Source organism: Rufibacter sp. JT3400010, assembly GCF_054956755.1.
In genome coordinates this window covers 115,344-173,014 of record NZ_JBUDXA010000001.1, presented here as the reverse complement: position 1 = coordinate 173,014, position 57,671 = coordinate 115,344, and the positions used below count along the sequence as shown (strand labels likewise).

Annotated in this window: 51 protein-coding genes (2 of these 51 cut by a window edge); 24 read left to right on the top strand and 27 right to left on the bottom strand. The window is 49.8% G+C overall.

Going from position 1 to position 57,671, the window contains the following annotated elements; genetic code table 11:
• A protein-coding gene (locus ACY0JR_RS00705) for a DUF349 domain-containing protein (RefSeq protein ID WP_462631869.1) crosses the window boundary here: on the bottom strand, positions 1–105 show its start. 2,082 nt of this gene lie to the left of the window's left edge; 105 of the gene's 2,187 nt are visible here — the first part of the coding sequence; the start codon lies at positions 103–105; its stop codon lies off the left edge, out of view.
• 25 nt (positions 106–130) lie between these two features.
• Positions 131–697, bottom strand: a complete 567-nt coding sequence (locus tag ACY0JR_RS00700) for a YqgE/AlgH family protein (RefSeq protein ID WP_462631868.1) — start codon at positions 695–697, stop codon at positions 131–133.
• Between the two features lie 207 nt (positions 698–904).
• Between ACY0JR_RS00700 and pdxH the strand changes: the two genes are divergently transcribed.
• The 4 genes from pdxH (at position 905) to ACY0JR_RS00680 (ending at position 4,064) form a co-directional block, all read left to right on the top strand.
• A complete protein-coding gene (gene pdxH, locus ACY0JR_RS00695) occupies positions 905–1,558 on the top strand; it encodes a pyridoxamine 5'-phosphate oxidase (RefSeq protein WP_462631867.1) in 654 nt (217 codons plus the stop codon).
• A gap of 43 nt (positions 1,559–1,601) precedes the next feature.
• Positions 1,602–2,879, top strand: a complete 1,278-nt coding sequence (locus ACY0JR_RS00690) for a DUF1015 domain-containing protein (RefSeq protein WP_462631866.1) — start codon at positions 1,602–1,604, stop codon at positions 2,877–2,879.
• Positions 2,866–3,435, top strand: coding sequence for a Maf family nucleotide pyrophosphatase (locus ACY0JR_RS00685; protein ID WP_462631865.1), 570 nt, complete (start codon positions 2,866–2,868; stop codon positions 3,433–3,435). The genes ACY0JR_RS00690 and ACY0JR_RS00685 overlap by 14 nt, the downstream gene beginning before the upstream one ends.
• Positions 3,436–3,605: 170 nt before the next feature.
• Positions 3,606–4,064: a DoxX family protein gene (locus tag ACY0JR_RS00680; protein WP_462631864.1), complete on the top strand. Its 459-nt coding sequence runs from the start codon at positions 3,606–3,608 to the stop codon at positions 4,062–4,064.
• A 135-nt stretch (positions 4,065–4,199) separates the two neighbouring features.
• On the opposite strand, the gene ACY0JR_RS00675 is transcribed toward ACY0JR_RS00680, so the two are convergent.
• Genes ACY0JR_RS00675 through sdaAB form a run of 4 tightly spaced genes read right to left on the bottom strand, consistent with a single transcriptional unit; the run spans position 4,200 to position 8,740 of the window.
• Positions 4,200–5,198 (bottom strand): NAD(P)H-dependent glycerol-3-phosphate dehydrogenase, encoded by a 999-nt coding sequence (locus ACY0JR_RS00675; RefSeq protein ID WP_462631863.1) that lies wholly within the window; start codon positions 5,196–5,198, stop codon positions 4,200–4,202.
• A gap of 3 nt (positions 5,199–5,201) precedes the next feature.
• The gene (locus tag ACY0JR_RS00670) at positions 5,202–6,581 is read right to left on the bottom strand and encodes an efflux RND transporter periplasmic adaptor subunit (protein ID WP_462631862.1); all 1,380 of its coding nucleotides are present in this window, start codon (positions 6,579–6,581) and stop codon (positions 5,202–5,204) included.
• Between the two features lie 7 nt (positions 6,582–6,588).
• The gene (locus tag ACY0JR_RS00665; RefSeq protein ID WP_462631861.1) at positions 6,589–8,055 is read right to left on the bottom strand and encodes a TolC family protein; all 1,467 of its coding nucleotides are present in this window, start codon (positions 8,053–8,055) and stop codon (positions 6,589–6,591) included.
• 4 nt (positions 8,056–8,059) lie between these two features.
• Complete coding sequence (gene sdaAB, locus ACY0JR_RS00660; RefSeq protein ID WP_462631860.1) at positions 8,060–8,740, bottom strand: L-serine ammonia-lyase, iron-sulfur-dependent subunit beta; 681 nt, start codon at positions 8,738–8,740, stop codon at positions 8,060–8,062.
• Between the two features lie 225 nt (positions 8,741–8,965).
• On the opposite strand from sdaAB, the gene ACY0JR_RS00655 reads away from it, so the two are divergent.
• Entirely contained in the window at positions 8,966–9,934 is a 969-nt protein-coding gene (locus ACY0JR_RS00655) for a tryptophan 2,3-dioxygenase family protein (protein ID WP_462631859.1), read from the top strand.
• 356 nt (positions 9,935–10,290) lie between these two features.
• On the opposite strand, the gene ACY0JR_RS00650 is transcribed toward ACY0JR_RS00655, so the two are convergent.
• Together ACY0JR_RS00650 and ACY0JR_RS00645 are read right to left on the bottom strand one after the other, a co-directional pair.
• Positions 10,291–11,766, bottom strand: coding sequence for a RagB/SusD family nutrient uptake outer membrane protein (locus tag ACY0JR_RS00650; RefSeq protein ID WP_462631858.1), 1,476 nt, complete (start codon positions 11,764–11,766; stop codon positions 10,291–10,293).
• Positions 11,767–11,789: 23 nt separating this feature from the next.
• Positions 11,790–14,915: a SusC/RagA family TonB-linked outer membrane protein gene (locus ACY0JR_RS00645; RefSeq protein ID WP_462631857.1), complete on the bottom strand. Its 3,126-nt coding sequence runs from the start codon at positions 14,913–14,915 to the stop codon at positions 11,790–11,792.
• Positions 14,916–15,563: 648 nt separating this feature from the next.
• Between ACY0JR_RS00645 and ACY0JR_RS00640 the strand changes: the two genes are divergently transcribed.
• From ACY0JR_RS00640 to ACY0JR_RS00615, 6 genes are all read left to right on the top strand, one after another.
• Positions 15,564–17,141, top strand: coding sequence for an NAD(P)/FAD-dependent oxidoreductase (locus ACY0JR_RS00640; protein WP_462631856.1), 1,578 nt, complete (start codon positions 15,564–15,566; stop codon positions 17,139–17,141).
• Between the two features lie 73 nt (positions 17,142–17,214).
• A complete protein-coding gene (locus tag ACY0JR_RS00635) occupies positions 17,215–17,574 on the top strand; it encodes a CoA-binding protein (RefSeq protein WP_462631855.1) in 360 nt (119 codons plus the stop codon).
• 205 nt (positions 17,575–17,779) lie between these two features.
• Positions 17,780–18,469: a response regulator transcription factor gene (locus tag ACY0JR_RS00630; RefSeq protein ID WP_462631854.1), complete on the top strand. Its 690-nt coding sequence runs from the start codon at positions 17,780–17,782 to the stop codon at positions 18,467–18,469.
• Positions 18,466–19,839: a HAMP domain-containing sensor histidine kinase gene (locus tag ACY0JR_RS00625; RefSeq protein WP_462631853.1), complete on the top strand. Its 1,374-nt coding sequence runs from the start codon at positions 18,466–18,468 to the stop codon at positions 19,837–19,839. The genes ACY0JR_RS00630 and ACY0JR_RS00625 overlap by 4 nt, the downstream gene beginning before the upstream one ends.
• A 227-nt stretch (positions 19,840–20,066) precedes the next feature.
• Positions 20,067–20,528, top strand: coding sequence for a hypothetical protein (locus ACY0JR_RS00620; protein ID WP_462631852.1), 462 nt, complete (start codon positions 20,067–20,069; stop codon positions 20,526–20,528).
• Positions 20,529–20,566: 38 nt separating this feature from the next.
• Positions 20,567–21,487, top strand: coding sequence for a bestrophin family protein (locus ACY0JR_RS00615; RefSeq protein WP_462631851.1), 921 nt, complete (start codon positions 20,567–20,569; stop codon positions 21,485–21,487).
• Positions 21,488–21,681: 194 nt separating this feature from the next.
• Here the strand turns inward: ACY0JR_RS00615 and ACY0JR_RS00610 are convergent, their stop codons facing one another.
• On the bottom strand, positions 21,682–22,074 hold the full coding sequence (locus ACY0JR_RS00610) for a rhodanese-like domain-containing protein (protein ID WP_462631850.1): 393 nt from the start codon (positions 22,072–22,074) through the stop codon (positions 21,682–21,684).
• A gap of 230 nt (positions 22,075–22,304) precedes the next feature.
• On the opposite strand from ACY0JR_RS00610, the gene ACY0JR_RS00605 reads away from it, so the two are divergent.
• From ACY0JR_RS00605 to ACY0JR_RS00595, 3 genes are read left to right on the top strand one after another with little or no spacing between them, the layout of a single operon-like run.
• A complete protein-coding gene (locus ACY0JR_RS00605; RefSeq protein ID WP_462631849.1) occupies positions 22,305–22,844 on the top strand; it encodes an RNA polymerase sigma factor in 540 nt (179 codons plus the stop codon).
• Positions 22,845–22,857: 13 nt separating this feature from the next.
• Complete coding sequence (locus ACY0JR_RS00600; protein ID WP_462631848.1) at positions 22,858–23,730, top strand: hypothetical protein; 873 nt, start codon at positions 22,858–22,860, stop codon at positions 23,728–23,730.
• A gap of 12 nt (positions 23,731–23,742) precedes the next feature.
• On the top strand, positions 23,743–24,879 hold the full coding sequence (locus ACY0JR_RS00595; RefSeq protein ID WP_462631847.1) for an outer membrane beta-barrel protein: 1,137 nt from the start codon (positions 23,743–23,745) through the stop codon (positions 24,877–24,879).
• A 552-nt stretch (positions 24,880–25,431) separates the two neighbouring features.
• Here ACY0JR_RS00595 and ACY0JR_RS00590 read toward each other — a convergent pair.
• Positions 25,432–26,178, bottom strand: coding sequence for a TrmH family RNA methyltransferase (locus tag ACY0JR_RS00590; protein WP_462631846.1), 747 nt, complete (start codon positions 26,176–26,178; stop codon positions 25,432–25,434).
• Positions 26,179–26,191: 13 nt separating this feature from the next.
• Between ACY0JR_RS00590 and tamL the strand changes: the two genes are divergently transcribed.
• Positions 26,192–28,642, top strand: a complete 2,451-nt coding sequence (gene tamL, locus ACY0JR_RS00585; protein ID WP_462631845.1) for a translocation and assembly module lipoprotein TamL — start codon at positions 26,192–26,194, stop codon at positions 28,640–28,642.
• A 331-nt stretch (positions 28,643–28,973) separates the two neighbouring features.
• Here the strand turns inward: tamL and ACY0JR_RS00580 are convergent, their stop codons facing one another.
• The gene (locus ACY0JR_RS00580; protein ID WP_462631844.1) at positions 28,974–31,055 is read right to left on the bottom strand and encodes an alpha-ketoacid dehydrogenase subunit alpha/beta; all 2,082 of its coding nucleotides are present in this window, start codon (positions 31,053–31,055) and stop codon (positions 28,974–28,976) included.
• Between the two features lie 132 nt (positions 31,056–31,187).
• On the opposite strand from ACY0JR_RS00580, the gene hemF reads away from it, so the two are divergent.
• Positions 31,188–32,084, top strand: a complete 897-nt coding sequence (gene hemF / locus ACY0JR_RS00575) for an oxygen-dependent coproporphyrinogen oxidase (protein WP_462631843.1) — start codon at positions 31,188–31,190, stop codon at positions 32,082–32,084.
• 2 nt (positions 32,085–32,086) lie between these two features.
• Positions 32,087–32,659: a phosphatase PAP2 family protein gene (locus ACY0JR_RS00570; RefSeq protein ID WP_462631842.1), complete on the top strand. Its 573-nt coding sequence runs from the start codon at positions 32,087–32,089 to the stop codon at positions 32,657–32,659.
• Between the two features lie 73 nt (positions 32,660–32,732).
• Here ACY0JR_RS00570 and ACY0JR_RS00565 read toward each other — a convergent pair whose 3' ends face one another.
• Positions 32,733–33,320: a riboflavin synthase gene (locus ACY0JR_RS00565; RefSeq protein ID WP_462631841.1), complete on the bottom strand. Its 588-nt coding sequence runs from the start codon at positions 33,318–33,320 to the stop codon at positions 32,733–32,735.
• Positions 33,321–33,467: 147 nt separating this feature from the next.
• Positions 33,468–34,874, bottom strand: coding sequence for a sugar transferase (locus tag ACY0JR_RS00560; RefSeq protein ID WP_462631840.1), 1,407 nt, complete (start codon positions 34,872–34,874; stop codon positions 33,468–33,470).
• A 180-nt stretch (positions 34,875–35,054) separates the two neighbouring features.
• Here ACY0JR_RS00560 and ACY0JR_RS00555 point away from each other — a divergent pair, with 180 nt between their 5' ends.
• From ACY0JR_RS00555 to ACY0JR_RS00545, 3 genes are all read left to right on the top strand, one after another.
• Positions 35,055–35,705, top strand: coding sequence for a protein-L-isoaspartate(D-aspartate) O-methyltransferase (locus ACY0JR_RS00555; protein ID WP_462631839.1), 651 nt, complete (start codon positions 35,055–35,057; stop codon positions 35,703–35,705).
• A gap of 135 nt (positions 35,706–35,840) precedes the next feature.
• Entirely contained in the window at positions 35,841–36,362 is a 522-nt protein-coding gene (locus ACY0JR_RS00550) for an acyl-CoA thioesterase (RefSeq protein WP_462631838.1), read from the top strand.
• A 30-nt stretch (positions 36,363–36,392) separates the two neighbouring features.
• Complete coding sequence (locus ACY0JR_RS00545; protein ID WP_462631837.1) at positions 36,393–37,058, top strand: hypothetical protein; 666 nt, start codon at positions 36,393–36,395, stop codon at positions 37,056–37,058.
• A 71-nt stretch (positions 37,059–37,129) separates the two neighbouring features.
• Here the strand turns inward: ACY0JR_RS00545 and ACY0JR_RS00540 are convergent, their stop codons facing one another.
• The 3 genes from ACY0JR_RS00540 to alaS all read right to left on the bottom strand — a co-directional run bounded on the left by ACY0JR_RS00540 (position 37,130) and on the right by alaS (position 42,751).
• Complete coding sequence (locus ACY0JR_RS00540; protein WP_462631836.1) at positions 37,130–38,254, bottom strand: redoxin domain-containing protein; 1,125 nt, start codon at positions 38,252–38,254, stop codon at positions 37,130–37,132.
• An 18-nt stretch (positions 38,255–38,272) separates the two neighbouring features.
• Entirely contained in the window at positions 38,273–39,730 is a 1,458-nt protein-coding gene (gene gatB, locus ACY0JR_RS00535; RefSeq protein WP_462631835.1) for an Asp-tRNA(Asn)/Glu-tRNA(Gln) amidotransferase subunit GatB, read from the bottom strand.
• 399 nt (positions 39,731–40,129) lie between these two features.
• Positions 40,130–42,751 (bottom strand): alanine--tRNA ligase, encoded by a 2,622-nt coding sequence (gene alaS / locus ACY0JR_RS00530; RefSeq protein ID WP_462631834.1) that lies wholly within the window; start codon positions 42,749–42,751, stop codon positions 40,130–40,132.
• A gap of 265 nt (positions 42,752–43,016) precedes the next feature.
• Here alaS and ACY0JR_RS00525 point away from each other — a divergent pair, with 265 nt between their 5' ends.
• The 3 genes from ACY0JR_RS00525 to ACY0JR_RS00515 all read left to right on the top strand — a co-directional run bounded on the left by ACY0JR_RS00525 (position 43,017) and on the right by ACY0JR_RS00515 (position 45,464).
• Positions 43,017–43,355: a MerR family transcriptional regulator gene (locus ACY0JR_RS00525; protein WP_462631833.1), complete on the top strand. Its 339-nt coding sequence runs from the start codon at positions 43,017–43,019 to the stop codon at positions 43,353–43,355.
• Between the two features lie 112 nt (positions 43,356–43,467).
• A complete protein-coding gene (gene dprA, locus ACY0JR_RS00520) occupies positions 43,468–44,589 on the top strand; it encodes a DNA-processing protein DprA (RefSeq protein WP_462631832.1) in 1,122 nt (373 codons plus the stop codon).
• Positions 44,590–44,645: 56 nt separating this feature from the next.
• Positions 44,646–45,464, top strand: a complete 819-nt coding sequence (locus ACY0JR_RS00515) for an aminotransferase class IV (protein WP_462631831.1) — start codon at positions 44,646–44,648, stop codon at positions 45,462–45,464.
• A 289-nt stretch (positions 45,465–45,753) separates the two neighbouring features.
• Here the strand turns inward: ACY0JR_RS00515 and ACY0JR_RS00510 are convergent, their stop codons facing one another.
• From ACY0JR_RS00510 to ACY0JR_RS00490, 5 genes are all read right to left on the bottom strand, one after another.
• Positions 45,754–46,953 (bottom strand): dipeptidase, encoded by a 1,200-nt coding sequence (locus ACY0JR_RS00510; RefSeq protein WP_462631830.1) that lies wholly within the window; start codon positions 46,951–46,953, stop codon positions 45,754–45,756.
• Between the two features lie 420 nt (positions 46,954–47,373).
• On the bottom strand, positions 47,374–48,576 hold the full coding sequence (locus ACY0JR_RS00505; RefSeq protein WP_462631829.1) for a threonine synthase: 1,203 nt from the start codon (positions 48,574–48,576) through the stop codon (positions 47,374–47,376).
• A gap of 75 nt (positions 48,577–48,651) precedes the next feature.
• Positions 48,652–49,551, bottom strand: a complete 900-nt coding sequence (locus tag ACY0JR_RS00500) for a LysR family transcriptional regulator (protein ID WP_462631828.1) — start codon at positions 49,549–49,551, stop codon at positions 48,652–48,654.
• Positions 49,552–49,584: 33 nt separating this feature from the next.
• Positions 49,585–49,947 (bottom strand): cupin domain-containing protein, encoded by a 363-nt coding sequence (locus tag ACY0JR_RS00495; RefSeq protein WP_462631827.1) that lies wholly within the window; start codon positions 49,945–49,947, stop codon positions 49,585–49,587.
• 160 nt (positions 49,948–50,107) lie between these two features.
• The gene (locus ACY0JR_RS00490) at positions 50,108–50,434 is read right to left on the bottom strand and encodes a hypothetical protein (protein ID WP_462631826.1); all 327 of its coding nucleotides are present in this window, start codon (positions 50,432–50,434) and stop codon (positions 50,108–50,110) included.
• A gap of 385 nt (positions 50,435–50,819) precedes the next feature.
• Between ACY0JR_RS00490 and ACY0JR_RS00485 the strand changes: the two genes are divergently transcribed.
• The gene (locus ACY0JR_RS00485) at positions 50,820–52,301 is read left to right on the top strand and encodes a nicotinate phosphoribosyltransferase (RefSeq protein ID WP_462631825.1); all 1,482 of its coding nucleotides are present in this window, start codon (positions 50,820–50,822) and stop codon (positions 52,299–52,301) included.
• A 134-nt stretch (positions 52,302–52,435) separates the two neighbouring features.
• Here ACY0JR_RS00485 and pncA read toward each other — a convergent pair whose 3' ends face one another.
• The 6 genes from pncA to paaZ all read right to left on the bottom strand — a co-directional run.
• Positions 52,436–53,047 carry a bifunctional nicotinamidase/pyrazinamidase gene (gene pncA, locus ACY0JR_RS00480; protein ID WP_462631824.1) on the bottom strand — a complete coding sequence of 204 codons (612 nt, stop codon included), beginning with the start codon at positions 53,045–53,047 and terminating at the stop codon, positions 52,436–52,438.
• A 19-nt stretch (positions 53,048–53,066) separates the two neighbouring features.
• Positions 53,067–53,690 carry a peptidoglycan recognition protein family protein gene (locus tag ACY0JR_RS00475; protein WP_462631823.1) on the bottom strand — a complete coding sequence of 208 codons (624 nt, stop codon included), beginning with the start codon at positions 53,688–53,690 and terminating at the stop codon, positions 53,067–53,069.
• 93 nt (positions 53,691–53,783) lie between these two features.
• A complete protein-coding gene (locus ACY0JR_RS00470; RefSeq protein ID WP_462631822.1) occupies positions 53,784–55,031 on the bottom strand; it encodes a glutamate-5-semialdehyde dehydrogenase in 1,248 nt (415 codons plus the stop codon).
• 92 nt (positions 55,032–55,123) lie between these two features.
• Positions 55,124–56,215, bottom strand: coding sequence for a glutamate 5-kinase (gene proB / locus ACY0JR_RS00465; protein ID WP_462631821.1), 1,092 nt, complete (start codon positions 56,213–56,215; stop codon positions 55,124–55,126).
• Positions 56,216–56,485: 270 nt separating this feature from the next.
• Positions 56,486–57,250, bottom strand: a complete 765-nt coding sequence (locus tag ACY0JR_RS00460) for an enoyl-CoA hydratase/isomerase family protein (protein ID WP_462631820.1) — start codon at positions 57,248–57,250, stop codon at positions 56,486–56,488.
• 364 nt (positions 57,251–57,614) lie between these two features.
• A protein-coding gene (paaZ, locus tag ACY0JR_RS00455) for a phenylacetic acid degradation bifunctional protein PaaZ (protein ID WP_462631819.1) crosses the window boundary here: on the bottom strand, positions 57,615–57,671 show its end. Its footprint extends 1,995 nt past the window's final position; 57 of the gene's 2,052 nt are visible here — the last part of the coding sequence; its start codon lies beyond the right edge, outside the window; its stop codon occupies positions 57,615–57,617.

Here is a 57,671-nt window from a genome sequence, read left to right as displayed (position 1 = left end):
CAGAATTCTCCGCTGGTCAAGTGTTTGGTCAGAGGAAACTTGTTCTCCGGTAGAGGGAATTTCCGCATTTTCGTTTTGCTGGTTTTCCGGATTCTGATTCATCATACGCGTGGGGCTTAGCGCCTTTGGGTTAGTTTAAACTTGGGTCTGCGGGATAGTTGGCGTACATCTTATACTTTCCGCCCATTTCCTTTAATATGTCGCGCCACAAGCTATCTATATTCAAAGTAAGCAATTTATTCGCAGCATTGTTATTCACAAACCAAACATTTTTCTCAATTTCTTCTTCCAGTTGCCCGGGGCTCCACCCGGAATATCCCACAAAAAACCTTATTTCGTCCTGTGTCACAAGGCCCTGGTTCATCCATCTGGTAAGTTCCTCAAAGTCACCACCCCAGTACAGCTCAGAAGAAATGGATTGGGCGTGTGTCAGGTTAGGCAGGCGGTGAATATAGTGCAAGGTATTCGGCTGCATGGGTCCGCCTACCGCCAGGGGCATGTCAAAGACCTCGTCATTGATGTCAATCACGTCAGACAGATGCAGGGCAGACACCCTGTTCAATACCAGACCTACCGTACCCTCTTTGTCGTGCTGGCAGATGACTACCACACTTCTCTCAAAATTCGGGTCTCCCAGAAAAGGTTCTGAGATCAGGATACTCCCCTTTTGGATTTCTTTCGCCGTCTTTCTTGTCATCTTTTTCGTGGGTTTACTCTCTATACGTACTGAATTGCCATAAATATGGTTTGCAGGTACGTTTATATTAGAATTCCTGTAAGAAACGCGTAAACCCAAGCTCTCGTATGCCTTTTTGTTTAAATGAATGGACATTTCAGAACATTTCCTGCCTGTTTAGACAGAAAAGCCTACTTTTGATTTTGCCACCACTTTTGCCAAAACGCCATGGAAACCCCTTTGTCTCTAGCCGATATCCGGATCAATTATTCCCTGAAGGAACTCACCCTGGAGGCAGTTGCTGAAGATCCTTTAAAGCAGTTTGAAATCTGGATGCAGGAAGCCCTGGCGGCCAAGGCCGATGAGCCCACCGCCATGACCCTAAGCACCACTACCGCCAATGGCAGACCGTCTGCCCGAGTAGTGCTGCTCAAAGCCATTACGCCGGAAGGTTTTGTCTTTTACACCAACTATGAGAGTTGCAAAGGCCAGCAATTACTGGAGAACCCGTTTGCCGCGCTCACGTTTTTCTGGCCCGCGCTGGAAAGACAAGTGCGCGTGGAAGGAACGGTGGAACGGGTTTCCCCTGCTGTTTCTGATACTTATTTCCATAGCCGCCCGCGCGGAAGCCAGATTGGGGCTTGGTCTTCCCCACAAAGCCAGCCTATTCCAGACCGTACCATGCTGGAGAACCTGGAGCGGGAGTATTCAGCTAAATTCCAGGAACTGGAAGTCATTCCCCGGCCCGAGCACTGGGGCGGTTACCTGGTAAAGCCAGAGCGGATCGAGTTCTGGCAAGGCCGCCAGAACCGTCTGCATGACCGCCTTTTGTACGAGGTGGAACCCAACGGCAACTGGCACATTCAGCGGTTAGCTCCCTGAGGGTTTACCGCCTCCTTTTCCTAAAACAGCTTAAAAACCGTCAATGGCTGACATTCTACCCCTCAAAGGCTTTCGGTACAATCCCAAACTCCCGTTTTCCATAGACGCGCTTACGTCTCCCCTTTTTGACGTGGTTTCTGTAAAACAGCGGCAAGCCTTGTACCGGAACTCCTATAACAGCATCCATTTATCCGTACCGCCCGGGCCAGACCCTGCTGATAGCGCCCGCCGTACGGCTGAGCACTGGAAACGGGCCGGTATCTTGTTGCAGGACCAACTGCCGGGCATTTATGTCTATTACCAGTATTTCACGCTGCCAGGCTCCAGCCGCGAGTATTGCCGAAAGGGCTTTATGTGCCACATTAAAGCATACCCTTGGGAAGAACAAGTCATCCTTCGGCACGAGAACACCATTCCGGCGGCGGTGAACGACCGCATAGAATTGCTGGCTCAAACCAAGATGCACACCAGCGCCACGCACGGCCTCTTCACTGACCCCTCTTTTTCCCTAGAGCAGTACATGGATGAAAGCATTACCTCTCCCCTGTATGAGTCTGAAGACTACCAGGGCGTGCGCGATGTCCTTTCCGTGATCCATGATGCCGAGGTGATCCAGAAGTTTGTGGAGCTGCTGAAAGGCCAGCAAGTGATTCTGGCAGACGGCCACCACCGCTATGAAGGTTCTTTGCAATACCGCCAGAAGATGCTGGCGCAATACCCAGCCGCCACAGGCGAAGAGCCGTTCAACTATCACTTGATGTACCTGACCAATGCCGCTTCAGATGATTTGCGCATTCTGCCAACGCATAGGCTGCTAGAGACTTTACCCCTTTCACCTGAAGTTTTCCTGGAAAAGCTGCACGAGTTTTTCACCATCACGCCCCTTGAGGAAGCCTATGAACTAAATGAGATTCTGGTAGGTAAAAAATGGGCCTTCGGGATTTATGTACAGGGCGAGGCTTACAAAGCACGGCTCAAGCCCGAAGTCCATGCCCAACTCACCTGGGATCTTCCGCAGGAAGTGAAAGACCTAGACTTGACGGTCATGCACTATTTCATTCTGGAACGGGTGCTGGGTATAGCACAGGAAGAACAGCGGCAATACGAAGGCCTTTCCTACGTGCGCTCCTTCGCCGAATGCCTGTCTAAAGTAGACGCGGGCAAAGCGCAGCTGGCCCTGCTCACCAATGAAGTGAAAATGGAAGAAGTGCAGCGTGTCTGCCATTCCGGGGCCGTGATGCCCCAGAAATCTACCTTCTTCTATCCCAAAGTAATCTGTGGTTTTTTATTCAGCTCAATAGACGAAAATGAATTTTACTAAACAATACATCCTGGCCTCCAACTCGCCGCGCCGCAAAGAACTGCTCACCAACCTGGGGTTGAACTTCCAGACAAGAGTAAAGGAGATTGACGAGAACTATCCGCCGGAACTGGCCCGGGCTGAAGTGGCCGAATACCTGGCCGCCCACAAAGCCAGCGCGTACCGCGAAGACCTGCAACCCGAGGAGGTCATCATCACGGCAGATACCATTGTGTGCCTGGACGAAATCATTCTGAACAAACCGTATGACCATGCCCAGGCCACCCGCATGCTCACCATGCTTTCGGGCCGCAGCCATGAGGTGTACACCGGGGTTTGCCTGCTCAGTTCAGAAAAGAGCGTGGTTTTTCATGATGTGACCACTGTGCATTTCAGAGACCTAACCCGCAACGAGATAGACTTCTACATTAACCAGTACAAGCCCTTTGACAAAGCCGGAAGCTACGGCGCGCAGGACTGGTTGGGCCTGGTGGGCATTGAACGCATTGAAGGTTCCTACTTCAACGTGATGGGTTTACCGGTGCACCGCTTGTATGAAGAACTACTGATTTTTTAATGCTACTTGGTTTGCCTTTGCTCCAAGCGTTTCGTTAAAATCTAACGCTTTGATGAAGATTTGCTAAATATGAATTGAATTGATGAATAGAATTTGCGAAATTGTTAGATGTTGACATAAAGATCTTCGTATATATAATACGATATATTTTTCACCTAACAATTATCGTTATGGAACTTACCAATAATCTTCCGCTGGTAGAACGTAAGAACAGCGCCAGTAATCCCGTCTGGATGGATGCCTTGCGCATGCTGTTAGGAATTTTCCTTTTTGTGAAAGGGATTTCATTTCTCATGAACACAAGCGACATCTTCTATCAGTTCACCCAGGAACATACCATGGTTCCTTTCAAGAAGGCTCCCATGTTTTATAGTGTGGTTCATATAATGGGCGGTTTGATGATCGCCTTCGGTTGTTTAACCCGGTTTGCCCTTCTTTGCCAGATTCCCATTCTGCTGGGCGCCGTCTTCTTTGTGAACTCAGAAAAAGGCCTTCACCTGCAAAACATAGAGCTGTGGATTTCGATCTTGGTTTTATTTCTGCTCTTGTTCTTCATGGTAGTAGGCCCCGGCAGGTACTCCGTAGATAATAAGATCTTCCGGCAAGCGCACAAGCCTTCGGCCGAGTAGTTTTATGGGCTGCTTTCGAGTAATCTCATTAGAAACCGGTTTTAACCTTCTTTTTGGAAAATCTCTTTAAAAACAGAAAACCCACTATCAAAGCTGATGATGGGTTTTCTGTTTTAAGGCTAGAAGCTGAAAAACTTACTTAAACTTATCCTTTAAGATTTCAATCTCAACTCCTGGTGAAATGCGCTCATACAGAATATTGTAGACAGCGGTAGTGATAGGCATTTCTACGTTCAGGCGCTTGTTCAATTCGTAGATACTCTGCACAGCATAATAACCTTCAGCCACCATGTTCATCTCAAACTGGGCAGATTTTACGGTGTACCCCCGGCCAATCATGTTCCCGAAGGTGCGGTTCCGGCTGAACTGCGAATAGGCGGTTACCAGCAAATCACCTAAGTAGGCGCTGCCTTTCAGGTCACGGTGCAGGGGCATAAGCGCATCTAGGAAACGCTCTATCTCCTCCATAGAATTGGAGACCAGCACCGCCTGAAAATTATCACCGTAGTTCAGACCGTGGGCTATGCCGCAGGCCAGCGCGATGATGTTTTTCATAACCGCACAGTACTCCACTCCGTCAATGTCGTCCAGCGGATTGGCCTTTACGTAGCGGTTGCGGAGCAACGTGCAGAACGTTTCGGCCCGATCCCTGTTATGGGAGCCGATGGTCAGGTAAGACTGCTTTTCCAGAGCGACTTCCTCGGCGTGGCACGGGCCCGCAATGACGCATTGCCTATCAGCGGGAACGCCGTAGTGCTGCTCCAGGAAATCAGTGATCAAGAGGTTCTCGTCCGGGATCATGCCTTTGATAGCCGATACCAGTGTTTTTCCTTGCAAGGCGTCTGCCGCCAAGGGAGACAAGGCCTGTTTCACGAAGGCCGCCGGAACGGCCAGAATCACCCAGTCTGCCTGGGCTACGGTCTGCTGAATGTCACTGGACGGATGCACATACTCCAGGTCAAACCGGACCCCGCTGAGGTACCTGGGATTGTGGGCGTATTGCCGAAGGTGCTGCACGTCTTCCTGGTTTCTGAGCCACCAGCTGACATCCGTCTTATTTTCTGATAAAATTTTGACCAGGGCGGTGGCCCAACTGCCGCCGCCCAGCACGGCTACTCTTTCTCTTTCCTGCAAAACTTATTTCTCTTCTTCAGACGTGTCTTCTTTCAATTCTTTACTCAGGGACTTCTCATCCTTCACCGTCACCAGATCGCCTTCTTTCAACTGCTTGGAAACCGCTCTGAATGGACCTGAAACTACTTCCTGGCCCGGCTTTAAGCCAGAAAGAATTTCTATGTTGTCAAAGTCGCTGATACCGGTGGTTACTTTCACCATTTTCACCTTTCCGCCTTCATGCACAAACACTACTTCTTCCGGACGTTCTTCCGGGCGAGCTTTCTCTTCCTGCGCCAAGTTGTTCTGGCCGGCAGTGGCTTTAGCGTCCTTGTTGTCTTTGGCGCGGGTAGTCACGGCGGCCAAAGGTACGGAAAGCACGTTGTTTTTCTGGTCTGTGATAATGTCTACCGAGGCTGTCATACCCGGTCTGAACGGTGTACGGCCGTTCTTCTGAATAAGATCTTGGTAAGATTCATTGAGGACCCTGATGCGCACTTCAAACTCGGTCACCGCCTCCAGGGAAGCAGCGTCTTTGGCGGTATTGGCAATGGAGGTTACTACGCCTTTGAACTTACGGTTGGTGTTGGTATAGGAATCAACCTCCACAATAACCGAGTCATTCAGGCGTACCCGTACAATGTCGTTCTCGTTTACGTCTACCCTAATTTCCATGTTGTTGAGGTTGGCAATACGCATGATTTCTGTACCAGCCATCTGCGACGTACCTACCACGCGCTCACCGCGCTCTACATTCAATTTGGAAACGGTGCCGCTCACCGGCGCATAGATGGTGGTTTTGTCCAGGTTTCTTCTGGACTCTTCCAATGATGCACTCGCACTGCGTACGGTAGACTCAGCGGCGCGCACGCTTTGCCGGGCGGCGTCCACTTCGGCGCGGTTGGCTTCATACTGTGATCTGGCAGCGTCGTACTCAGACTGCGAGATAACTTTCTGCTCAAACAACTTGCGGTTACGCTCATACGATTGCTGCACGTTCTTGCTGTTCGCCAAGGCTTGGTTTAGTCTGGCTCTGGCCTGGGCCAGGTTAGCGCGTTGGGTATTCACCGAGGCCGACTGCATCTCTACCATCGCCTGATAGTTGTCAGGACGAATACGGAGCAGCAACTGACCAGCAACTACTGAATCACCTTCTTTCACGTACAGCTCGGTAATCTCACCTGAAACGTCTGGGCTGATCTTTACTTCAATCTCGGGTTGTACCTTGCCAGAGGCACTTACTTTTTCTACAATGGTAGTAGGTTTTGCCTTGGCCACTACTACTTCAATTCCTTCTTCTTTTCCAATCCAGCCCTGCTTTTTGGCGACAATAAGGCCAACCACTAATAGCACCAGCAGGCCGCCAAGAATGTATAACAGTTTGTTTGATTTACGTTTTGCCATGATAGGATTAAAGTGTGATGGTTTTGCCTTGGTAGAAATCTAAAATTTTCAGTCTGAAGGTGTAATCGTATTTAGCCTGGATAATGTCTGACTGTGCTTTCACCAAGTTGTTGCGGGCCACGTTGAAGTCCACGTTGTTGATCAAGCCGTTGTTCAGGCGAATCTCCGCATTCTTGTAGGCTTGTTCAAAAGCTTCCAGTTGTCTTCTGGCGGCCACAAATCTTCTTTGGGCGTTTACCGCATCTGTGTAAGACTGGGCAATGGTTTGTTTCAGCTGATTTTTGGCAATGTCAGAATTGATTTCGGCGTTTCTCAGACCTATTCTGGACAACTGCACATTGTTGCGTACCCTGAACCCGTTAAAGATGGGCACACTCAAGTTGATGCCTATGAACTGCCCTATGTTATCCTGCAACTGGTTAAAGTAGGGATACTTCAAGGAGGTTTGCTCCACAGACGGGGTATAGATGTAAATGGGCGTACTCATATTCTCGTCCTGGTACCCCACTAACGTTCTTTGCGAAAACGGATCCCCGAAAGATAAAAGCGAAGAACCACTGGAGTAACGGGTATTGACACTACCTACCAAACTTAACGAGGGCTGATAGCCGCCTTTAGCGATGGCAATGTTTTTATCTGCACTCTGGATGCGAAGCCGGGTTCTTAATATTTCCGGCATTCTTTCTGAAGCCGTAGCATACACCTCTTCGGCGTTGAAACCAATCACGGTCTGGTCCGGATCTGGAATCTGCGGTACCTCAATGGCGAAGTTGGCCGGGTTGGCCTCGGTGAGATTCAGCAACTGAATCAACTGCAGCTCAGATAAGTCAATATTGTTCTGGGCAGTGATTATATTCAACTCATCACTAGCAATTTGCGCGTTGAGATCTAACACATTGCTTTCAGGAACGCTTCCCGCTCTGAACAGCTTTTGGGTACGCTCCAACTGGCTCTGGGTAAGATTTAACCGTTCCTGGTTGGTTCTCAGAATCTCTTGGTTGAGCAGCACATTCATGTAGGCCGTCACCACATTGATGGTGACGTCATTCTGCACTTTCTGCTGGTCTAATTGACTGGCCTTGTACTCCAGTTGGTTCCGTTTAATGGTATTCTGCGCCTGCAGCCCGCTGTAGACATTGACCGAGCCGTTGATGCCCACGTTACCAGACCAGATCTGCGTGTTCTGAATCTCATTTCTTACCGGGTCCAGAAAGAAACCATTGTTGAAGCCGTGAGAACCACTTCCGTTAACAGAAGGCAACCGGTTGGTTTTGGATTGACTTACATCAATGGCCGCCTGTTCCACAGAAAGGCCAGATTGCCGCACCTGCAGGTTGTTTTTGATGGCGTGATCTACGCATTGCTGCAGTGACCACACGGTTTCAGTGGCCGTGGTGGTTTGAGCCAGGGACAGGGTATGGCAGCCGATGACTAATCCCAGGGTTGAGAGAAATTTGGAAGAGAAACGTCGCATTTATTTATAAGTCAATGTTAGGGATATAGATCACTTTCTTAACCCAACTCAGCTGGCGGAGGTACTCCAGCGAGATCGGGCGGAGCCCGGAGTCCATTTCAATGAATTGGCGGGCCACGTCATTGCGGCCTTTGCGGGACACGTTCATGGTGGCAATGTTGCAGTCATCATGGGCAATGATGCTGCTGATAAAGGCAATACTGCCGGTCACATCATCGGCGTCAATGATCAAGGTGTGCAGGTTAGCCGAGAAGTTGGACGGGAAACCGTCTACCTCCACAATGCTGATCACGCCACCGCCCCGGCTTTGGCCAATCACTTCGGCGGTATTTCCGTTGGCAGCGGTCAGGTTCAGTTTAATGGTGTTGGGGTGCATGGTAGACGCATTCCCCACAGATTTAAACGTGTACTTCAACCCTTTCTCGGCCGCATAGGTAAAAGACTCCTTGATGCGGGTATCATCTGTGTTGTAATCCAGGAGCCCCGCCAGAATGGCTCGGTCGCTGCCGTGGCCTTCATAGGTGCGGGCAAACGAATTATAGAAGGTAATGGTAGCCTCTACGGGAGCTGCGCCCAGTATTCTGATAGCCGCCCGCGCAATACGCACCACCCCGGCGGTGTGCGAACTGGAAGGACCTATCATAACCGGACCAATCATATCAAAAATGCTGCTTTTCTCTGCCATTGTCTTTGTGCGTTCTTCCGGCATCAAAGTTAAAGATATTGTTTACCCGTGGGCAGCCGCTGCCAAAAAAACCGAAGTAAACCTTAAGTTGGTATGATGCCCGTACCGGCTTATCAGTTGCCCCGGCCCCTTCGTTTCTTTCTTACCTTAAGACTTCAAACCAATTTCTTTTACTTTCTTTGTCGCAAGTAAAGAAAGTAAATTACAACATTCAGAAAATAATATATGCCAGACCACACCTTCTCCCCTCAGGTAATGGAGCTGTTGGAGCGTCTTCAGCAGAAATATGGCCACATGGGCCAAGACCTGGCGTCTTACCTGGAAGGGTTGCTGTACTCAGATTACATCAATTACTGGGACTACATTCACCTGGACACCCTGCTAAGTTTGCAGACGCCCCGCACCAAAATACCCGATGAGGAAATCTTCATCATGTACCACCAGATTACAGAACTTTACTTCAAGCTCTGCCTGCATGAGTACAGATTGATTGGCGAAGACCCTGCGCCTACGGCGAAGATGCTCATCACGCGCATAGGTCGCATTAACCGTTACTTTGAGAATCTGATTGATTCCTTTGATGTGATGGTAGACGGCATGGACCCCAAAGAATTCCTGAAGTTCAGAATGGCCTTGATGCCCGCCAGCGGTTTCCAATCGGTCCAATACCGGAAGATAGAAATCTGCTCCACGGATCTCTGCAACCTTACAGACAAAGCCCGCCGCGAGGCATTAGGCCAGCAGAGCACCCATGAAGAGATGTTCGGGTGTATTTACTGGAAAGAAGGTGCCACCGAGGCCGCCACTGGTGCGAAGACACTAACGCTGCTGCAGTTTGAAGAAAAGTATGCGGCCGAACTGATGCAGCACGCGCGGGAGTATCAGACCAAAAACATATGGGCTGTTTATAAGCTACTTTCAGAAGAAGAGCAGCAAAACGCCAAACTCCTTGCCCACCTAAAAGAACTGGACAGCAACGTGAACGTAAATTGGCCGCTTATGCACTACAAATCGGCGGTACGCTACCTGCAACGCGACCCTGAGATCATTGCCGCCACCGGCGGTACTAACTGGCAGAAGTATCTTCCTCCCAAGTTCCAGAAGCGCATCTTCTTCCCAGACATCTGGACGCAGGAAGAGAAAGACAACTGGGGCAAAGGCTGGGTCAATAACATTGTGGGCGAAGTAGACTGAGTTTGTGTAATAGTGGCGGGAGCAATTGCTCCCGTTTTTTGTTTATGTTCTGTTTTCTGGAAAGCAGCTGTGAAACAGGAATAGCTAAAAGCATTTTGCTGATAGACAGCAAGCGTATTATAACAAGTGTTCACTCGCTCGCCTCTGGCGAGTGTGAGCTACCTGCGGCGTCCCGCCACTATAAGAAGATGTTGTTAAAAAGGTAGCAAGGTGCTGCCACTCGGCCAGAGGCCGCAAGTAACCCACACTCGCCAGAGGCGAGCGAGTATTAGTCTTGTTTCCTCAAAACTAGCACCAAAACAAAAAAAGGCTGCTCTTATTAGAGCAGCCTTTTTGAATTCTAAACTACGGGGTCCTTATGGATTCTGAGGACCGAAGTTAGGGTTGTTAGTGATTTCCAATTGTGGGAACTGATAGATAAACAGATCACTGTTGGCAGGCGTAGTACCCAGTACGGCGGTATGGTTTCCGGTGCGTACCAATGGCTTCTGTAGACGCTTGATGTCCATCAGTCCGAAGCCTTCGCCGTAGAGTTCTTTTCTTCTTTCTACCCAGATCTCGTCCACCAAGTTAGTACCAGTAGTAGTTGGTTTCACCGCATCAGCAGCCACCGTGAAGCGTTGCTGACGGAGTTGGTACACCAGTTGCTGGGCGGCTTCGTTCTCGCCTAAACGAGCTTTAGCTTCAGCCTCAATCAGGTACATTTCAGCAGCACGCATCAACACGAAGTCTCCGCTTAGGTCTGGAAGGTCCTTGAACTTGGTGATGGTGTACCGGTCTGAGTTGGTAGTACCAACCGCTTCTTGGAACTCTCTACGGGCGTCTGTCAAGGCAAACAACTCCACAAACTTATCGTTTGCCCGGATGTTGTTGTACCCTCTGCGCACGTAGGTTCTGTTTCCTTTTGCGTCAACGGTATAACGGCCGTCAATGGTGGAGAAGAAAGAGGCGTAGCCTACCTGCTGATCAGCAGCTTGGGCTAAGCCCCAAATCCATTCACCATTCGCGTAGTTGTTGAAGCCTTCTTTGTAAGCAGAAGGAGTCATCAAAGGATAACCAACTCTTGCTTTGGCGGCAAAGTCAGCAGCTAAAGCCCACTCTCCCATTTCCAGGTACACACGTGCTAATAAACCTTGCGCTACGTTTTTGTTCACGCGGCTTTTAGCGGTTCTGGTGGTAGGCAAGTCGCGTTCGGCAACTGTCAGGTCTTCCAGAATCTGAGCGTACACTGCTTTAAGGGTAGCTCTAGGCTGGCCTTGGGTTTGGGCGGTGGTTTGCTCCAATACCAAAGGAACGGCCAGTGCATCTGGGTTTTTCAGGTACGTATGTTGGTACGTTCTGGCCAGATTGAAGTACCCGTAAGCACGAAGTGCTTTTGCTTCCCCTTCAAAAGCAGCTAGCTGTTGAGTGGAGATGCCTGGTACGTTTTTCGCGTTCGCGATAATGTTGTTGGCATTGGTGATCATGTTGAAATTGGTTGCCCACAACATGTACGTACCGCGGTAATTAGCCAGCTTATTGTCTAACACATACTGGAAATTAAACCAGTTGCTGTTGGCCATCACATCCTGCCCCATTACGTCCCAGGTAAGGTTGAAGGCTGGCACTCCGTAGTTGTCATGGCTGGCCGTGGAACCAGCGTTCACCGGAGCGTCACGCATTAACCGGTAGATACCGTTCAAAGCCGCCTCAACGCCAGCCGTAGAGCTGAACGCCTGCTCGTAGGAAACCGCGTTGGAAGGAACTGTCTCCAGGAAATCATCCTGGCACGCTCCTAATCCAAGAGTTGCTCCCAGCAGGACTGTATATATTTTCGCTTTATTGATTTTCATTTACTAAGGTTATTTGTCTGTAATTAGAAAGAGGCACGTACTCCAACGGAGTAAGTCTTCATGGTTGGGAAACTGTTGGAAGTTAAACCATCCAGAGATTGCTCTGGGTCCATTCCGTCCAGTCCTTTAGACCAGGTCCAAAGGTTGTCGCCTTGTACAAAAACTCTCAAACCTTTCATTCTCAAACGCTCCTGCACGGCTGCTGGCAAGGTGTAGCCCAGTGTCACGTTACGCATGCGTATGTAAGAAGCATCTGTTAAGAAACGCGAAGAACGGGCATTGGCATTCAGAGATTGGCTGGTACCCAGGCGAGGTACATCTGTGATGTCACCAGGGTTCTGCCATCTGTCTAAGATGTCTGCGTTCCAGTTGTACCCGGCAGAGGCACCACCACCCATCAGACCGCTGTAGTCTGTGTTCAGGATTTTACCGCCAAAGCTGTAGTTGAACAACAAGCCTAAGTCAAAACCTTTGTAGTTAAGGTTGTTAGAGAAACCTCCGGTTACTTTTGGCAACGCGTTACCTACATAGTAACGAGTGGCTTTAGAGTAATCAGTGGTGGTTTGTCTTTCTATCACACCTTCAGCATTTTTAACGTCAGTGTACCACATGCTTAGACCAGTTGCCGGATCTACGCCAGCGAAATCTTCAATGAAGAAATCATAGATAGATTGACCCACTTTGTACTGCTTGGTTCCAGAAAGAATGGTAGGCTGTGGCAAGCTGGTAAACTCATTGGTGTTTTTAGCAGCGTTCAGGTTTACAGACCAGCCAAAGTTTTCTTTGTCAATGATGCGGGCCGTAATGTTTGCTTCAAAACCTCTGTTGCGCATAGCACCTAAGTTGTCAGAAACAGACACGAAACCGGTGGATGGTGGCAATGGCTTGCTTAAAAGCAGGTCTTTCGACTCTCTGTCATAGTAGTCTAAAGACACATCAACCGTTTTGAACACCGTTGCATCCAAACCAACGTTGAAGATAGCTTGCTTCTCCCATGTCAACAGCGGGTTCTCTAACGTAGAAACAATCATACCTGGGGCAGAAAGGTCTGGATAACCGGTGTTGTACACGCCTCTGTAAGCATAGTAAGAAGAAAGGTTCTCGTTACCAGACGTACCGTAGCTAGCCCGCAGTTTCGCGTTGTTCACCCATGACAGGTCTTTGATGAAGTTCTCTTCAGATAATCTCCAGGAAGCACCAACAGAGTAGAAGTTACCCCATCTTACATCTTTCTGAAAACGGGAAGAACCGTCACGGCGGAAGGAAGCAGACAGGTAATACTTGTCTGCCAGGCCATAGTTCACCTGACCCAAAAAGCTTTGCAGCGCGCGTCTGTCTCTCTGTGAGTTGGAGCTCACAATAGTAGCGGCGTTGTCCAGCTCGGTCATGCCTTCAATAGGAATGAAACCGGTTTTCTGGGTAGACACAGAGTTAGAAGACAGGTTGTATACCTCAAAACCACCCAAGGCGTCTACTGAATGAATACCGAAGGTTTTGTTCCAGCTCAGGATATGGTTGAAGGTGTACTCTGTGAAAGAGTTTCTGCTTTGCGTACCACGGCCTCCAATGGAGCCAGAAGCATCACCGTATTTAGGGTTGTAGAACGTTTCGCCACGGTAGTTGTCACCGTTCAGCGCCAAGGTTGTACGGTATTTAAAGTCTTTCAGGAAACCAACTTCGGCATAACCGCTCCAGCCCCAGGTCAGGTTGTTTCCTCTGATAATGTCCAGAGCTGTTGTACCTACTGGGTTGCTGTTACCGCCGTATGGACGGGCTGTGTTGAAGTCAAACTCCTGGTCGCCTGTGAAAGGTGAACCATCGGCGTTCTTTCTTCTATAGATTGGGTAAATGCTGGAGATGTTTCTTCCCCATGACACCACGTTCCGGAAGGAAGTACCGCTGGAAGTAGGCGCATTCTGGTCTGTATAAGAAATGTTGGCACTAAGACCAACCTTAATGTTGTCTCTGAGTTGTGAGCTCAGGCGCAGACGGGAAGAGTAACGTTTAAAGCCAGACGTGATGAAAGCACCTTCCTGGTCCAGGTAGTTACCTGAGAAGTAATAGTTGCTTTTCTCGTTACCGCCTTGTACGCTCAGATCATATTCCTGACGCACGGCTTTTCTGTACAACGCATCTCTCCAGTCTTCATCCCAAGCAGGAGTTAAGCCTGGTTTGATTTTACCATCTAAGCCAACCGGCTCTACGTCGCTGAACGGATTGTATTGCTGTCCGTTACCAGCACCCGCTAAACGGGTAACTACGGTCTTAGAAGCATACTCCTCTGGTGACGCAAATTTACCTTGCCACAATGACGCAGTAGCTCTGGCATCGTTGCGAAGGGCTTCCCAGGTCAATTCATACATTTGGCTTGCATTCACGGTTTTGTAATCATCCACGGCAAAGTCAGAAACCCCCACGGTGGCCCCAAACGTAATGGTTGGTTCTTTAGGCGCAGATCCACCTTTGGTAGTGATCACAATTACCCCGTTAGCAGCTCTGGAGCCGTAAAGAGAGGCAGCGGTGGCATCTTTCAACACGGTCATAGACTCAATATCATGCGGGTTGATGGCGTTGATATCTCCTGAATAAGGAGCACCGTCTACCACATACAGAGGCGAGCTACCCGCGTTTACCGAACCTACCCCACGAATACGCACGGTACTGGTAGCACCTGGCTGCCCGCTGGACGAAGTTACTTGCACCCCGGGAGCTAAGCCCGATAGCGCTTTAGTTACATCATTGGCCTGCATTTTCTCAATGGACTCAGACTTCACAGAAGATACAGAGCCGGTATAAGATTTCTCTTCCGCCGTTCCGTACGCCACCACTAATACCTCATTCAATTGCGTCTGGTCAGCCGTTAAAGCAACGTTGATGGTAGTTTGGCTTCCAATAGCTACTTCCTTGTTGGCGTAGCCAATGAAAGTAAACACCAGCGTACCGTCTGCTGAAGGCACCGATATTTCGTAATCACCAGTAACACTGGTTGGAGCCGCGTTTGTGCTCCCTTTCAATTGAACAGTAACCCCAGGCATTCCCTCGCCTGTCTGTGCATCGGTTACTCTTCCTTTTATTGTCCGACTTTGTGCCCACGCATGGCTTACCAGCGTCAGCAATAAGACGAAGCTAAAAAATATAACTTTCTTCATTTAGGTTTTTGATTATTTAAGAGCGGAATACCTTGCTTTCTGAAGTTGTTTGCTTGTAATTGTTTCAGATAGTGCAAGTTGTCTCTATTCCACTCGCAAAAAGATTAGTTCCTATTTTTCAACGCTTAGGTAGGAACTGGTGTGTTTGTCTTGGCCAGCAATACTTTTTAACTGGTTTAAGCGTTTTAAGATGGTCAATGCTAAAATAGTTCTTTTGTTTTCTTCCTCGCTCCCCCTCCTTTCATATCGATATTATTCAAATCCAGAACTTTTCTGGACCACAAATAAAACGCTCATAGAGGAAGAATTAGTTTATGTACTATTCTTTTTTTAAAAATTCTTTATAATATTAAATACTTCTTTAAAATATTATAGAATCTGCAAAGCATTTTGTTATAATTACCAGAAAGTCTTAAAAATCAAGTAAGGGCTTCTTAACTAGCTGAAGAGTAGATACAGAAGGAAAATGGGGTACTGACACTTGGGTGGAAGAACTTTTGCTTTTACCCATCTTTTGGTAAAGGCAGCCTGAAAACGAATTTTATAGCCCGGTTTTCGGTTACGGAAGAGTACCTATCTTTGTACAATTAACAAAGAAGAGGGAACATCACTCACCCAGATTTAAGGTTAACTACCTTACCACACTACATGAAAAAAGAACTTGACTTGGTCTTAGCGCCCGAAGTAGCCTATGACCCTGCCCTTCTGGAGCGTGAGCTCCTGCAACAAGCCGGTATTCTCAACCCCGAAGACGCCGCATTCATCCATAAGATAAAACGTTCTATTGATGCCCGCGGCCGCAAGGTGCAGGTAAAAGTGCGCGCCGATGTTTATACCCAAGCGCCAGATCTCTCTACCCTGCTGCCCACCTACACCTATCCAGAACTTAAGCCAGACGCCAAACGGGTCCTGATTGTAGGGGCTGGCCCGGCCGGATTATTCGCCGCCATGCGGTGCATTGAGCTGGGCTTGAAACCGGTGGTAGTGGAGCGCGGAAAAGACGTACGCGCCCGGCGGCGGGACCTGGCGGCCATCAACAAAGAGCACATTGTGAATCCAGATTCCAATTACTGCTTTGGCGAAGGCGGCGCCGGCACGTACTCAGACGGAAAGCTCTATACCCGCTCTAAAAAACGCGGTGATGTGCAACGCATCCTCCAGATCATGGTGCAGCACGGCGCCACTACTGATATTCTGTTTGACGCGCACCCGCACATAGGCACCAATAAACTGCCCGTTTTAATTGCTGAAATGCGGGAAACTGTGCTCAAAGCCGGTGGCGAAATCCATTTCAACACGCGGGTCACTGATTTCATTCTGGAGAAAGACCAGATGAAAGGTGTGATTACTCAGGATGGTTCCTCTATTGAAGGAGAAGCGGTGATTCTGGCTACGGGCCACTCGGCCCGCGATATTTATGAGTTGCTGTACGCCAAAAACATTCTCATAGAAGCAAAACCGTTCGCTATGGGTGTGCGTGTGGAGCATCAGCAAAGCCTTATTGACGGCATTCAGTACCATTGTGACGGCAACCGGGGGCAGCACTTACCGGCGGCTTCGTACGCGTTGGTGCACCAGGTGGCCTACAAAGGCCAGGAGCGGGGCGTGTTCTCGTTTTGCATGTGCCCTGGCGGGTTCATTGTGCCTTCGGCCACGGCGCCCGGCGAAGTGGTGGTGAACGGCATGTCCCCTAGCCGCCGAGATTCCAAGTACGCCAACTCTGGCATTGTAGTGGCGGTGAACCTGGAAGACATGGACCTGAAACAACACGGCGCCCTGGCCGGACTACGCTTACAGCAAACCCTGGAACAGAAAGCCTGGGCGGCGGCGGGTGGTACGCAGGTGGCTCCGGCTCAACGCCTGCAAGATTTTGTGAAAGGCAAGGTCTCTTCTTCTTTGCTGGTTACTTCCTATCAACCAGGGCTGGCCAGTGTAGACATGCTGGAGGTGCTTCCGCCCATGATAGGCCAGCGTTTACGGGGTGGTTTTCAGGAATTCGGCTATAAAATGCGGGGTTACTTAACCAATGATGCCCAGATTGTGGGTGTGGAAAGCAGAACCTCTTCGCCGGTGCGCATACCCAGAGACAAGGAAACGTTGCAGCATCCGCAGATCAAAAACCTTTTCCCTTGTGCCGAGGGAGCCGGTTACGCAGGGGGCATTGTGTCTGCTGCCATGGACGGCGAAAGATGCGCCGAGCAGGTGGCCTTGTTGGTACGCCGCTAACCCTGGGCCTGTTTATGAGTATAACTACTCATGGACGTTTAGCCCCTGTAGTTCTCACATTAAGTTAAAAACAATGAAAAAGACAGTAGTAGTAGGCGCTTCAGATAACCCCTCCCGTTTTAGCTACAAAGCCGTGAATATGCTGAAACGCTACGGCCACGAGGTTGTTCCGGTAGGGATTAAAAAAGGGGAAGTAGCAGGTTTAGCCATTGAGGTTGAGAAACCTACCGTAGACGAAGTAGATACCGTTACGCTGTACGTAGGCCCGCAGAACCAACCCAGTTGGTATGACTACATTCTGTCCTTGAAACCAAAGCGCATCATCTTCAACCCGGGTACTGAGAATTCAGAGCTGGAGAGAAAAGCCCAGGAACAGAACATCAAAACCATGCACGCCTGTACACTGGTCATGCTTTCGGTAGGAAATTATTAAGGAATTTCCTTTTCTGCACATACTATAAAAGAAGCGTTTAGCGGCTGTTTTATCTAAAACAGCCGCTAAACGCTTCTTCATTTTGGTACGGCTGCTTCCTATTATTTTATCAAATATTCGCGTGCCTTAAAGAATTGGCAACCTTTGGTTCTTTGGCTGGTTATGGTACAAGTACTACTTTTGAACAGAACCGTACCCAGCATACATGGAGAAGAAGATTCTTGTGGTGGAAGATGAGGCAAGTCTAGCCGAGATGTTACAACGTGGATTAAAGCAGGAAGGCTACTCGGTGAGCGTGGCCATGAGCGGCAGCACCGGCCTGAAAATGGCGCTTGATTTTCCCTTTCACCTCATCATTCTGGATTTGATGTTACCCGAGATGAACGGCCTGGAGATCTGCCAGAAGTTGCGGGAGCATCAGGTAGAAACGCCCATTCTCATGCTGACCGCCCTGGACTCGCCGGAGAACATAGTGATAGGTCTGGACAGCGGGGCCGATGATTACCTGGTGAAACCTTTCAACTTTTCTGAACTGAACGCCAGGATCAGAACCCTTACCCGCCGGTCTCACAACGCCATTGCCCCTCAGAATAAAATCAGAATTGCAGACCTAGAAGTTGACCTTTTAGGAAAGCAGGTTTCCCGTAGCGGCAATAAAATAGCCTTAACTGCCACCGAGTTCCGCTTGCTTAAATTTCTGGCCCAGCACCCCAAACGAGTTTTATCCCGCATTGAGATCCTGGAGAACGTCTGGAATATTGACTTCAACCTGGGTACCAATGTAGTAGATGTCTATGTCAATTACCTGAGAAAGAAGCTGGACAAGGATTACGAGCCCAAACTCATCCATACCATCATTGGCATGGGCTATGTACTCAAAGAAGAAGAAGTATGACCATTCAGACCCGGGCTACCCTCCTCTTTTCAGTCCTGACCTCGCTGGTGATTCTGCTGTTCAGCGGGTTTATCTATTTCTTCGCCAATCACTACGCCTTTGAAGATTTTTACAAGCGCCTGGAAACTCGGGTGAACCTGGCCTCGGCCATTCACCTGAACATTAACGCCACGGCCGAGCCCGAGGAAATACAGCGACTGCGGCAAGCGTACCTGGAGAAATTACCCGAAGAGAAAGAGTATATTCTGGAGGTACCGGAGGTAAACCCCTTGGCGAAGCTCCGTAGTAAGGAACTCCCGGTTGCTTTTCTGGCCGAAGTGATGCAGGATAGAAAAGCGCGTTTCCGTTCGCAGGAGGCTTTCTTTGCCGGTACGTTGCAGAAAACAGGTGGTAAACAGTATCTGGTCATTGTCTCTGCGAAAAACCCGTATGGTCTGGAAGAAGTGACTCACCTCACCCAAGCCCTGCTGGTAGGCTTCTTTCTGTCTGTGGTGCTGGTTTTCTTTCTAGGGAAACGTTTCACCAGACACACATTTCTGCCAATCAGGGACATGATTAAAAATGTGCAGGGTATTACTGCAGGCAACCTGAATCAAAGGCTGGAGGTGAGCACCAACAAAGACGAACTCAATGAGCTGGCCCAAACCTTCAATGACATGCTCATTCGGCTGGAGACCGCTTTTGAAACCCAGAACAACTTCGTGAGCAACGCCTCGCATGAACTCCGTACGCCGTTGACCATTATCAAGGGCGAAGCCGAACTTGCCCTGGCCAAACCCGGCCTTTTGCCAGAACACCAGAAAGCGGTAGAGAAAATCCTGCATGAATCTGATAAACTGAAGGACATTCTGACCAGCCTCTTAGGTATAGCCCAAAGTGGGTTTGATGGGAAGAAGCAGAATTGGGAACTGGTGCGCATTGACGAGCTGCTTTGGCTGGTGAAAGAATCGGCGGACCAACTCTACCCCGACAACAACATTCAGATAGATTTCAGCCAATTGCCCCAGGATGAAAGTCACCTGCTGGTCAATGGCAACGTGAACCTGCTCAAATTGGCCCTCAGCAACATTGTCCTGAATGCTTGCAAGTATTCCAATTACCAGGCCGTACGGGTGCAGATTTCCGTGGAAAACGGGCAACTGACCATAAACGTGCAGGACAAAGGCATCGGGATTCCGGAGGAGGAATTGCCGTACGTGTTCGTGCCTTTCTTCAGGGCCTCCAACACCTCAGACTTTGAGGGCCACGGCGTAGGACTTCCTTTATCACTCAACATTATACGCCTGCACAAAGGCAGCATTGGCATTCTGACTCAGGAAGGCTCCGGCACCGAGATTCGGGTGCATCTGCCCTTAGCCGAAGCCGTTTAAAGCAATTCCATTTATTAAGTGTTTTAAGAAAATCAGCATGAAAACAGGTTGGCAGGGCTAGCCTTTGCCTGTAAAATTCACTTAGCGCACAATAAAATTGTCTGTAAATCAAGCGGTTGATGGATTAATGTGAATTCTAATGACATTCTAATCTCTCTCTAAAATTGGCTTAATGAGGCCCTCGTAAGTTTGGGTATTGTTTCAAAATTCACCAAACCAGAAGATTCATGGCCACTGTTTTAATGCCCTCCAATTTTGATAAAGACTCTATAAGCTGTATTCCCGAACTGCTGGAAACTTTTCCGGGCATGCCGCTGAAGGTGCTGCTTTTCCACCCATTCGGGCTCTCCAATTGCATCACTGATTTACTGATGCTTCCTCGCAAAAGCAAAGAAGAAACGCTGGTTAGTCTGGAGTTCTTCAGGGCATGTACTGAGCTGGAGCAGGAATATCCTCAGTTGAAAACCTTACGGTGGGAATGCTTCTACGGCACCACCATGGTGGCATTCAAGAATTTCCTGAAGGCCAACACCATAGACTTCATCGCTTCGCCTACTACCTACCACTACCGGGCCATTGGGAAGCAGAGCCAGAACCCCAACCTGTTCCTGGAGAAGTGCGGACTACCGGTTATCTCCATTACGCCGCAGGAATACACGTATGCCCACCGCGCCGCACAGGTTTCCTGAGGTGCTCTTTCTTTTCTTATCCATTTAAAAGCTGACGTATGTTGTTAAAGAATAATATTCCCATCCGGTATATCTTCGGGAAAATAAAAAATGAGGTGGTACTGGTCACTGCTTATGCCATTCTGGTGGCCATCATGTACCATACAATCCATCTTACCCGTATTTCCATTCCTATTGCGGTCCCAACCATGCTGGGTACTATCCTGTCTTTGCTGCTTGCGTTCAGGTCAAACCAGGCCTATGACCGCTGGTGGGAAGCCCGTACGCTGTGGGGCGCCATTGTAAATGATTCCCGCACGCTCACCCGCCAGATCCTTAATTTCGTGGAAACGCCTTATAATTCGGTAGAGGCTCTGTACTTCAAGGAGAGGTTTGTGAAACGGCAGATTGCCTGGTGCTATAGTTTGGGTCAATCCCTTAGAAAGCTGCCCTCGCTGGAGAATGCCAGCAAGCTGATGTCTAAGGAGCAGATCGCTTTTTTGGAGGAGTACACGAATAAACCTGTGGGCTTACTGGAACTGCACGGAGAAGATCTGCGCCGGGCCTACAAAGAAGGTTGGATCAATGAATACCAACAGGTGGAGATTGACCGTACCCTCACCCGTCTATGTAATTCCATGGGAGGCTGCGAGCGCATCAAGAACACAGTATTTCCGGCTACCTACAGTTTGTACACGCACCTGGCATTGATTCTCTTTATACTTATGCTGCCGTTTGGGGTGATTGACGTGTTCGGGTTTATGACGATACCGCTGGTGGTTGCCATTGCTTCGTCTTTCCTGCTCATAGAGAAAATGGCCATCCATCTGCAAGATCCTTTTGAGAACAAGCCCACAGACACGCCCATGAGCACCATTGCCCAAACCATTGACCGTGACCTGAAACAGATGCTCCGCGAATACAAAGCCCCCGTAGAAACTCCTAAGAAGGAGCAAAAAGTAGCTTTCTACATTCTATAAGGCCACTTTCCACTAAAGGAATCGCCCCCTGCCAAGGAATTCTCAAGATGAATTTCCTTTGCAGCGGGCGATTTCTTTTTAGGCTCCTTTTACCAAAACAGGTCTAAAACAACCCAGTCCAACCAAAGACAAATTGGAAAGTGCATTGTCATCCTTGCAGGGAGAGGCTCCAAGTTGCTTCAGTTCAAGCTGCCTTACTTTTTAGTTTTGGGTTGTTTTACCGGTAAACCAGAAGCTTGCAGGTCTTTATAGCCTCCAATATTAAAAACATGCTCAAAACCTGCCTCTTTCATAAGTTGCAGTGCTTTTCCGCTGCGGTTTCCGGTGGCACAGTACAGATAGTAGGTTTTAGACTTGTCTAATGTCTCTATTTCCTTCGCGAAAGCTCCACCTCTATAATCTGAGTTTTTGGCATTCTTCAGGTGGCCTTGGGAGAATTCCTCGGGCGTGCGCACATCCAGCAAAACACCTTTTTCCTCTTTTACTACTTCTTTATATTGAGCTGGAGTTAGGGTGCTGGTGGGCTTGTCTTGTGCGAAAACTACCTGGGTGCAGCTTAGGGCAAGGGCTAAAAGAAAAGCTTTCATACGTTTATTAAAAAATTTGTAGGGTCATCAGATAATTTACGGCTCAAAGGTACTGCATTAACTTCTTGCTGTACAAGTAATTGGTTCTACCATTCAAAGATTGCACCTCAACTTACGCGTAAAATCTTATTTTTACTTAAAATATCTTGGAACCTCAGGCAACCGAATTTAGAGGAGATGCATCTATCCATACAAACAGGCAAGAATTATAGCTTAAACATCTACCACCCGTGAATGAGTCTGAACTGGTACTAGCACTGCAGAAAGGCGATGCCAAAGCCCAGCGAATCTTGTACGATCGCTACGCCGGCCCCATGATGGGGGTTTGCCTGCGGTACCTCAAGAATGAGATGGATGCCGAGGAAGTCTTGATCAACGGGTTCATGAAAGTGTACCAGCACGTAGATAGATTTGAGCAGAAAGGAAGTTTTGAAGGTTGGGTTCGCCGGATTATGGTAAACGAGGCGCTGCAACAGTTACGCAAGCAGGAACCCATGCACCTGGCCATTGACAAAGAGCACGTGCACCTGGCCTCAGAAGACGCCTCGGCAGACAGTGACATGAGTGCCGGAGAAATGCTGGAGTTGCTGCAGGAGTTACCGGCCGGTTACCGGGCTGTCTTCAACCTGTACGCCATTGAAGGCTACTCCCACAAAGAGATAGCCGATATGCTTCACATTAGTGAAGGAACTTCCAAATCGCAGTTAAGTAAAGCTCGGGCCATGTTGCAGCGCATGCTGGCCCAGCAAGGAGTAATGATCGCCCTCTAAACAGACAAAAGACATGAGCGCAGAAGATTTAGACAAATTATTCAGAGATAAACTCAAAGACCGACCGGTTGCCCCTGGGAATGATGTGTGGGAGCGCATGCAAGCCCGCATGCAACAGGCCAGTCAGCAGGAAACTCCTAATCCGTTCCTGATTCCGGCCGTAGCCGAAGAAAAAGAAGAACGTGGTACTGTTAGAATGTGGTACTACTCGGCCGCTGCTGCCGTAACCATGCTGTTGGGCGTGGGCTTATGGGTAAACCGTGATATAGATCCGCTGCAGTCTTCCGGAACAGTGGCTACGGTGCAGGAAACCAAAAAGGCTCCTGTTGTCACAGACGCACCTTCCCAGTCTTCCGCTTCAGCGGAAAAAGAAGATGAAACCGTTTACAATTTCCCTGCGGCTTCTTCTCCGGTAGAAAACCAGCAACAGGCGTTGGCATCGGTTAAAACCCAGGCGCAGGCTGCAACCGTGCAAGAAAAAGCAAGCAACGTTTCTACTAAACGGGTAGTAATGGGGAGACAGCAAGAAGAGACCAACGCTCCTGCTGTAACCCAGGAACCTACCCTCATGGCGGTTGCCAATCCAGTAAAAACCCAGGAAGCTGCTAACAGCACCGCTTCTGCCCCTTCATTAGAAATAATTGTAAAATTAGACAACGCCCAGGCAACCACTTCCCTTGCCCAGGCATCTACTAAAGAAACTGACACACCTCCCACAGAGGAAACATCTGGTTCTGGTCGCGTTCTGAAAGGCCTCCTGAAACAAGTGAAGAATCTCAAAGAAGGTGAGAAAGTGGATCTTTCAGAATTAGGTTATACCAAACACACGTACGCCTTAGAAACCAGAATAGGCAACAAGAAAATCTCAAAGTCAATAGAACTCTAAAATCCAATTACTATGAAACGTTTATACGCCCTGCTTTCGGCCATCATGATGGCTGCAGCTATCGCCTTGCCTTCTCACGCCAGTTCTTTTAGCCCAAAATCGGCTGCTGTGCAGGATACGCTCATTTTGAAGCTTAAAAATGAAGCCCGCCTGCTTATTGTGGTGAAGGATGTGAAAGACATGAAAAATCTAAAAAACCAGAGCGTAGATTCCCTCTTGCTGCTGGTGGAGAAATACGCCGATCAGATTGAGGCTGCCGGTAAAAACGGCGAAGAGGTGGTGGTAACCATTGACAAATCCAAAGCCAATACTTCTGAAGACGTGAACATTACCATTACCCAGGGTAACGGTACCGAAGTGGTGATCAAAGAGAAAAACAGAATCAGGATCACCGACAAGGTAGGCATTGACATTGACCGCGATGAGGATAACAATTCCACCAAGGTGAAAGTGAGCGTAGGCGATGATGATTCTACCAAAGTCAAGGAGAGAGACGAGAAACGCTACAAGAACCGAAACCCTAAAAGTGCCTATGATTTTCAGGTAGACCTGGGAGTAGCCAACTGGCTCAACACCGAAGAACAGGCAGGTAGCATGGTGCAAGACATTGAACTTAGACCTCTTGCCTCGCGCTACCTCAGCCTAAACAGTAAATGGCAGTACCGTCTGGGCGGTGAGAACAGCCCTGTTCGCCTGATCACCGGTTTCACCTTTGACTTCCACAACTACATGTTTGATGACAACATCACCATTCAGAATACCGGTGAACGGGTTGAATTCTTTAGCCCCAGCTCCATCAACTACGAGAAAAGTAAACTGGCCACCACCTCTTTCAACGTGCCGCTGGAACTGGGCTTCGACTTCAAAAACAAGAAAGGCAAAACGAATTTCAAAATCGGGGGCGGCGGCTTTGTAGGCTACATGCTCAGCAGCCACTCCAAACTGAAATACTCCCGTGACGGTGAGAACTACAAAGACAAATCCAAAGACGATTTCTTTCTGAATGATTTCCAATACGGTTTGTCTGGCTTTGTAGGAATCAGAAGCCTGGAGTTCTTCGTGAAGTATAACTTGAATGAGTTGTTTGAAGAAAACAAAGGTCCTCAGGCCAATGCCATTGCAGCGGGTATTAGAATTATGAAGTTTTAGAATGCTAGTTGTAGTGTTAGTTTGATTGTGGTAAACAGAAAGAGGAGCTAGTGAAGCTCCTCTTTCTGTTTTTAAGCTGTTTTGGCTAAAAGAGGGTTAGAGGCGATGGATTTGTGCATGCAGTTTGCCTATTGCTGGCGTGGCGGGTGGTTGATGCGAGGCCTTATGCTTTGTTGTTTCATGGTTTCTCTCCGTGCGCTCACGGCCGCGAGGCCCCGTCTTCCCCTCGCGCACTGCCCTTTCGGCCTGCAGTGTCCTCTGCGCTTAGTCTTGCCTTTGCAGGGCCAAAAGCGAGGCGCGCTCGGGAAAGACTGGAAAGGGGAAAGTAGCAATGGGCTCCTGCCTTTCTAAAGCGGAGATTCCCCCTTTGAAGGAGGCGAAGGGGGATGTTTACACCTCCCGATCACACGCATTCCCTTCTTCTGCAGAACGGGTTCCCATTAGGAAATATGGTTCAAGTCTGTGACTTGGACCCAAAATGTTCGGAAGTTTGCAAATCCGTGAGGCGAGAGCCTCAAAAGAACGTTTCTAAGAAGTTAACCAGTTGCACGCTTACAAATTCCGGAAGAAGTTGTCTAGCAGAATAGCGGTGGCGGTGCCCACGTTGAGGGACTCGGCGCCACCGCGGCCGGGGATGTGCAAGGGTTGGGTGACCAGTTGCATGATCTCGGGGCGGATACCGTGGGACTCATTGCCCATCACCAACACTCCCTGGGGTTGCAGTTGCAGCCGGTGTACATTTTCGCCCTCTAACGCAGCACCATAGACCGGCACGTTTTGAGGCCGCTTTTCTAAAAACTGAGGTAAATTAACGTAGTGCGGGGTGATGCGGGTAAAAGAGCCCATGGTGGCGGCTATCACTTTCTGGTTGTAGAAATCGGCGCTGTTTTCTGAGAGTACCAATGAGGTGAGGCCGTACCAATCGGCAATGCGGATGATGGTGCCCAGATTGCCGGGGTCCCGCACTTCGTCCAAAGCCAAAACAAAAGAGTTATCTTGCCAGTTGAAATCTGGGGCGGGGCGCATCTTGGCGATGGCCAGGGCGGCATTGTTGCTTTCCATGGAACCGGCCTTTTCCAGTTCGGCATCTCCTACTTCTACCACGTCATAACCTTTCTGGAGCAGATGGGTATGCTTGAGTAAAAATTTTTGGGTGGCGAAAACCGTTTCCAGTTCAAAGTCAGATTGCAGCAGTTCCGCCACGCTCTTTTCACCTTCCACCGTGAACGCTTGGTGTTGCAACCGATATTTCTTTATTTGCAGTGACCTAATGTACTTCAAAAGCCCCTTTGAGATCATAACCTTTCTACGTTTGAAGCTACGATGTTACGTATTCGGGACGGTATTCACAATGCTGGCCTTTTTCATGGGCTGTACTCCCACCCGTCATCTAGCTGAAAATGAGCGGTTGCTTTGGCGCATAAAGCTGGAAGGCGTTGACCAGGCAGATAAATCTGAGATAGCCAATCTGTATCAGCAGAAGCCCAACCGCCGGGTGCTGGGCGCTCCTATCTACCTGAATCTTTATTATTTAGGGAAAAGCTTCTACAACCCAGAGCGCATACAAGCCAACATTGACGAAGAAACCCAGGATTACAACCGGCGCATCCAGAAAGCCGGCAGCGATTCTGTGCAAGTAGACAAGCTGATTGAGAAAAAAGAAAATAAACTCACCAAACTCCAGAACAAGAAAGAGAACGGTAACTGGCTCATGCGCACCGTTGGGGAACCGCCCGCTATTTTTGATTCCCTGAAACTGGTGCAAACCCAGGAACAGGTTGGCATTTACCTTAGCTCCAAAGGTTTTTTCAGGAACCAAGTTTCTTCCGGCACAGAGGTAAAAAACAAAAAAGTGTATGTGACCCTTCAGGTAGAAGAAGACAAGCCGTATGTGATCTCGCAGCACAACTACCAGGTTGCAGACACCACTATTCTGCGTTTGTTGCACGAAAACGAGGCGGCTAGTCTGGTGAAAGTGAAACAACACTTTGATGAAGCTCTGCTCACCCAGGAGCGGACGCGCATTGAACAGGTGTTGAAAAACAATGGCTTCTTTGATTTCCGGCAGCAGTTCATCACCGTAGAGGCAGACACCAGTTATGAAGCGTACACCGTAAGGCTGAGTACGCTCATCGCCAACCCCTCAGATTCTACCCTGCATAAAGTCTACACCATCAATGAAGTGAACTTCACCTCAGATGCGGGGTTGAACCGTTTTGGGCGCACCAGAGATACGGTAGAGCTGAACAACATCAATTTCCTGGCGTACGAACATCGCATCAAACCACGTATTCTGCTCAGGAAAGTGATTGTGCGACCCGGTCAGACGTATTCTGCCTCCAGAACGCTCAACAACCAGCGCATCATCAGCAACCTGGACGTGTTCAAATACACCACCATCAGCTACACCAAAGCAGACTCTCTTGCCACTGAGCCCAACAGAGGCTTATTAGATGCCCAAATCAACACCGCCCTGCTGCCCCGCTTTCAAGAAACCACAGAGATTGGCGGTACTTTCACCGAGCAAGTGCCCGGTCCGTATGCCAGTATGCGGTTCAGGATCAGAAATATCTTCGGCGGGGCCGAAATCTTTGACATTGGGGTAAGGGCCGGTATAGAGGGGCAACTTCAAAGGAACGTGAGGGCCGTGGGCCGAAGAACGGAAGTGGGCGCAGACATGGGCGTGACGTTTCCGCAGATTCTGGTACCATTCAGAACCAATGATTTGCTGGTCAGATTCAATCCGCGTACCCGCTTCAGTACAGGGTATACCTACGTAGACAGAAACGAATACACCCGAACCAACATTGATTTCTCTTTTGACTACATCTGGCAGCGCCTGAACATTCACCAATTCAGCTTTTCGCCGCTGGACATCAACGTGATCAGTACGCCCAAAATTGATCCTACCTTTCAGCAGTACCTGGACACGCTCCAGCGATCGGGGAACCCGCTGAACGAGAGTTTCAGGGACGCGTTTGTCTCTTCCATCAACTTCACCAGCCTTTACAACACCGCCAATTACAACCAGTCCAATGACGCCAAACTGGTGCGCATTTTTGTGGAGACCGGTGGTTTGCTCTGGAATTATGTGGCCGAACAGTTCAAAGACCTCAACACGTACCGCTTCGCCAAAGTGAACCTGGATTACCGCCGTTACCATGCCCTGGGCAACAACATGACCTTTGTGTACCGGGCTAATGGAGGAGTGGCCAAGCCTCTGGGCGAATCCAGGGCGTTGCCGTATGATAAATACTTTTTTGCCGGAGGATCTTCCAGCGTGCGGGCCTGGTTGCCGCGCCGGTTAGGGCCCGGATCCAGTGCGCTCATCAGCAAAGCAACCGGCGAAACTGATTACCTTTTTGAGCAAACCGGCGAGATTCTGTTGGAGCTTAACTCAGAGTTCCGGTTCAGGATGTTCCGCTTTGGCGGTACCAACGTGAACGGGGCTTTGTTTGTAGATGCGGGTAACATCTGGCTTTTTAAGGAACGCAACACCAACCCCAATCCTGAACTGTATATCAGCCAGCCGGGTGCCCAGTTTGAATTCAACCGCTTTTACAAAGAGTTGGCAGTAGGTACCGGCTTTGGGGTACGCCTGGACTTTACCTTCGCCATTCTCCGGTTCGATATTGCCACCAAGGTCTATGACCCTTCAAAGCAGGAAGGAAACCGGTTTGTCATCAACCAATTCAGATCAGACAAAATCTTCGGGAACAGAACGCAGACAACCTTTAACCTCGGCATAGGCTATCCATTCTAAGCCTGATTTGCAGAAAGTAAGTTAATAACAAAGGATTGGTTCTGTTTAGAAGTTTTTTTCTATAAACACCTTCTAAACAGAACCAATCCTTTGTTATAGTCCGACTTTAACAATACCCCTCACCTTTGTCATCCTGAAAGGAACTTGTGGACGAACTAGAAAGGCTTTGAAGAAGCGCCATTACCGTTCGCTCACAAGTTCCTTTCAGGATGACAAACTAGAGAAGAGAATACAACTATGGCGCGGAAGTTACTTCCGTGACTTATAGTTGAAAGTCACGGAAGTAACTTCTGCGCCATAGTGTGACAAAGAAGAGAAGAGCAATTCGTTCTTAATACTCCAGCAACTCCTGCAACGTAGCCAGCACCTTCTCCGCATTGGGCAGCATCATCTTTTCCAGTTCCACATTCAAAGGCACGGCGGGCAGGTTCTCGGCACCTAGCGTAAAGACCGGGGCATCTAAATGCTTGAAACAGGTTTTGCTAATGCGGCCCGCCAGCGACTCAGCGAAAGAATTCAGGAGAGGTTCTTCGGTTAAGACCAATACTTTCCCGTGTCGTTTAACCGATGCTTCCACTGCGTCATAATCCAATGGGTTCAAGGTGCGTAGGTCTACAATCTCAACTGAGCCGTTTAGCTGCTTGCTCGCGGATTTTGCCCAGTAAACGCCCATGCCGTAGGTGATGACGGTAAGGCTGTTCCCGTTACGTACTTGTTCTTCGGTGGCATGCTGTACCACGTTGGCTTTCCCGAGCGGCAAGATATAATCAGCATCTGGCTCAATGGTTTTGGCGTCTTCGGTGCCGGGCACTTTAGACCAGTACAGGCCTTTGTGCTCCAGCATCACCACGGGGTTGGGGTCCAGGAAGGCGGCTTTCATCAAGCCCTTCATGTCGGCGGCGTTGCTGGGGTACACTACTTTGATGCCCCGTATGTTCAGCAACGTAGATTCAATGCTGCCGGAGTGGTAAGGTCCGCCCCCGCCGTACGCCCCAATGGGCACCCTGATGAGCGACTGCACCGGAAACTTACCCATGCTCAAGTAACAGCTTTTGGAGAGTTCCTCTACCAATTGGTTGATGCCCGGCCAGACATAATCTGCAAACTGAATCTCCACAATCGCCTTGGCTCCCACCGCCGACATGCCCGCCGTAGAACCTACAATGTACGCTTCCTGAATAGGCGTATTGAACACGCGGTTATCGCCGTATTTTTTTGCCAGTAAAGCGGCTTCTCTGAAAACACCTCCCAGTTCACCACCTACATCTTGCCCGTAAAAGAGCGCCTCGGGGTATTGCTTCAGAATATCATCCACGGCGTGCAGGGCGGCATCTACCATGGTGGTTTTCTCGGCGTTTTCCGGGGTGCGGTTGCCTTGCTCTTCGGTAACGGGCGTGGGCGCAAATTCATGCAGGTGGAACGTGGCGGGGTCTGGGTTGGGAGCGGCCAGCGCTTTCTCGTAGTGAGCCTGGACCTCCTGCTTCACTTCCTGGGCAATAGAAATCAGTTCATCGGCGGAAAGGCCTTGTTCCAGCAGGTACGTGCCTAGTTTTGGCAATGGGTCTAACAGGCCATGCTCCGTTAGGTTATCGCCGCGGTACCATTCTCTTCTTACGCCGGAAGTGTGATGGCCCAGCAGCGGACATTTGGCATGTACCAGCACGGGGCGGCGCTCCTCGCGGGCCACCCGGAAAGCTTCGGCCATGCCGAGGTAAGATTCCACGAAATCAGCGCCGTCTACCTGTAACCGTTCCATGCCTTTGAAACCGGCGGCGTACTCGTAGGCATTCATGGCACGCATCTCGGTTCCTTTCGCGGAGATGCCCCAGTCATTGTCCTGCACCAAGTAGATGATAGGCAGCTTTTTCAGTACGGCCATCTGGAAGGCTTCGGCCACTTCGCCTTCGGTTACTGAGCCGTCTCCCAGTGAGCAAACCACTATTCGGCCTGCGGCCGAATCCATCAGATTCTGTGACTCTAGATAAGCAAGCGCGTGCGCCATACCTGTGGCCGGAATGGCCTGCATGCCGGTAGCGGAGCTTTGGTGCGGAATTACGGGAAAGCCTTCCCGGCGCAACGACGGGTGCCCGTAGTACGTTCTACCGCCGCTAAAAGGGTCGTCTTGTTTGGCCATGAGTTGCAACATGAGCTCATACGGAGACAGGCCTATGCCTAATAAAATGGATTCATCACGGTAGTAAACCGATAAAAAATCTTTCTCTGTAAGATGGAAAGCGGTGGCCAACTGAATGGCTTCATGGCCGCGCGAGGTGCTATGGACGTATTTGCTGCAAATGGCTTTGTTTTCTTCATAGGTGTCTGCCATGGCTTTTGCGGTGAGCATCAGGCGATAGGCTTTCAGAAGAAGTTCCAATTCAACTTGGGGGGTAGCTTCAACAGAAGTCTGGTTCATAAGCTAACATTTGTTCGTTTTCTAAAGTACGGCTTATCTAGAAGAAAGCAAAATCTAGAAATGATGGGTCTGTACTATTTATCGACTATTTTTGCCAGAACAGCGCCGAAACTATAAAACGCTTGCATTGCCATGAGAGATACAATACAAAAATGGTTTAAATCATTTCAGGAACGCCTCTGCCATGACCTGGAAACCTGCGACGGCGTAGCCTGCTTCCAGGAAGATGTTTGGGACCGACCGGGCGGCGGCGGCGGCGCGGCGCGCGTGATCCAGAATGGGGCGGTTTTTGAAAAAGGAGGTGTTAATTTCTCGGCGGTGCAAGGGGTTTTGGGGCCTAAATCGGCGGCGGCGCTTCACTTGCCAGATCCCCATTTTTTCGCCACCGGCGTCTCGGTGGTCATTCATCCGGCCAACCCGCACGTGCCTATCACGCACATGAACGTTCGCTATTTTGAGGCCGGTAACGGCGAGGCCTGGTTTGGCGGTGGCATTGACTTAACGCCCATTTACGTGAACAAAGACCAAGTACGGTTTTTCCACCAGCAACTGAAGAATACCTGTGACCGCTTCCAACCGGGGTATTACCCTGAGTTCAAAAAATGGGCCGATGACTATTTCTATATTCCGCACCGCGAGGAAACCCGGGGCGTAGGCGGTATCTTCTTTGACCGGCTTGCGCCTACGGCGGATATTTCACTGGAAGAGCGGTTTGCGTTTGTACAGGGAGTGGCAGACACGTTTGCCCCCACGTACACCACTATTGTGAACGAAAACAAAGACCTAGACTTCAGCCCCCAGGAAAAGGAATGGCAACTGATTCGGCGGGGCCGATACGTGGAATTCAACCTGGTCAATGACCGGGGCACTAAATTCGGGCTGGAGACTAACGGGCGCACCGAGTCCATTCTGATGAGCCTTCCGCCGTTGGCGAGTTGGCACTACAGTCATCTGCCAGAAACCGGCACCCCCGAAGCGGAGTCTCTGGCTTGCTTCAAAAAAGACATAGACTGGGTTAACCTTGCGTAGAAATGGACGAACTAATCGCCTTAGACCAATCCCTTTTTCTGGAACTGAACAGCAGGCACTCCCCTTTCTGGGACGCCGTGATGGTGCTGATCTCCAATAAATACGTGTGGTTTCCTTTTTACGGGATACTGGTTGGGCTTTTTGTTTACTTCTACAAGCGGAAAGGCTGGTTGATGGTGCTCTCCCTGGGCGCAAGCGTGGGTTTAGCGGATTTTATTTCCTCGGGCATCCTAAAACCAACGGTTGCCCGGTTAAGACCCTGCCATGACACCTTAATCAACGCCAGCGTTAATGCCATAGACGGCTGCGGCGGACAATATGGGTTTGTTTCCTCGCACGCCGCTAACGCCTTTGCGGTAGCCATTTTTGTGATCATGTTGCTGCCCAAAAACCAATGGCTTTTTAAGTTTTTGCTGCTAGTCTGGGCTCTGGCCATCTCCTACAGCCGCGTCTACCTGGGCGTACACTACCCTGGAGACATTACGGCGGGTGCGCTCATTGGCATTGGCGCCGCCTGGTTGGGAATGTTCGTTTACCGGAAGGCTTCTGAACGTTATGCTTTCTGGAGCAAATAAAGTATAGTAAATTACCTCTACGCTTACCCTTGCTTTGGGCCTGTTTTACAGAAAACAAGACCAAAGCAAGGGTTTATTTTTGCAGCAGACGGGCTACGTATTTGCCAATTATATCAAATTCCAGGTTCACCTGATCGCCTGGTTTCACGGCGTGCAGATTGGTGAACTCATAGGTATACGGAATGATGGCCACCGAAAAGAAATCAACCCCAGATTCTACCACCGTCAGGCTGATACCATTGATGCAGATGGAGCCTTTCTCTACCGTCACATTACCCGCGGCCTGCGGCTGATACCTGAACCGGAACAGCCAACTCCCCTGCTGATCCTTCACTTCTTCACAAATGCCAATCTGGTCTACGTGCCCCTGCACAATGTGCCCGTCATACCGGCTGTTGGCTAACAGACAGCGCTCCAGATTCACCGTATCGCCTTGCTTCAGTTGCCCTAAGTTGGTTCTGGAAAGCGTCTCGGCAATGGCCGTCACCGTGTAGGTATTTTCCTCAATGCCCACCACCGTCAGACACACCCCATTGTGCGCCACACTCTGGTCAATCTTCAGTTCATGCGTAAAGGGACACGTCAACGTAAAATGTCGGTTAGACTGCTCATCCCTGATGGCCACTACTTCGGCCTGTGCTTCTATTATTCCTGTGAACATTTCTTAATGTGCTAATTTTTTAATGTGCTGATGTGCTATTTCTAACGTGCTAATCAGGTTGTGTTTAAATGTGCTTTTCTCATGATGTGGTGTAGGCCTGAGGTGCCTTTTTAAATTAGCACATCAGCACATTAAAAAATTAGCACATTATTTTCCTCTCCCCTGTACGATAATTTTGATGGTATAGAGCATGACCCTGAAATCCATGATGAGGGACATGTTTTCGATGTAGAGAATGTCGTATTTCAGGCGCTTAACCATTTCGGGCACGTTTTGGGCGTAGCCGAACTTCACCTGGCCTAAGGAGGTTATACCGGGACGTACGCGGTGCAGGTGCTTGTAATGGGGGGCGTGTTGGGTAATCAAGTCGATGAAATGCTGGCGTTCGGGCCTGGGACCAACTAAGCTCATTTCACCTATGAGTACATTGTAAAACTGCGGAAGTTCATCTAGCCGTACTTTCCGCATGAAACGTCCCAGCTTGGTTACCCGGGGGTCATCGTCTGAGGAAAGTGCAGGCCCTGTGCTTTCGGCGTTCAGGTACATGCTCCGGAACTTGAGAATGTAAAAGGGATTTCCGTAGAGCCCGATGCGTTCCTGCCGGAAAAAAACGGGTCCGGATGAAGTGGCTTTCACCAGAATGGCTAGTAATAAATACAGCGGGGAAAGTAAAATAAGCACCAGAATGGCCGCCACCAGATCAATCACTCTTTTCAGGAGTTGTTGCCAAACAGGCATCAAATCCCGCTTCACCTCAATCAAGGGAGTGCCAAAAAGATGCGACACCTTCACGGAGCCCAGCAGAATCTGGTACACATCTGGCAGAATACTGATTCTGACCTTCTCTCCTTCCAGGGAACTTAGGATCTGCTCAATGAGGCGGTGTTCTGAGGGTTCAATGGCAATGATCACTTCCTCTACCTTATGCTCTTTGATAACTGATGGCAAGGTAAGGAAGGAACCTAACGCCGGAATCTGCTCCTGAAAAGAATGCGGTTGCGAGACTTCGCTCTGCACAAATCCCAGAATCCTGAAGCCCAGATGGCGGTTATTGTTCATCAGTTCATCATACACCTCGCGGGCGTTGCTGCTGGAACCCACCACTACCGTATTGAAATAGACCTGCCCGCTGTACACCAGTTGTTTCAGATGCCCTAAGACGAACAGTTTCAGGAATACAGAAAAGAAGAAATGCAGCAGAAAGTAGACACCAATGGGTTTGGAATAGACATGGAACCGGTTCAGGTCTGGGTCTTCCCAGAGAAAAGCCAGATAAATGGCCACCGCACCGCCCAACGACAAGCCCGCCAGAAACAGAACTTCCTTGAACCTGGACAATCTAAACACATCGCGGTAGCGCCCCAATAGGCTGTATAAGATTATCCAGAAGGAGGCAATGAGAAAGGAACGGCTTAAGAAAGCTGGGGTAAGTAGCTCAGGCAGATCAACATACGCATAGTTATTTGACAGGTTAAAGACCGACCACGCCAGAAAGGCGGCCAGAAAATCTCCCAGAATAACTTTATAGAGGTGTTGGTTACGACTTAACTGCATGAATGAACAGACAAAAGGACAGCAGGAAAAAGCGCCTTTCCAGCGCAAAGCTACAAGCAAAATCTAAAACAGGCTTAAAAATTATAATTAGCGGCATTGCCCACCTATTTGCTATTTTCGCGACGCATTTCCTTCAGATATGCCTTCTAAACGTATACAAGTTCATTACCTGATACATTTATGCTCATAGACAGTTATAAACACAAAGGCATGCGCAAAAGCTTGGTGCGTATTGTTCAGGAGAAAGGAATCAAGGACACCCGCGTACTTCAGGCCTTGGACCAAGTGCCCCGGCATTTCTTTTTTGAAAAGGCGTTTCTAGAGCAGTCTTATCAGGACAAAGCCTTCCCTATTGGCGAAGGACAAACTATTTCGCAGCCCTACACCGTGGCCTACCAGACCGAACTGCTGGAAATACAACCCACAGACAAAGTGCTGGAGATTGGCACCGGTTCTGGCTACCAGTGCAGTATTCTGCTGCAACTCACGCCCCACGTGTACACCATTGAGTACAATGAAGTGCTGTTCCATAAAGCCAACCGCCAGTTCCAGTTAATGGGCTTAACCCCGCATACGTTTCTGGGAGACGGTTCAGAAGGACTGCCGCAACACGCTCCTTTCACTAAAATTCTGGTCACAGCCGGCGCGCCCATCATTCCCAAGACGCTCTTGCGGCAACTGACCATTGGCGGAAAGTTAGTGATACCCGTGGGAGACACAGCGCACCAGAAAATGCTGCGCATTACCCGAGTAGGCGAAGAGGAATACACCAAGGAAGAGTTCGGGAATTTCAAGTTTGTGCCCCTTTTAGGAAAACAAGGCTGGAAATAGACGGCCATTTTCAGCTTCCTTTGTTTAAAATACCCTGTAAACAAGAAGTGGTCGCAAAGCCTGCTGCCGGAAAAAAGGTGCCTCTCCTTTGGGCTTTGCACCGTATATTTGCGCCCTCCATTTCATTTCACCAGTATGCGTAAGCAAAAATCAGTCAAAGAATCCTATGTGCGGATGACCGAACTCGTTCTGCCCAATGATACCAACACACTCAACAACCTGATGGGGGGCCGGATGATGCATTGGATGGACATTGTTTCGGCCATAGCGGCCCAAAAACACTCAAACCGCATTGTGGTCACGGCTTCGGTAGATAACGTGTCCTTCAGGGAAGGGATTAAGTTAGGCAACGTAGTGACCTTGGAAGCACAGGTAACCCGCGCCTTCAGTACCTCTATGGAGGTGCATATTACCGTTTGGGCTGAGGATATTCCGTCTGGCACCAAGGTGATGTCCAATGAGGCGTATTTCACCTTTGTGGCGCTGGACGAGAACGGGAAAGCCGTGGCGGTACCAGAAGCCGTTCCTGAAACAGAGGATGAGCAAGAGAAATTCGCGGGCGCTTTGCGCAGACGTCAGCTTCGTCTTATTTTGGCTGGCCGTATGAAGCCCAATGATGCCAATGAATTGAAGGCGCTATTTGACATCGTAGCCTAATTACCTGTCCTAATTTTAGTATCTTACCACATGACTTCCTCTGAATCTGAACTTCTGTTTCTTCAACAATTATTTGGGCAGGACACCCTTTACGTCATCCCTGAAGAACAGGCAAACGAAGAAGCCATTTCATTTACGGGTGCCGCCAAGGTAACGCCTGCTATTCCGCAGTTCGAGAAAACGGAAGCGCCGGTTGCTACCCCAGAACCGGTGGCTCCTATCAAAGAGGAAGTAGCTCCAGAACCTGTGGTGGCTGTCAAAGAGGAAGTAGCGCCTGCACCTATGGCTCCCGTTCAGGCAGAGGAAATCCAGTGGTTGGGCGAAGCGGTAAAAGGCACGTATTTGTTGTTTGAAGTACCTGAGGCGAACTTCCGGCAGTTGCCGCAGCATGCGTTCCTGCAAAAAGTGATGGCCGCCGTGGGTTTAACTACCAATCAAATCAAATTCGGGAATATGTCACCCGCGTTGGTGCATGACGTGAAGCAAATTGCCGCTTCAAATAGAGCCCGGCACATCATCCTGTTCGGGCAGGGTTTGCCGGTCGCCAATCTTTCCCGTATGGAGTTCTACCGTATGTACAAGTTTGAAGAATCGCGCTTTGTGTTGGTGGATTCGTTGGAGGACATTGAAAAAAGTGTGGAGCTCAAGAAGAAACTCTGGGACGTGCTGCAGAAGATCTTTTTGCAACAGAATTAAGAAAACAGGCCATAAACAGAAAGGGCTGCCATATACAAATGGCAGCCCTTTCTGTTTATGGCCTGTTTTCCTTAGTTTAACAACGAAGCCAGTTTTGCTTCCAAAGCCTCGCCGCGGAGGTTCTTGGCGATAATCTTGCCTTCTTTGTCTAACAAAACCGTCTGCGGAATAGCGGTGATGCCGTATAGAGAGGCAGCGGCACTTTCCCAGCCTTTCAGGTCAGACACGTGCGGCCAGGTGAGTTTGTCGTTTTCAATGGCTTTCAGCCACTTGCCCCGGTCCTGGTCCAGACTTACCCCGAAGATCTCGAAGCCTTTGTCTTTGTACTTGTTGTACATGCGTACCACGTTGGGGTTTTCTTTGCGGCACGGACCGCACCAACTGGCCCAGAAATCAATCAACACGTACTTTCCGCGCAAGGAAGTAAGCGCAATCTCAGGGCCGGCCGGAGATGGAAGTTTGATGTCTGGGGCCGCGCTGCCCATGGCGGTGCTTCTCATTTTAGAGAGCCGAGCGTCAAGAGACTTGGTGTATTTGGAGTTCGGCAGAGCCGCTTTGAAGGCCGTGTTCATGCTGTCTACAAAGGGGTAATGCTCCTCCAGGTTCAGGATATTGCCCGCCGTGTACACCGATACCACCGAGTTTGGATTTGCCTTCACAAACGCCTTCAGTTGGTTCTGGTTTTCCTGTTGCAAGGCCATAAACTGTTCCTGCAGCCTTTTCGCCTCAGCTTGGTTACCGGAACTGGAGGCTTCCTGAAACTGCTGGTTTAAAGCCGTGGCATTCTCTTGCATGGACTGCATGATCTTGTTCAACTGCTGAATCAGTTCAGAGTCTTTGGAGCCTTTCACGGTATACGTTTGGGCCACTTTTCCAGAATCGGCGGTCACTTCCATGGTGTTGTTGTCCACCACCAACATAATGCCTTCCTGGTTCTCGAAACCCAGTTTGTAGATGGCGGGTTCGGCCACGGTGCCTTCCATCACAAAGGTGCCGTCTTTGTTTATCTGCGCGGTGTCAAAGGGAACAAACGCCTGCTCGCCTAGCTCGTCCAGAAAGACTTTGCCGGTGGTCATGTTGTTGATTTTGCCCGAGATTCGATAGCTTTTATCAGTATCTTCCGTGGCAACTCCTTTCTTTTGGCAGGCGCTCATGACTAGCATGGAAGCGGCGGCCAAGATGACTTGTTTTTTCATGTTTTTCTGGAAATGAGCTTACTTATCTAAACTCTCTTTCAATAACTTATTCGCTAACTTTGGATCTGCCTTGCCTTTGGTTTGCTTCATGAGATCTCCCATGAACATACCCAGCAAAGAGGCTTTTCCGGCTTTGTATTCGGCCACTTTCTGCGGATTTGCCGCTAAAACGCCATCAATGATAGCCTGCAAAGCACCCGCGTCAGATTCCTGCACCAGGTTCTGTTCAGTAGCCACCTGCTGCGCCGTTTTTGCCGGGTTTTCCAATAAATACGGGAAAATCTGCTTGGCCGCTACACTGTGGCTTACTTTATTGCTGTCTACCAACTCAATCAAACCGGCAATCTGCTCGGGCTTCAACGGGAACGCCTCCACCGACAAGGTCAGCTCGTTCAGGTAAGACTTCACGGGGCCGCTCATCCAGTTGGCGGCGGCTTTGTAGTTTTTGGTGTGCTGGCAAAGGGCATCGAAATACAACGCAATGTCTTTGTCATCGGTTAAGACGCCGGCATCATAGTCAGACAAACCGTACTCCTGCGTAAAGCGGTTGTACAAGACCTGCGGCAGTGCGGGCATGTCTTCTTTGACAGACTGCAACCACTCCTCAGAGATAATCACCGGCGGAAGGTCAGGCTCTGGGAAGTAGCGGTAGTCGTTCATGGTTTCTTTGGAACGCATGCCGGTAGTGGTGCCGGTGTTGGCGTCAAAGTTCCGAGTCTCGGAGTCAATGGTGCCGCCGTTCTCCAGAATGGCAATCTGCCGGTCAATCTCGTGCTCAATGGCGCGCTGCACGTTCCGGAAGGAGTTCATGTTCTTCACCTCTACCTTGGTGCCCCATTTGCTGGCGCCTTTCTTCATCACCGAGATGTTGGCATCGCAGCGCAAAGAACCTTCCTCCATGTTGCCGTCGCAGATCTCCAGGTACTGCACTAGTTTCTTGATTTGGGTCAGATACGCGTACGCTTCCTCAGAATCTCTAATGTCTGGCTCAGATACAATCTCGATCAGCGGCGTTCCAGCGCGGTTTAAGTCTACCAAGGTTTCGGTCTCACCCGCCAAGTGCATGGATTTTCCCGCGTCTTCCTCCATGTGAATGCGCGTGATGCCAATGCGTTTTTCGCCACCTTCTTTGGTTTTGATGTCTAAATGCCCTTTGGTGCAGATAGGCGTTTTGTCCTGCGTGATCTGGTAACCCTTGGGCAGGTCTGGGTAGAAGTAGTTTTTACGCGCGTAGTAGTTGTTGCGGGTAATCTTGCAATCGGTGGCAAGGCCCATCTTCATGGCCATTTCCACTACTTTCTTGTTCACGCGCGGCAAAGTGCCGGGATGCCCCAACGTAATCACGCTCAGGTTGGTGTTCGGCAGCATGCCGTACTCCGTGGAATCTGACGAATACGCCTTGCTCTCGGTCAATAACTGCGCGTGCACCTCCAGCCCGATGATGGCTTGGTATTGGGAACGGGTCTCTTCGTTCATGTTTTATTTAGTATCAAGTATCGCGTATCAAGTAACACGATTTCTGTTTTAGGTCTTTATTCTAAATAACAGCCTTGAATCAGCTATTGTTTCTTTTTAAATTCTCTCACCAACACTGGCGCGAGTCTCCAGACCCGTGCTTTCAGGTAAGTGGTAGTCTCTGACTACCACTTACCTGCGCCAGCAGTGAAACTACGGTAGCTAAGTTTACTTATCTTTTCATCTTCTATGGCGCGGAAGTTACTTCCGTGACTTAAAAAGACAAATTCCAAAGTCACGGAAGTAACTTCCGCGCCATAGTGAAGCTAAGTAATTCGTGGTTCCCGGCGAGTCTGAGACTCGCTTCATCCTTTGTCACGAGACTGAAGTCTCGTGACAGTATGGGAAAGTAGAAAATTCTTACTGCAACAACGCTTCAGCTTTCGCTAATGCGGCATCCAATCCAGCTACTTCTTTTCCGCCGGCAGTAGCGTAGAACGGTTGTCCGCCGCCGCCGCCTTTGATTTCCTTGGCCAGTTCTTTCACCATCTGCACGGCGTTCAGACCTTTGCCGGAAACTACTTCATCTGACAGCATAACGGCTAACTGTGGTTTTCCGTCTACATCTGCGGCCAGTACCAGCACCAGGTTGTCCACCACGCTGCGCAGGTCGAAGGCCAGTTTCTTGAGGTAATCAGCGGAGCTAACGTCTACGCGGGTAGCCAGGAAGTTTACCCCATTTACCTGCTTCACTTCAGATGCCAGTTTTTCTTTCTGGGCGGTCACCTGCTTCAGTTCAAATGCCTCTAATTGTTTGCGAAGTGCGGTATTCTCGTCCTGTAGTTTCTCAATGGCTTTGCCGAATTCCTTCTGCACGCCCAGGAGTTGCTTTACTTCCTCAAATTGGGAAATCTGCTCATCTACGTAATGCTCGGCCACATCGGCGGTTACGGCTTCAATTCTTCGTACGCCCGCGGCTACGGAGCTTTCGCTCAAGATTTTGAAGAAGCCAATATTACCGGTGTTGCCCACGTGTGTACCGCCGCACAACTCAATGGAATAATTTGGATCAAAGGTAATCACGCGCACAAACTCGCCGTACTTCTCGCCAAACAAAGCGGTAGCGCCTAGTTGTTTCGCCTCTTCAATGGGCACATTGCGGCGCTCGTCTTTCTCAATAGATTCCCGAATGCGCTCATTCACAATCTGCTCTACTTCGCGCAACTGCTCCTCGGTTACCTTGGTGAAGTGCGAAAAGTCAAAACGCAGCAGTTTATCACTCACCAAAGAGCCTTTCTGGTTCACGTGGTCGCCCAGCACCTGCTTTAAAGCGGCATGCAGCAAGTGCGTGGCCGAGTGGTTCTTTTTAATCAAAGCGCGGCGTTTGCTGTCTACCTTAGCCGTAAGCGGAGCCTCCAGGTCTTTCGGTAATTCAGAAGTAATGTGCAGAATTAGGTCGTTTTCTTTCTTGGTGTCCAGCACTTTCACGTTGCCAGAGGCGTATTCCAGCATGCCGGTGTCGCCTACCTGTCCGCCGCTTTCGGCGTAAAAAGGCGTGCGGTCCAGCACTACGTGGAATTCCTTTTTATTTTTGGCGGTCACCTGACGGTAACGCACAATTCTGGCTTCCACTGATTCCGCGTCATAAGCGACCCATTCGGTTTCTACGTCTGGTTGCAACACCACCCAGTCGCCCTGCTCGGTTTGCGCGGCGTTGCGGGAACGGTTTTTCTGCTGCTCCATCTCGGTGGTGAAACCGGCCTCGTCAATGGTGAAGCCGTTTTCTTTGGCAATCAGCGCCGTTAAATCCAGTGGGAAGCCGAAGGTGTCATATAATTCAAAGGCGGTTTTCCCGTCAATGGTATTGCCGTTCGCCTTGATGGAGTCTTGTAAGGAATCCAGGCGTTTCAGGCCGTTTTCCAAGGTACGCAGGAACGCGTTTTCCTCTTCCTCAATCACGCGCTGCACAAAGGCTTGCTGCGCTTTCAGTTCAGGGAACACGTTCGCCAGTTGGTCAGCCAATACCGGCACAATGGTGTTCAGTAACGGTCTCTTGAAGTTCAGATAGGTGAAGGCGTACCGCACCGCCCGGCGCAGAATCCGTCTAATCACGTAACCCGCCTTGTTGTTGCTTGGCAACTGTCCATCGGCAATGGTAAAGGAAATCGCCCGAATGTGGTCCGCAATAACGCGGATAGCAATATCGGTTTTCTCGTCTTGGCCGTAAGTGACACCTGCTTCCTGGGCAATGAACTGAATGAGTGGCTGGAAAACGTCAGTGTCATAGTTGGACTGTTTGCCTTGGATAGCCATGCACAAACGCTCGAAGCCCATGCCTGTATCTACGTGTTGCGCAGGGAGTTTCACCAGAGAACCATCGGCTAGTCGGTTGAACTCCATGAACACGTTGTTCCAGATTTCCACCACTTGCGGGTGGTCGTTGTTCACCAGGTCTTTTCCGGGAATTTTGGCCACTTCCTCGTCAGAGCGCAGGTCTACGTGAATCTCGGAGCACGGACCGCAGGGACCGGTATCGCCCATTTCCCAGAAGTTGTCTTTCTTGTTGCCCATCAAGATGCGGTCTTCGGAAATCATGGTCTTCCAGATGTCAAAGGCCTCTTGGTCCATGGGCAGGTTCTCAGAACCGTCGCCCTGGAACACCGAAACGTACAGCCGGTCTTTGGGCAGTTGGTACACTTCGGTCAGCAATTCCCATGACCATCTTAGCGCATCCTGCTTGAAATAATCGCCAAACGACCAGTTGCCCAGCATCTCAAACATGGTGTGGTGGTAGGTGTCATAACCTACTTCCTCCAGGTCATTGTGCTTGCCCGACACGCGCAGACATTTCTGGGTATCTGCCACGCGCGGGCTAGGCGCGGGTTTGTTGCCCAGAAAGTAATCTTTGAACGGTGCCATGCCCGAGTTGGTGAACATGAGCGTAGGATCGTCTTTTACCACAATGGGGGCAGACGGAACAATCTGGTGGCCTTTGGAGGCGAAGAAATCCAGGAACTTCTGACGAATCTCAGCGGAGGTCATGTATCTAAATAATTGCTTTCTGAAACTAGGAGCAAGGGCTTGTTTATGCGAAAGAAAAAGCGAATTTTTGCCTTTTCAGTACGCCCTGCGGTGTTTGCAAAAGTAAGCTTTTTTGGCAAACTGCGGAGGATGTGCCTGCGTTTTACCTCTGTTTTTCAGAAAACAAGGCTAAAAAGAGTTCTGAGTCCTGCGTCTTGAGTCCTGAGTCGGCTGAAGAAAAATCCAGACCCAGAACTCAGAACTCAAGACTCAGAACTCTAAAAAAGTGCCTTACAAAGAACGAGATATAGAAAAGCAGTATTACAGCATTGGCGAAGTGGCGGCTATGTTTGAGGTGGCCCCTTCCCTCATTCGCTTCTGGGAAACCGAGTTTGACATTCTTAAGCCCAAGAAAAACAAGAAAGGGAACAGGCTGTTTTCGCCAAAAGACATTGAAAACCTGCGCTTTGTATACCATTTGGTAAAGGAACGCGGCTATACCATCCAAGGCGCCCGTGAAATGCTGAAAACCCGCGGCGTACAGGCTAAAGAGAAATTTGAAATGATTCAGTCACTGGAAAAGGTGAAAGAATTCTTAATCAGCATCAAAGCGCAGCTTCCCTAAAGGGAAGGGAGTTCTGAGTCCTGAGTCTTGAGTGCTGAGTTAAAAACAAGTATAGTTTTTCTCGTATACTCCAACTCAGGACTCAGAACTCAAGACTCAGAACTACCACACAGTGTCTAAAGATTTACTTTACCAGGTCGCGTTGCCGCTCATTCCCCAGGTAGGTGGGGGAAACGCGCGTACGTTGGTGAAGTTTTTCGGCTCTGCCGAAGCGGTGTTTACGGCGAAGGCCGAGGTGTTAGCCGGAATTCCGCGCATTGGCGACATGCTGGTCCGGAAAATTATGGCACATAGGGCTGCGGCGTTACGGCAAGCCGAAGATGTGATTCTGCGGGCCCAAAAAGAAGACGTGCAGCTTTTGTACTACACCAATCCGCTGTACCCAGACCGACTCCGTGATCTGCCAGATGCCCCGCTCCTTTTGTACTACAAAGGTAACGCCGACCTGAATGCCGCCAAAGCCATCAGTATTGTGGGCACCAGAAAAAGCACGGAGTACGGGCGTGCGGTCACAGACCAGATGGTGCAAAGCCTGGTGCAGCACGAAGCCTTAATCATCAGCGGCCTGGCCTTCGGGATTGACATTCTGGCGCACAGAGCCGCGCTGCGGGAAGGCTTGCCCACCATTGGGGTAATGGCCAACAGTGTGGAAACGGTATACCCCACTGCCCACCAACGCGACGCCGAAAAGATGCTGCAAAATGGCGGCCTGCTTTCAGAGTTCCCCTTCGGGACCAAGCCAGACGCGCCGCGTTTTCCGGCCAGAAACAGAATTATAGCCGGAATGGCAGACTGCACCATTGTAGTGGAATCTACCAGCAAAGGCGGCTCCCTTATTTCTGCTGACATAGCCCACAGCTATGACCGCGAGGTGATGGCTGTTCCGGGTCCTATCACGGCAGAGACGTCGCAAGGCTGCAACCAACTCATCAAAAGCCTCAAAGCCGTACCCTATACCAAACCCAAGGACTTGGAAGAACTCCTGAACTGGGACAAAGCCCTTGCGCCGGCAGGCCTGCCAAAGTTGCCACCGGTTCCCGCTTTAGATTTAAGCGGCTTTCCAGCGGAGGAACAACTGGTGCTTCGGGTGCTGCAACAGGCCGGACCTACGCACATAGACGTGCTCAGTAGGCAAACCCAATTCTCCATGGGCCAACTTTCCTCGGTGCTGTTCACGCTGGAGATGAGTGGGGTCATCAAAGCCATGCCGGGCAAGCAATTCAGCCTAGCGTGAAGACTGACATAGTCTTATTATTTTGTCATACAGCAACTTACCTTCAATTAAGCAAAGTGTTTCTGCTCTACAACGGCCAACTACTCCCGGAAGAAGAACTTCAATTACCGCTCACCAACCGAGCTTTCCAGTACAACGACGGCTTCTTTGAAACCATCATTCTGGATAATAACCGCCTTCGGTTTTGGGAACTCCATCAGGAAAGGATGCGCGAAGCGGCGGCGGTATTACAACTTACTTTGCCGGAAGAACTAGCGGGAGAGTGTTTTGAGCAAAAGGTGAAACAGTTGGCAGCCCTAAATAACTGCGGAACCTTGGCCCGAATAAAACTGAAGGTTTGGCGGGCCGGAGAAGGTTTGTACACTCCTCAAACAGAAGCAGCAGCTTGGCTGCTCACGGCCCACGCCACCCAAGCACCGCCTTCAAGCCCCCTGCATGTTGGAATCTGCCAAACCATACGGACCATTCCCTCAGCGTTTTCTTCTTTTAAGGGCATCAATTCGCCGGTGTACGTGATGGCCAGCAAAGAAAAAGCCGAACGGAACCTGGATGATCTGATTTTACTGGACGTTGAAGGTAATCTAGCGGAGTTAACGTACTCTAACCTCTTCTGGGCGAAAAAACAGACGCTCTACACGCCTTTCCTGGAAACCGGTTGTCTGCACGGCATCATGCGCCGGGCACTTTTTAGCTGGGCAACCCAACAGAACTGGGAAATACGGGAAGGAAAATTCACGCCGGAGGAGTTGCAAGAAGCGGAGATGGTTTTTGCCGGGAATGTGACCGGACTTCGGCCTATAGAACAAGTGGAAGGTAGATCTGTTCCAATAAACGCATCCTTGCTTTCCCAGTTAAAGGCCGAGCTTCAGTTCTAGCGTAAACCACACTTGCTGCTTTTCGCTTCCTTTTACAAAAACAGCCCAAAAGCAGTATACACTTACGCTGCATATTTAATCCAAAAGCTTTCTGGCGCAAGCGTCCGCTTGTGTCCCGTTTTGCAGATCAAATATGCGTACGGACACAAGCGGACGCTTGCGCCAGAACAGAATCTGCCTAGCTAATGATGGAAGGTCCTATAAGCGATTTGGTAGTACTCCTGCGCTGTAGTTGCCTTGCCGGAACAAGCTAATTTCTTTTTTTAAGCCAGTTATGAGAAAATGACGTTTATTTCTTAGCTACGGTGCCGAGTTCGTTCGCCTCCCAGACCCTGATGAAGTTGCCGCCCAGGATTTTCTCGATGTCTTTCTTTTTATAGCCTCGTTCCAGCAAGGCTTTGGTGATCATGGGATAAGTGCTGACATCTTCCAGACCCGTTGGCGCCGAACTGATGCCGTCATAGTCAGAGCCGAGGCCTACGTGGTCTACTCCCGCCAACTTCACTACATGGTCAATATGGTTCAGCAGCACAGAAATAGGCGGATTGATGTCTTTTGATTCCTCGGGATATTTGCTGAAGATGGCTTGACGCAAAGCCAGTCCGTTCACACCTTTGTCTCTTAGCTCCTTTATCTCTGTTTCATGTTTCGCCATGAATGTCTTGATTCTGGTATTGTAGGCACTGTCCAGAAACTCAGAGAAGAAGTTTAGCTGAATAACCCCACCGTTCTTGCCTACGGCTTTGATTTGCTCGTCGTTGAGATTGCGCGGGTGCGGGCAAAGGGCGGCGGCGCAGCTATGCGATACCAGAACAGGTTTGGTAGTGGTGGACAGCACATCCCAGAAAGTCTGCTCGCCCACGTGCGATAAATCAACCAGCATGCCCAGGTCGTTCATGCGCCGTATCACCTGCTTCCCGAAGTCGTTCAGGCCTTTCTTCCCGTTGAAGCCCAAGCCTTTGGTTTCATCGGCGGCCGAGGAAGCCCAGGAGGTGCTGTTGTTCCAGGTGAGGGTTAGATAGCGAGTCCCGCGGCTGTACATGTGGTTGAGGTTGTCCAGGTTATCTTCAATCATGTGTCCCCCTTCTACTCCCGTCAAGGAAGCGATTTTTCCGGCTTTCACGGCTTCGCGCATCTGCGCCGGTGAATATACCATCTGCAATTTATCCGGATTGCGGCGCACGAGGGCCTCCAAAGTATCTATCTGCTGGTTCGCGAAATTGAAAGCCCGGCCTGGACCGTACGTCTCGTCACAGAAAACGGCGAACACCTGCACATCCATCCCGCCCTTCTGCAGTCGGGCTAAATCAGTTTGGGCTTTTCCGCTTAAATCCTGTTCCACTGAAAGCCCTTCCATGATCACCTGGGAGATCACGTCATTGTGCGTATCTACTAATATGGCTTTTTGGTGAAGGCTCTGGTAAGATGTGGTACAGGAAAAAAGAAACCCAAGCGCCGAGGCAGCCAGAACAGAGGAAGAGACTTTCATGTGTGCAGTAAAACTTTGATTTGAATTGCGACTCAGTTTAAACAAAAACCAGGACTTCCCAAAGGGAAGAGTTCTGAGTCTTGCTAGTCCTGAGTTCTGAGTCTTGAGTATAGCGTTTGAATTATCTTGAATTGCCCAACTCTAAGAATTAGTTGCCTTGGCTGATTCAGCATACGTTTTTGAGGCTGTCGCCTCACGGAAGTTAAAAACTTCCGACCATTATGGGTCCAAGTTGCAAACTTGAACCATGTAAGTTAGTCAAACCTCAGTCTGTTCCCTGACAGACCGAAATAAAAGGCCCAAGTCCAGCCGCCACCAAGTTGGTCTGTCAGGGAACAGACCAAGAAAATGTATTTCTCCAAACTCCAAGTTCATCCAAGTCACTTCCCCAACTCAGGACTCAGAACTCAGGACTCAGAACTATCCCATGTATCTTCCTTCAATGTTCTCCATGTACTTCTGACCAGAGCCGGTATTGAGTAAGAAGACGTGCTCGTGGGGTTGCAGCCAGCCTTGTATCATGAGTTTGCGGGCGGCCATCCAAACGGCGGCTCCTTCGGGGGCGACAAACAGCCCTTCTTTTTTCCCGATTTCGCGCACGCCTTCTACCATTTCTTCTTCCGAGATGGCAATGGCGGTTCCGCCCGATTGCTCCAGCACCTGCAGCATGAGTGGTTCTCCCAAGGGACGAGGCACGGCCAAGCCGTTGGCCAGTGTTGGTTTTCCGTTGTAATTCTGGGAATTGGCCTGTAAACCGTTGTACGTGTCTACCAAGGGGCGGCAGTTCTCGGCTTGGACGGCTACCATGCGTGGCAACTGAACGTCTTTCTCCAGCCAGCCCAAAGCAATCATCTCCTGAAAAGCTTTCCAGATGCCAATGAGCCCGGTGCCGCCGCCGGCCGGGTAGAGAATCACGTCAGGAAGTTGCCAGTTGAGTTGTTCGGCAATTTCGTAGCCCATGGTTTTCTTGCCTTCCAGCCGGTAAGGTTCTTTGAGCGTGGAAACATCCAGTAGGTGCTGCTGGTGGTTCAATCGTTTTACTTCGGCGGCGCAGTCATTGATGAGGCCGTCCAGCAGATGGATTTCGGCACCGTACCAGTAACATTCCTCTTTGAAGGCTTTGGGCGTGTGGCGGGGCATGACTACTACGGCGGGCAGATTGGCTTTGGCGCAGTACGCAGCCATGGCAACTCCGGCGTTACCGGCGGTGGGGATGATACAGCCTTCGGCACCCAGTTCCAGGGCTTTGGAGATAGCCATGCTCAGGCCACGGGCTTTGAAAGAGCCGGTGGGGTTCTGCCCTTCGTCTTTCAGGGTCAGGTTCTCAAAACCGTACGCTTTTCCCAGATTCTTCAGCTGAATCAAAGGCGTGAATCCTTCGCCCAGCGACACCTTGAATCTATTATTCAGCACGGGCAAGACTTCCTGGTAGCGCCACATGGTTCCTTCCCTGTTTTGCAGGCTTTCTTTGGAAAATGGCATTGAAACTTCATACTGCGCCAGCAAGGGCATGGCGCAGCAGGTGGAGACAAGCTGCAGCACTTCAAAACTGTGTTCCTGGCCGCATTTGGAACAGGTAAGGACTGTTATCTGACTAAGGTTGGTTTCTACTTGCGTGGGCATACCTGGTAAAATTTACCTCGGCAAGTAGGGCAACAGCTATGACCTATTCAAATAGCGATTGGCAATAGACTATTCCTATTTGGAATACTGGCGCTTCATGAATTGGATGAAGTTCTTGTAGGGAGCGTTGTTCTCGGTGCCTTTCCGCTGAATGAAATTGAAGTTGCGCTGCACCTGTAAATCTATGATGGTCACTTCCACCAATTCGCCGGAGGCTAGTTCCTTGATTACCGCTTGCCGGGGCAGAAAGGCCAGACAGGTATCTACCCGCACGAAATTTTTAAGGGCTTCGGTGCCGCCCAGCCTTACCCGCACCGGTAATTGCGAGAGCTTCACTCCTTTCTGCGCCAAGGCTTCCTCCAAGACCGCCAACGTGCCGGAGCCAGTTTCCCTAATGGCCAAGGGAATCTGGTACAAGTCTTTTACCTCCAGTTCATGCTTTTTCAGCGGATTTCTGGGAGAACAGACCGCAATCACTTCATCCGTCAGGAAAGGCGTGTAGGTAACCTGGCTTACTTTCTTGATGCCTTCAATAATGCCCAAATCAATGTCATGGTCCAGCAAGGCCTTGAGAATGTTCTCGCTGTTCCGGTTTCTCAGGCTTAGTTCTACCTGCGGGAACTGCGTGAGGTACGCAGAGAGCACGGGAGGCAAGACGTACAGGGAAATAGTGGTGCTGGCGCCTAACACCAGTGATATCTGCGGGTGGAATTCCTGGCTCAGGGAAGGCAGTTCCTGGTGCAAATCGTTCTGAATCTGCTGCACGGCTTCCAGTTTCTGGAACAGCAACGTTCCGGCCGGAGTAAGGCTGATGGTGTTGCCGTGCCGTTCAAAAAGCCCGGTTTTGTAGTAGTCTTCCAGCGCTTTAATCTGCTTACTGATAGCCGACTGGCTGATGTACAGAATCTGGCTAGCCTTGGTGAAACTCAATTGCCGGGCCACTTCATAAAAGACGACGTGTTTATGCGAAATCACAAAGAAAACTTAATTTAAAAGTAAGCGAACTCCTTATAATCGCTCCAAGTCAGGGCGCGTTCGTTCATGGTCTGGTCGGTTGCCCGTGTTTAGGGTAGAAGCAGGCTCAAACAACATTACGCTCACCTCCTCTTCGGCCACCGGCCGATGCTCCACGCCTTTGGGCACTACCAGGAACTCTCCTTCGCGCAGTTCCACGGTTTTGTCCCGGAACTCTATTTTCAATTGCCCCTGTACCACCAAAAACAGTTCATCTTCATGGTCATGGTGGTGCCAGACAAACTCGCCTTTGAACTTGGCCAATTTCACGTGCTGGCCGTTCAGTTCACCTACAATTCTGGGGTTCCAATAATCTGAGAACAAGGTCAGTTTCTCGGCTATATTCACTTTCTCCATAGGACTCGTACTAAAGGGTGACCGCGGATGATACACTTGGATAAAGGTCTTCCGCGCTTGCCAAATTAAAGCAATATCTGGCACTCCTACATACAAAAAGCTTCCCCTAAGGAGAAGCTTTTGAATTTATACGAATGTAAAGGTTTAGGCTGGAGTAAGATCAGGCGGGTTCGCCGGTGGTGCTGTCAATGTTTCTGCTTTTGCGCTGTTTTTTCAATTTGTCGGCTAAAACGTAGACATCGCCATATTCCTGGGAGAACTTTTGGGCATCATACAACACCTGGTCAATCTTAGAGGAACTATGTTCAGAATGCGCAGGAGCCAGTTTGTCCCAGAAAATAGCGACAATGGAAAGCAAACAGCCTATGGCCAGGTATGCTAACACCCGAAGCGCGGCTGTGTCACTGTCATCAGAACTGAACGCCAGTACAAAAGTACCCGCAAAGAACCCGATGGCAATCAAAGTAGAGGAGTAGTTTTTTTTCATAAAGTTTGGTTTAGAAGTTTGCTATGCCTCACACTTAAAGTTCTAAAAAATCTTAAATGCTTACCTAAGTATACGAAAGATATTTTGCAATGTTCCTATTTTATCCTCTTATTTTTCAATTCTGTTTAAGGAATTTAAATTTAAGAAGACCATATTTTTATATTCTTTAAAGAAACAGCCTCTGTATTTAGGAGTTACTTTCTGGAAAACTCCCCTAAAACAAACTCGGTTTTTGTACCTTATGGCAGCTTTTGTCTCGTAAACAGGCCTTGAGGCAATACTTTAACTTTTAGGGTGTAGTATTGCTTTAAAATAAGTTAGATGTTTGGCCGGTTAACACGTACCAAAACCACTGTCCTTCTTGTAAAAACAAATCTTGACCTATATGAATATCAGTCATCGCTACCAAGTTTCGCTCGCCTTGCTCACCGACATGTACCAACTGACCATGGCACAAGGGTATTGGCAAAAAGGAATGGCGAAACAGGAAGCGGTTTTTCACCTGTATTTCAGAAATAACCCCTTTAAAGGCGGCTACACCGTATGTGCCGGCTTGTCAGATGCCATAGACCTGCTGCAGAACTTCCAAATCACCCCAGACGACCTCTCCTACCTACGCAGCCTCACCGGTAACCAGGGACAGCGCTTGTTTGAGGACGGCTTTCTGGAGCACCTGGGTAAATTGAAATTCAGCTGTGAGATAGACGCCATCCCCGAGGGAACGGTGGTGTTTCCCAACCAGCCGCTGCTGCGCATCAAAGGCCCTATCCTGCAATGTCAGTTGCTGGAAACCCCTCTGCTGACCATCCTCAACTTCCAGACGCTCATTGCTACCAAGGCAGCCCGCGTGGTAGATGCCGCTCAAGGCGATGCGGTGCTGGAATTTGGCATGCGCCGGGCCCAGGGACCAGATGGGGCGCTTTCAGCGGCCCGAGCGGCTTTTATTGGCGGCGTGGGCGCTACCTCCAACATGCTGGCGGGGCAATTGTTCAATATTCCGGTGAAAGGCACGCACGCCCACAGTTGGGTCATGTCCTTTGACGAAGAACAGGAAGCTTTCTCGGCGTACGCCGATGTGTTTCCCCACGACTCTGTCTTTCTGGTGGATACCTACCACACGCTGGACGGTATCAAAAAAGCCATTGCCGTAGCCAAAAAAATGCGGGAGAACGGCAGTGAACTCAAAGGAATCAGGCTGGACTCTGGCGACTTGGCGTACTTGAGCATTGAGGGACGTAGAATGCTGGATGAGGCAGGTTTCCCCGAGGTTTCCATTCTGGCCAGCAACGACCTTGACGAACACCTCATCCAAAGTTTGAAAATACAGGGAGCCCGCATTGATACCTGGGGAATCGGGACTAAACTGGTGACCGCCTATGACCAACCTGCGCTGGGTGGAGTCTATAAACTGGCCGCGCTTCGGCAAGCCGATGGGGAATGGGAGTATAAACTGAAGCTTTCTGAACAGCTCATTAAAATCTCTACGCCGGGTATTCTGCAGGTCCGCCGGTTCTACAAAGGCAACAACATTGTGGGCGACATGCTCTACTCTGAACCATTAGGCATCAACGAGGCGGCCACCATGGTGCACCCCAACGACCCCACCCAACGGAAAAGCTTTTCCAGAGAATGCACCCACGAAGACCTCTTGGTGCCCGTTTTCCGGGATGGAAAACTAGTCTACACTTCCCCAGATTTACCGGCCATCCAGAAACGCACCAAACAGCAACTCAACCTCCTCCACGAAACTAACCGCCGCTTCCTTAATCCGCACACCTACAAAGTAGGTCTGGAAGAACAACTGCACGACAAGAAAATGGCGTTGATAATGGAGCTCAGAAAAAACGCCCAAAACAGAGAAGAATAAATGCTTTCTCGTATTTAGAGCTTGTTTTAGCTAAAACAGGCTCTAAACACGGGTATTATAGACCATCTAATTTGTAGCACGCAATTCGTTCCCTTTAAAGGGGGAGGGATTGCGTGAGAATTCACGAATACAAACTATTGGAGCAGACTGTGGCTTTGGATGAATTGACCACCTTTGGCCATAATTGCAGTTTTCATCTTTTCAAAGCCTTCGGCGTTGATGGCACGAGTGGCATCTTCAATGAAATAAGTACGGAATCCTTCCTGCAAAGCATCTAGTGCCGTGAATGCGACACAGAAATCGGCGGCGAGACCAACCAGGTACACGTCTGTTACACCTTTCCCTTTCAGGTACTCGGCCAAGGCGGTGGATTTAAGGTGCCCGTTGTCATAGAAACCGCTGTAAGAATCAATCTCGGGATTGGTTCCTTTCCGGAAGATGGCCTCTACCCTTTTCATATCCAGTTCAGGCGAGAACTCGGCCCCGGCCGAACCCTGAATGCAATGGTCGGGCCAAAGCACCTGGTCCAAGCCATTCAGTTGAGTGGTTCCAAATACCTGCTTTCCTTTATGTTGGGAAGCAAAGCTTTTGTGCTGGGCCGGGTGCCAGTCTTGGGTGGCTACCACCAAGTCAAACCGGGGCTGTAAGGCGTTCACTAAGGGCAGAATGGTATCTCCCTCGGGCACCGCCAAAGCGCCGCCGGGTATAAAATCATTCTGGATATCAATTAAGAGAAGGGCTTTCATAGGCTTTTTACAGTTCAAATTACTTGGCGCTAACCAATGCACGCAGTTGCGGCAACAACTGGTAAAGGTCCTCGCCCGGACAGGCGGTGGCGGCATTGTCTTTGTGCCCGGAGATATTATCGGCAGAAATCTTCCAGCGTTTGGTAATGGCTAACGTGAGTTGTTCCAGGCTTTTCCGTTGCGCTTCAGTGACCTTCTCCGTCTGGAAATTACCTTCCAATACAATCAGGGCATGCCCCGTGGGATCATACGAGGTATTGGAATCTCCTACAAACTGGAGCGGACGACCTTCGCCAATCTGGCCTCTTACATCAATGTAGAAATGGTACGGAATATCAGCCCAGGGTTCTTTCACACGCCCATCAGAAAGAGAGCTACGCTCTATGGAGAATTTCTGCAAAGCTTTGAGTTTTTCTTCCAGAGTGCGGTTCAGGTTCTGGTTAGTGGCCGTGTGGTGGATGGTGATTTTCTGCGGCACATGGGTTTTCAGGGGCAATACCGGCGCCACGGCTCCCCACTGGGCACGGGTCACAATGGGAATTCCTTTGGGCAAAGAAACTTCTTTGGAAGAGCGGCACGCGCTCATGAACGTGAACAACAGCAGCAAGGGCAGAACTAATTTTGGCAGGTATACAGGACGCATGTGCAAAGAGTGAGGTACGTTGGAAAATATTCTTTAGTAGCTGAAGTCTGTATTCAGGCGCTTTTTGTAAAAACACCACTAAAACAGCAGGGCCTATGCTCTGATCTGGCCATCTCCCCTGACCACCCATTTGTAGCTGGTGAGTTCTTCCAAACCCATAGGTCCGCGGGCATGAAGTTTCTGGGTACTGATGCCTATCTCGGCCCCTAACCCGAACTGCCCGCCGTCTGTAAAAGCGGTGGAGGTGTTGGCGTACACGGCGGCGGCATCTACCCGGTTCAGGAAAGTCTCCGTTGCCTGGGCATCTTCGGCAATGATGGCTTCACTATGTTTGGAACTGTACCGGGCAATGTGTTCCAGGGCTGCATCAAGGTTAGGGACGGCTTTTACGGCCATTCTCAGTGACAGAAACTCGGTGCCGAAATGTTCTTCCTGGGCCAGGTGCAACAAAGAACGGGGGTACGATTGCTCCAACGCGGCGTAAGCAAAAAGGTCAGCGTAGAGTTCAACCTGATGCGGGGCCAGGGGCGAGAGCAAAGCCGCTAAATCTGCCAACCGGTCTTCGTGCACCAGCAGACAGTCCAAGGCATTACAGACACTCACCCGCCGGGTTTTCGCGTTTAAAATGATGTTCTGGCCTTTCTCCACCTCTCCCGAGGCATCAAAGTAGGTATGCACAATACCCGCACCGGTTTCAATAACCGGTACTTTGGCGTGATGCCGCACATAGTCAATCAAGGCCTGGCTGCCTCTGGGAATGAGCACATCTACGTAACCAATGGCTTGCAAAAGAGCTTCGGTGGCTTCCCGTTTGGCCGGTAGCAGGGTCGCCAGGTTCTGGTCCAGCCCATGTCTTTCCAGGACTCTATGAATCAAGTACACGATGGCCCGGTTAGAACAATCGGCATCGCTGCCGCCTTTCAGCAGACAGGCATTACCCGTTTTCAGGCAGAGGGCAAAGACATCAAACGTCACATTAGGGCGCGCTTCATAGATAATACCCACCACTCCCAACGGCACCCGCACCTTTGAAATTTGTAAACCGTTTTCCAGCTCTTTCTGCAAAAGCACCTCGCCCAAGGGCGATGTGAGCGTAGCCACCTTTTCTAAATCAAGCGCTATGTCCTGGAGCCGTGATTCCGTGAGTTGCAGCCGGTCATACTTGGGATCATCAGGTGACATACGGGCCAGGTCTTTCTGGTTTTCAGTGAGTAGAAAGTCCTTCTGCCTGGCAATTTCTGAGGCTACGTCTTGTATTACCGCATTCACCAGATCTGGGGCAAGTACGCCCAAGCCCCGGCTGGCCAACTGTGTTTTCCTGAATAAATCTACGTATTCCATTGTATAGCATCTGGAAGAGTTCTGTCAGGATAATGCCTTATCCCGAAGCGTTTTACACGTGTTTTGGTTATTTTGAGCTAAAAGCAGGAAAGCTAGGCCAGATCCTGAGAAATAAACAGGTAATTATAGTGAACCAGTGGTTTCTGCTTCTGCTGACCCAAGCGCTCCAGCGCTTTCTCTGAGCCATATTCGGCTATGCCGAAACCGATCTGGTGGTTCTGCTCATCTACCAGTTTCACAATGTCTCCTTTCTGAAAACCGCCTTCAATTTGCACCACTCCTACGGGCAGCAGGCTTTTGGCACTCTGGGAGCCGCACAACGCATCCTTTGCTCCTTCATTAATATGCACCACGCCTTTGGCGAAGGTCCCCGAGTGGGCCACCCACTTCTTCTTGCCCGATGCCGATTTATCAGGTAAAAACCGGGTGTTCTCCAGTTCACCTTTCAGCAGTTTCAAAAGCACATTTTCTGTTTTGCCGTTAGCGATGTGTACCGAGATGCCCAACTGCGCCACTTTACGAGCCATGTGGCATTTGGTAATCATGCCGCCCCGGCCAAACTGCGACCGCTGCGTAGTGACAAACGAGGAAAAACCGGTGGTAGAAGCGTCTATCTCTTTGATGAGCGTACTGGAAGGGTCTTTGGGGTCGCCGTTGTAGATGCCGTTCACGTTGCTGAGAATCAGAAGGGCATCGGCATTGAGCATGGAGGCGATGAGTCCGGCCAACTCGTCATTGTCGGTGAACATCAGTTCGGTGACCGAAATCACGTCGTTTTCATTGACTACCGGAATCACGTTGTTTTGCAGCAGTACCTGAAAACAGTTCTTCATGTTGAGGTAATGCCCCCGGTCCCGGAAATCTTCTTTGGTGACCAACACCTGGGCGCAAACCAGTTGGTGCTGGCTGAACAGGTTGGCGTAGGTATTGATGAGTTTCACTTGGCCCACCGAAGCCAGCAACTGCCGGGAACTGACCGCATCGGTTTTCTCAGGCACCCCAATAAGACTTCTCCCCGACGCCACCGCGCCCGAGGACACCACAATAACTTCTTTCCCCTCCTTCTTTAAGGCTGAAATCTGCTCCACCAGATGCTGCATGCGCGCTTCATCTGGCATGCCGTTATCCTGCGTGAGCACATTAGAGCCAATCTTGACAATGATCCGTTTATAGCTGAATGCCATGGTTACTTTCTCTTGAGAAAAAGTAATTTTAAAGGATTCTGCGCATTTCCCCTATATTTTTCAACTATTTCGTTCAAACGAAGGAAAATTGGAAGAAGGAAAGGCAACTTAACTTACCGCTTGAATTTAAAAGAGAATTTCAGATACTGAACAAGGCGGTCTATTTTAAGACATCGGGGCAATCCCTGGTGGTTGCCCTCTGCGCTAAGAAACGCAAAGGGCAACCACCAGGGATTGCCCCGACCATCGGCATGTTTTACAAGCGTTTATTTACTTCTGCTTAAAGCCTTGAATGAAGTTTCGGGTGAAATCTGACAGCACCAGCGTACCGCTAATGCCCGCCCGTTCCACCAGCAATTTGTCCCAATGTTCAGTTCCTTGCCAGAAAACTTCTTTCAGCGCCGTCAATGCGGCTGGGTTGTAGGAGGCTAACTTCTGGGCTAACGCCAACACGGCCGCATCCATTTTCTCCACCGTTTCATACACCTCGGCATACAAGCCTTTCTCCTTCGCCCAAGCGGCCGATCTGAACTCAGTGGCATCCAGCGCCAGTTGCGAGAACGCAGACAACCCAATCTTCCGCTCTACCGCCGGGCCCACCACAAACGGACCGATGCCTACGGCAATCTCACTCAATTTTACCGCCGCGTGCTGCGTCGCGAAGCAATAATCCGTAGCGGCGGCCACGCCCACACCACCACCAATGGCTTTCCCCTGCACCCGCCCAATGATGATTTTACCACACGTACGGCAAGCATTAATCACCTTAGCAAACCCCGAAAAGAACTCCAGCCCCTGTTCTTTGCTCTGAATGGAGATCAGTTCATCAAAAGAAGCCCCGGCGCAGAACGTCCGCTCACCCTCGCTCCTGAGCACAATCACTTTTACCCGCTCGTCTTGCCCAGCTTCTGTAATAGTTTGACCAAACTGGTTTAAAATCGCTCCCGGCAGTGAGTTATGAGATGGATGAAAAAATGTGATAGTTCCTATTCCGGCTTCGTCAATGGAAAGGTTTACGTGGCCTGTTTCAGTCATTTTTTTCTTTATTGATTTTTATGCTTACTTAAAACTGGCGCGAGTCTCCAGACCCGTGCCTATGGATGAAGGATAGTCTCTGACTATCCTCGCTGCTCCAGCAGCGATCTCACGCATTGCGTAACTGCACCTCTTACCTTTCCCGGCGAGTCTGGAGACTCGCAACATCCCATTTCACGAGACTGGAGTCTCGCGCCAGAAAGAGGATTATGTTTCTGCACTGTTTTTCAATTAATAGATTCAAAACGAACCAAACTATGGCACGGATTTATTGTAAAGCTGAATCATATAAAATAAGCTCAAATCAAAAATCATCCATTGAACCACAATCATCTTCACATCTTCACATCTTCAAATCTCCACATCAACTCTGATCCCGCTTCTTCACCATGGTCATGATGGTGGCGATGGCTACGGTTTC

Excerpts from the sequence above, each read along its gene's own strand:
- ACY0JR_RS00570 (WP_462631842.1), top strand. The coding sequence starts at position 32,087 with ATGGACGAACTAATCGCCTTAGACCAATCCCTTTTTCTGGAACTGAAC.
- ACY0JR_RS00555 (WP_462631839.1), top strand. The coding sequence starts at position 35,055 with ATGCTCATAGACAGTTATAAACACAAAGGCATGCGCAAAAGCTTGGTG.
- ACY0JR_RS00630 (WP_462631854.1), top strand. The coding sequence starts at position 17,780 with ATGGAGAAGAAGATTCTTGTGGTGGAAGATGAGGCAAGTCTAGCCGAG.
- ACY0JR_RS00690 (WP_462631866.1), top strand. The coding sequence starts at position 1,602 with ATGGCTGACATTCTACCCCTCAAAGGCTTTCGGTACAATCCCAAACTC.
- ACY0JR_RS00560 (WP_462631840.1), bottom strand. The coding sequence starts at position 34,874 with ATGCAGTTAAGTCGTAACCAACACCTCTATAAAGTTATTCTGGGAGAT.
- ACY0JR_RS00685 (WP_462631865.1), top strand. The coding sequence starts at position 2,866 with ATGAATTTTACTAAACAATACATCCTGGCCTCCAACTCGCCGCGCCGC.
- alaS (WP_462631834.1), bottom strand. The coding sequence starts at position 42,751 with ATGACCTCCGCTGAGATTCGTCAGAAGTTCCTGGATTTCTTCGCCTCC.
- ACY0JR_RS00565 (WP_462631841.1), bottom strand. The coding sequence starts at position 33,320 with ATGTTCACAGGAATAATAGAAGCACAGGCCGAAGTAGTGGCCATCAGG.
- ACY0JR_RS00595 (WP_462631847.1), top strand. The coding sequence starts at position 23,743 with ATGAAACGTTTATACGCCCTGCTTTCGGCCATCATGATGGCTGCAGCT.
- ACY0JR_RS00645 (WP_462631857.1), bottom strand. The coding sequence starts at position 14,915 with ATGAAGAAAGTTATATTTTTTAGCTTCGTCTTATTGCTGACGCTGGTA.
- proB (WP_462631821.1), bottom strand. The coding sequence starts at position 56,215 with ATGGCATTCAGCTATAAACGGATCATTGTCAAGATTGGCTCTAATGTG.
- ACY0JR_RS00495 (WP_462631827.1), bottom strand. The coding sequence starts at position 49,947 with ATGGAGAAAGTGAATATAGCCGAGAAACTGACCTTGTTCTCAGATTAT.
- ACY0JR_RS00665 (WP_462631861.1), bottom strand. The coding sequence starts at position 8,055 with ATGCGACGTTTCTCTTCCAAATTTCTCTCAACCCTGGGATTAGTCATC.
- ACY0JR_RS00580 (WP_462631844.1), bottom strand. The coding sequence starts at position 31,055 with ATGAACCAGACTTCTGTTGAAGCTACCCCCCAAGTTGAATTGGAACTT.
- ACY0JR_RS00545 (WP_462631837.1), top strand. The coding sequence starts at position 36,393 with ATGACTTCCTCTGAATCTGAACTTCTGTTTCTTCAACAATTATTTGGG.
- ACY0JR_RS00550 (WP_462631838.1), top strand. The coding sequence starts at position 35,841 with ATGCGTAAGCAAAAATCAGTCAAAGAATCCTATGTGCGGATGACCGAA.
- ACY0JR_RS00640 (WP_462631856.1), top strand. The coding sequence starts at position 15,564 with ATGAAAAAAGAACTTGACTTGGTCTTAGCGCCCGAAGTAGCCTATGAC.
- ACY0JR_RS00670 (WP_462631862.1), bottom strand. The coding sequence starts at position 6,581 with ATGGCAAAACGTAAATCAAACAAACTGTTATACATTCTTGGCGGCCTG.
- ACY0JR_RS00590 (WP_462631846.1), bottom strand. The coding sequence starts at position 26,178 with ATGATCTCAAAGGGGCTTTTGAAGTACATTAGGTCACTGCAAATAAAG.
- ACY0JR_RS00700 (WP_462631868.1), bottom strand. The coding sequence starts at position 697 with ATGACAAGAAAGACGGCGAAAGAAATCCAAAAGGGGAGTATCCTGATC.
- gatB (WP_462631835.1), bottom strand. The coding sequence starts at position 39,730 with ATGAACGAAGAGACCCGTTCCCAATACCAAGCCATCATCGGGCTGGAG.
- ACY0JR_RS00490 (WP_462631826.1), bottom strand. The coding sequence starts at position 50,434 with ATGAAAAAAAACTACTCCTCTACTTTGATTGCCATCGGGTTCTTTGCG.
- ACY0JR_RS00615 (WP_462631851.1), top strand. The coding sequence starts at position 20,567 with ATGTTGTTAAAGAATAATATTCCCATCCGGTATATCTTCGGGAAAATA.
- ACY0JR_RS00460 (WP_462631820.1), bottom strand. The coding sequence starts at position 57,250 with ATGACTGAAACAGGCCACGTAAACCTTTCCATTGACGAAGCCGGAATA.
- ACY0JR_RS00610 (WP_462631850.1), bottom strand. The coding sequence starts at position 22,074 with ATGAAAGCTTTTCTTTTAGCCCTTGCCCTAAGCTGCACCCAGGTAGTT.
- ACY0JR_RS00510 (WP_462631830.1), bottom strand. The coding sequence starts at position 46,953 with ATGAAAGTCTCTTCCTCTGTTCTGGCTGCCTCGGCGCTTGGGTTTCTT.
- pncA (WP_462631824.1), bottom strand. The coding sequence starts at position 53,047 with ATGAAAGCCCTTCTCTTAATTGATATCCAGAATGATTTTATACCCGGC.
- ACY0JR_RS00655 (WP_462631859.1), top strand. The coding sequence starts at position 8,966 with ATGCCAGACCACACCTTCTCCCCTCAGGTAATGGAGCTGTTGGAGCGT.
- ACY0JR_RS00635 (WP_462631855.1), top strand. The coding sequence starts at position 17,215 with ATGAAAAAGACAGTAGTAGTAGGCGCTTCAGATAACCCCTCCCGTTTT.
- ACY0JR_RS00650 (WP_462631858.1), bottom strand. The coding sequence starts at position 11,766 with ATGAAAATCAATAAAGCGAAAATATATACAGTCCTGCTGGGAGCAACT.
- ACY0JR_RS00485 (WP_462631825.1), top strand. The coding sequence starts at position 50,820 with ATGAATATCAGTCATCGCTACCAAGTTTCGCTCGCCTTGCTCACCGAC.
- sdaAB (WP_462631860.1), bottom strand. The coding sequence starts at position 8,740 with ATGGCAGAGAAAAGCAGCATTTTTGATATGATTGGTCCGGTTATGATA.
- pdxH (WP_462631867.1), top strand. The coding sequence starts at position 905 with ATGGAAACCCCTTTGTCTCTAGCCGATATCCGGATCAATTATTCCCTG.
- ACY0JR_RS00540 (WP_462631836.1), bottom strand. The coding sequence starts at position 38,254 with ATGAAAAAACAAGTCATCTTGGCCGCCGCTTCCATGCTAGTCATGAGC.
- hemF (WP_462631843.1), top strand. The coding sequence starts at position 31,188 with ATGAGAGATACAATACAAAAATGGTTTAAATCATTTCAGGAACGCCTC.
- ACY0JR_RS00505 (WP_462631829.1), bottom strand. The coding sequence starts at position 48,576 with ATGCCCACGCAAGTAGAAACCAACCTTAGTCAGATAACAGTCCTTACC.
- ACY0JR_RS00475 (WP_462631823.1), bottom strand. The coding sequence starts at position 53,690 with ATGCGTCCTGTATACCTGCCAAAATTAGTTCTGCCCTTGCTGCTGTTG.
- ACY0JR_RS00470 (WP_462631822.1), bottom strand. The coding sequence starts at position 55,031 with ATGGAATACGTAGATTTATTCAGGAAAACACAGTTGGCCAGCCGGGGC.
- ACY0JR_RS00625 (WP_462631853.1), top strand. The coding sequence starts at position 18,466 with ATGACCATTCAGACCCGGGCTACCCTCCTCTTTTCAGTCCTGACCTCG.
- ACY0JR_RS00620 (WP_462631852.1), top strand. The coding sequence starts at position 20,067 with ATGGCCACTGTTTTAATGCCCTCCAATTTTGATAAAGACTCTATAAGC.
- ACY0JR_RS00600 (WP_462631848.1), top strand. The coding sequence starts at position 22,858 with ATGAGCGCAGAAGATTTAGACAAATTATTCAGAGATAAACTCAAAGAC.
- ACY0JR_RS00680 (WP_462631864.1), top strand. The coding sequence starts at position 3,606 with ATGGAACTTACCAATAATCTTCCGCTGGTAGAACGTAAGAACAGCGCC.